Source organism: Nonomuraea sp. NPDC050786, from assembly GCF_040654115.1.
Lineage (GTDB): Bacteria > Actinomycetota > Actinomycetes > Streptosporangiales > Streptosporangiaceae > Nonomuraea.
Genome location: NZ_JBFAHJ010000025.1, coordinates 112,853 through 169,606, shown reverse-complemented (window position 1 = coordinate 169,606; position 56,754 = coordinate 112,853). Strand labels below are relative to the sequence as shown.

The window sequence follows — 56,754 nt, the reverse complement described above, 5'->3', positions numbered from 1 at the left end:
GGGGCCGTTCTCCATGCCCGCGTCCCCGCCCGAGGCCGAGCTCGCCATCCGGTCCATCACGGTGCGTCCCGAGGAGCCCGTGGTGGGGGCCTACGACTCCATCCGCCTGGTGATCGACGTGGTCGCCAAGGGGGCGAGGGGCAAGGACGGCGTCACCGTGAAGGTCGAGCCCGGTGCCCCGCCCGGCCCGGTTCTCGCCGACAAGGTGACCGAGGAGGCGACCCGCCGCCCGCAGGAACCATCCCCGGCCCCGAGCCCGCCCGCGGCCCCCGAGCCGAGCGTGGAGGTCACGCCCGCCCCTGACGCGGGGGCGGCGAGACTCGCCCCTTCGCGGCCGCTGTGGCAGGCCATGGGCCCCGTCCAGGCACCACGCGCGAACGACGGCTGGGAGACCTGGCGTTTCCTGCCCGACAAGCGGCTCAACCGCTACTACCCGACCGGCACCTGGACGATCACCGCCACCGCCAAGGGCGCGCACGGCGCCACGGTCACCGAGTACGCCTCGTTCCAGTTGAGGCGCGCCACCAGGATCACGTCGGTGACGGCCGAGGAGGCCGGGCGCTCCGGCGCGGTACGCCTGAGCGGCTCGCTGCGGCGGGTGGACCCGCGCGGCTACACCGGGTACGGCCCGTTCGCCAAGCAGCCGCTGGAGATCCTGTGGCGCCTCGACGACTCCTCACCCTGGGAGAAGGCGGGACAGACGACGACGGACGCCTCCGGGGCCTTCGAGACGACGGTCACGGGCCGCACGGGCGGCTTCTGGCGCGTCCGCTACCTCGGAACAGGACACTACGCCCCAGATATCTCTAAGTCTCAACAAATTACGCAATAGCCGAAAATAGTCCCTGGTGTGGCCTAAAACCGCCGTTGCTGAATCGTGATCAACTTTATCGCAACTTTTCCTTACCCTTACGCGTCATTGGCGATGACGTGCCCCGTCTCGGGGCCGCGTCTCAGACGGGGAAGGAAATTCGATTTGAAGATGCGACGCCTAGCCGCCGGCCTGGCGGCTGCCGCCCTGGGCGCGACGATGGTGGCCACCGCCGCCTCGCCGGCGCTCGCGGACCCGGGCCTGGACACCGGCCTGGACCCGGATGTCGCGGGCTACACCAGCCTGCAGTTCGACGCGAACCCCGAGCCCGCATGGCGGGGCCGGCCCATCGACCTCGAGGGCAAGCTCTCCGTGCAGTGTGACGAGGACTACATCAACGGCCTCGTCTCGGTCCACCACGCCGACAACTGCAATGACGAGGAGCGCTGGCACCGGCTGTCCTGGAAGCGGATCGTGATCCTCTTCCGGCCCGACGGCAGCGGCCGCTGGCAGTACGTGGACACCGTCAGGACCAGCAGCAGCGGCTACTTCTCGACGAGCGTGACCGCTCGCACGTCCGGCACGTTCCGGGCGGTCTTCGAGGGCTCCCGCTGGCTCTCCCCCTCGGAGGGCAAGGACTGGGTGCGGGTCATCGGCTACCGCCGCTGACCGCCCTGAGCAACGCCCGGCCGGCTCTCCGGCCGGGCGTTGCCCATGTCTTCAGTACGAGACGGCGACCTGGACGCGGTGGTGCCCCGGCCGCTCCACCTCGTCCACCACCGCCACCGCCAGGTCGGCGAACGACAGCGGCGGCTCCAGCGCCGGCACCTGACCGCCGCCGATCCGGTAACGCCCCGTCCTGGCCGCCGAGTCGTCGAGGAACACGGGCGGCGGCGCGAGCACCACCCAGTCGAGCTCCGACGCCTCGAACACCTCCAGCTCCGCCGCGTGCCCCAGCGAGAACGCCCGGTGGTCGGCCGGGAAGTCCGGCGTGTCCACGAGCCGGACCCCCGGCGAGACCTCCAGCAGGGTGCCGATCCCCAGCGCCACCAGCCGGGACACCCCGGCACGGGCCAGCCCGCCCGTCAGGGCCCGGGCCGCGGCCGTGTAGAACTCCGCCGACGGCACGTCCATCCGGGTCGCCGCCTGAACGGCCGCGTCGTGCCCCGCGGCCGCCCCCGCCACGCCGTCGAGGTCGGTGACGTCCCCGGCGACCACCCGTACCCCGGCTCCGGCGAGCGCCGGGTACTTCGCGGGATCCCGCACCACGGCCGTCACCTCGTGCCCCCGCCCGGCCGCCTCCGCGACCACCCGCCTCCCGGCCCGCCCGCCGGCGCCGAAAACCACGATCTTGCTCACTCTCATCACGCTCCCGCCGCGTGCCCGGGCTCTCCGGGCCACGCGCCGACGGTAAAGGGCGAGATGTCGCTTTCCGCAACGATAGTCACCTCCGGCACACCGCTTACGATGTGTGAATGGCCGAGCCTCTCGATCCGGACATGTTCGCCGGGTGCCCGCCGGTAGTCGCGCCGATCCGCGTCGGCGACAAGTGGACCGCGAAGATCATCCGCTGCCTGGAGTCGGCCCCGCGGCGCTTCACCGAGCTCCAGGCGGTGCTGCGCGGCATCACCCCGAAGGTGCTCACCGAGTCGCTGCGCGCCATGGAGCGCGACGGCCTGCTCACGCGCACCGCGTACGAGGAGATCCCGCCGCGCGTCGAGTACGAGCTGACCGAGCTCGGCCGCAGCCTCATCGAGCCCATGAACGCGGGCTGCGAGTGGTCGAGACGGCATCTGGCCGAGCTGATGCACGCCCGGGAGACGTGGTACGAGGCCGCGCGGTAGGCGGGTGAGCCGGCGGACAGCCCCCTCACACCATCGCGATGAGCGCCTCCGACGGGTGCGGGACGCCGGTGGGGCCGTGGTCGCGGGCGGCGCGGATGCGGGTGACCACGTCGGCGAGCACCTGGGGCGGCTGGGTGTAGGGCAGCCGGAGGTAGTTCTCCAGGGTGCCCTCCAGGCCGAACCACGGGCCGGGTGCGAGTCGTACCCCGTGATGGGCCGCCGCCTCCGCGAGCGGGGTGGCGCCGAGGCCGTCCAGGCGCACCCACAGGGTGCCTCCGCCGCGCGGCACCGTGAACGTCCACTCGGGCAGCTGCTCGCGCAGGCCCGACACCAGCGCGTCGCGTGAGGCGCGCAGGGTGCGGCGGCGCTCGGCGCGGGTCTCCTCCAGCCGGTCGAACAGCCGCGCCACCACGAGCTGCTCCAGCACCGGGCTGGCGATGTCCACGGCGGCGCGGAACATGGCCAGCCGGCGCGCGAGGGCCGCCGTGGTGCGTACCCAGCCGATGCGCAACCCGCCCCACCACAGCTTGGAGGCCGAGCCGACGCTGATCACGCGGCTGTCGGTATCGAAGGCCGCCGTCGGCGACGTGCGCGGCACCTCGTCCAGCGCCAGCTCCATCCACGTCTCGTCCACGAGCAGCACCGTGCCGGCGCGCCGGGCCGCGCCCACGACGGCGGCGCGGGTGGCGTCGTCCATGAGGGCGCCCGTCGGGTTCTGGAAGTCGGGCATGAGGTACGCGAGCCGCGCCCCCGACTGGCGCATGGCCCCGGACACCAGGTCGGCCTGCCAGCCCTCGTGCGAGATGCCCACGGGGACGATCCTGGCGCCGCGCTGGCGGGCCACGTCGACGGCGTGCGGGTAGGTCGGCGACTCCACGAGCACCGGGTCTCCCGCGCCGACGAGCAGGCCGAGCACGAGCTGGATGGCGTGCTGGGAGCCGGTCGTGACGAGGATCTGCTCCGGCCTGGTGGCCAGGCCCCTGGCGGTGTAGCGGGCGGCGATGCGCTCCCGCAGGACCGGCAGGCCCCTGGGGTCGTAGCCGTTGCCCATGCCGTACCTGGGCACGTCCTCCACCGCCTCCAGCATCACCTCCCGCAGGATGGTCGGTGCGGGCGGGGCGGCGCTCTGGATCTCGATGAGGCCGTCGCCGTCGGTGCCGAGCCACGGGTTGTCCGCCGTGGTGGCCGGGTCGGGCAGGGCCGTCCAGCTGCCTGAGCCCTGGCGGCTCTCCAGGTAGCCGCGCTCGCGCAGCAGGTCGTAGGCCGAGGTGACGGTGGTGCGGCTGACCTTGAGGGTCTCGGCCAGGTGGCGTTCGGCGGGCATGCGTACGCGTACCGGGATCTGGCCGTCCATGATGCGGGCGCGCACGCCGTCGGCGAGCGCGCGGTAGTACGGCCGCGCCGCCGGGTCGATCTGGACGAGCCGCGCCACCTGGGCCGCCGACAAATGCCGCATAATGAGGCCACTTTTCAGGATTGGCCCTGTTTTGGCAAGTCAGCGGGATGCCACTGTGGGGCCACTATGAGCGAAACGACCGTCCCCAGGATCAGCCCCCTCCCCGCCCGTCTCGTCCGGTTGTACGGCGGGCTCGCGCTGTACGGCGCCGGCATCGGCCTCCAGGTGGAGTCCGGGCTGGGGAACGACCCGTGGGACGTGTTCCACCAGGGCCTGGGTGTCCGGACCGGGCTGTCCATCGGGACCGTCATCATCGGGATCGGCGCGCTGGTGATGCTGCTGTGGATCCCGCTGAAGCAGCGGCCCGGGCTGGGCACCGTCAGCAACGTCCTCTTCCTGGGCCTGTTCGCGGACGCCGCGATCTTCCTGCTGCCCACGCCGTCGCACCTCGCGCTGCAGGGCCTGTACGTGGTGCTCGGCGTGGTCTCCATCGCCCTGGCCACGGTGCTGTACATCGGCGCCGGGATGGGGCCGGGCCCGCGTGACGGCATCATGACCGGGCTGGTGCGGCTCGGCCTGTCGGTGCGGCTGGCACGCTTCCTCATCGAGGTCACCGTCCTGGCCGCCGGGTGGCTGCTCGGCGGCACCGTGGGCGTGGGAACCCTGGTGTTCGCGCTGGCCATCGGCCCGCTGACCCAGCTGTTCACCCGCTGGTTCCCCTTGACGTGACCCCGTGGCCGGGACGGACATGACGCGACATGATCGGCCCCGGTCACGGGATCACCCATGCGCGAGTAACGTCAAGGCATGCGGATCGAGGATTACGCCCTGATCGGAGACATGCAGTCCGCGGCGCTGGTCGGCAGAGACGGATCCATCGACTGGCTCTGCCTGCCCAGGTTCGACTCGCCGTCGTGCTTCGCGGCGCTGCTCGGCAGCGAGCGCAACGGCCACTGGTGGCTCGGGCCCACGGGCCGGCGCCCCGCCACGCGGCGCCGTTACCGTCCCGACACGCTCATCCTGGAGAGCGAGTGGGACACGCCGACCGGCACGGTCCGCGTGGTCGACTTCATGCCGCCGCGCGACCGCAACCCCGACGTCGTGCGCATCGTCGAGGGCGTCTCCGGGAGCGTGGAGGTCTCCACGCAGCTCAGGGTGCGCTTCGACTACGGCCGGATCGTGCCGTGGGTGCGCCGCAGCAACGGCCACCTGCAGGCCGTCGGCGGGCCCGACTCGGTGTGGCTGCACTCCCCCGTGCCGCTGAAGGGCGGCGACTACGCGCACCGGGCCACCTTCACGGTGAAGGAGGGCGAGCGGGTGTCCTTCGTCTTCACGTGGCACCCATCGCACGAGCCCATGCCGACGCAGATCGACGCCGACACGCAACTCGCCGAGAGCGAGGCCATGTGGTCGGAGTGGGTGAGCCGATGCACGTACGAGGGGCCGTACCGCGAGGCCGTGGTCCGGTCGCTGATCACGCTGAAGGGCCTGACCTACTCCCCGACCGGCGGCATCGTCGCCGCGCCCACCACGTCCCTGCCCGAGGACCTGGGCGGGGTGCGCAACTGGGACTACCGGTTCTGCTGGCTGCGGGACGCCACCATGACGCTCGACGCGCTGATCAGCTCCGGCTACCTGGAGGAGGCCGCTGACTGGCGCTCGTGGCTGCTGCGGACCATCGCCGGGCGCCCCCAGGACCTGCAGATCATGTACGGGGTCGCGGGCGAGCGCCGCCTGCCGGAGCTCCACCTGGACTGGCTCGACGGCTACGAGGACTCCCGGCCGGTGCGGATCGGCAACGAGGCGGTCAGGCAGCTCCAGCTCGACGTGTACGGGGAGGTGATGAACTGCCTCTACGTCTCGCGCACCCGCGGCCTGTCCGCCGACGACCGGGCGTGGACCATCCAGCGGCAACTCCTCGACTACGTGGCCGAGCACTGGGACGAGCCGGACGAGGGGCTGTGGGAGGTGCGCGGGCCGCGCCGGCACTTCGTGCACTCCAAGGTGATGTGCTGGGCGGCGATGGACCGGGCGGTCAAGTACGTCGAGCGGTTCGGGCGGACCGGGCCGGTGGAGCAGTGGCGGACGCTGCGGGACACCATTCACGACGAGATCTGCGCGAAGGGGTTCGACGCGCGGCGCAACACCTTCACCCAGTCGTACGGGTCGTCCGAGCTGGACGCGGCGCTGCTGATGATGCCCGTCGTCGGTTTCCTGCCGGTCGACGACCCCCGGATGGCGGGGACCGTCGCGGCCATCGAGAAGGAGCTCATGTCGGACGGGTTCGTGCTGCGCTACCCGATGGCGGCCGACAACGACGTGGACGGCCTGACGGGCGGGGAGGGGGCCTTCCTCGCGTGCAGTTTCTGGCTGGTCGAGGTGATGGCGATGCAGGGCCGCAAGGAGGAGGCCAAGGACCTGTTCGAGCGGCTGCTGGCGCTACGCAACGACGTGGGGCTGCTGTCCGAGGAGTACGACCCCCGCTACGGCCGCCTGGTCGGCAACTTCCCGCAGGCGTTCAGCCACGTGCCGCTGATCCACGCCGCCCGCGCGCTGTCGTAGCGTCCGGGCGGGTCACGGGCCGGTGAGGCGGCGCTCGCCGGCCGTGGTGATCACGAACACCTGCCAGTTGAAGTACGCATAGTAGTTGCGCGGGTCCCGCTTCATCTGGCGGGCGTGCAGGAGGATCGCGTTCACGTACGCCTGGGACGGGTTGTACGCGTGCAGCGCCCGGCGGTAGTCGCGCGGGGCGCCCGACGCGCGCAGGTAGTTGGCGGCGCCCATGACGGCGTCGCGCGGATCCCGCACGTCGCCGCCCATGCCGTACGCCTTCCAGGTCCCGGGCATGAACTGCATGGGGCCCTGGGCGCCGACATAGCTGTTGGAACGCACCCGGCCGAACTTCGTCTCCGCGAACATCACCGCCGCCAGCACCTCCCACTCCACGCCGAACCGGCGCTCGGCCTTCTTGAAGTAGCCGAGCAGCTCGGCGGCGGGCCGCGGCTCCTGCACCTTGAACGTGGCCGACGGCTTGATGGGGTGGGCCAGGGCGAGCAGCTCTCGGATGGCGGCCGTGTTGTCCTTGGCCTCGGCGGCCAGGGCGGCCGGCAGGCGGGCGAAGGCCTGGGAGGCGAGCTTGGGGTGGCGGGCGGCGTAGCGGTAGAGGCGCTGCTCGTGCAGGGCCAGGAGCTCGACATCGCGAGGGGCCTTGCCGGTCTTGGGCCAGGCGTCGATGGCGGCGTCGAGCGCGGCGCTGTTCCGCTTCAGCGCGGCGGCCAGGCGGGCGGCGTCCTGGGGGATCGGCTCGTCGGGGGCGGGGAGCGTCTCACTCGCCTGCTGGGTGCCCGGCGTGGCGGTGGGTGTGGACGCGGGCGGGGTCGAGGCCGCCAGGGGCTGCCGGGCCGCTCCCGACGGCTGGGCCGGCGCGCCGCAGGCGGCCGCGCCGAGGAGGGCCGCGAGCGCCACCGCGCCCACGGCGCGGGTCGTGCGGGCGGGTCGGGGCGGGATGTCCTGGCGTTCCTCCATGGTCGGCCAACCTACCCGGTCCGGCGGCCTGCTCTCACGTCACGGCGGTCACTTGCGTACCTCGCGTCGGCCGATCGCGACGGGGCTTCCCGGCTTTCGTACCGCGCGTCGCCGGTCGCGACGGGACTTCCCGGCCTGCCGGAGGCTCAGGACGGGCCGGACGCTGGAGGTCGGGAGCCGGGCCTGCCCGCGCGCAGGGCCCGGGGCGAGGCGCCCAGCTCGCGGCGGCACACCTTGTTGAACGCCTGCAGGTCCGGGATCCCCACCGCGGCCGCTATCGCGGGGATCGCGAGGGTCGAGTCGCGCAGCAGATGCAGCGCGCGGGACATCCTCCTGCGGCGGATGTAGGCCACCACGGTCAGTCCCGTCTGGGCGCGGAACAACCGGGTGAGGTGGTTGTGCGACACCCCGGCCGCGCGGGCGATGCCGGGGACGGTCAGCGGCGCGGCGAGGTCCGCGTCGATGTGCTCCATGGCGGCCGCCACGACGGCGTGCGCGCTGCCGGCCACGGGCAGGTTCGCCACCCGCCACAGCACCGTCCACACCTCCGCCGAGGCCCGCGCCCTGGTGTCGGGGACGGCCGCGATGGCCTGCCGCAGCGAGGCGGCGATGAGCGGCGCCTGGTCCCCGGCGTCCCGCATGACCGCGACGACCCGCCGCTCGTCCGCGCCGGGCAGCCTGAAGTGCGCGTACAGGTGCTCGGACCTGCCCTGGTAGTGGTAGTGCACCTCCGCGCCGGGCGGGATCAGGCTCACGTGGCCGGGCTTGATCGCGTGCGTGGTGCCTTCGAGCACCAGTTCGGCGGCGTACCCGTACAGATGGAGCTGCCAGAGGTCGGGCAGCCGGAACACGTCGTGCGGGCTGACCACACCGTGCACGCTCACCCCGGCCCCCGCCACCGCGGGCGGCTCGGAGAGCGCGATCTCCACCTGCCGCACAGAGCTCTGTCTACACCAGCGAAGGAAAATGAACCAGTAGTTGATGATTACAACCCACGACATGGCTGATGTCCGGTTCTAACTTCGAGGCATGCGAACCACTTTGCTGACGTCCGTACAGGTCGCCGGATTCGTGGCCGCCGGTTACCTGCGGCTCGACGGGGTCGTCCCGGACGAGCTCAACGACCAGGCGATCGACGTGCTCGAGGCGGGCATCCCCCGCTCGCCCTACGGAACCCCGGTCGCCAAGGCCTTCCCCGAGGGGTCGTTCGCCCGGCGGCTGATCGAGCTGCCCGCCGTCGCGGGCGCCCTGCGCTCGCTCGTCGGCCCCGACCCGACCGTCGACCACCACGCCGTGCACGTACGCGAGCCGCGCGAGGGCCACGCGCAGCCGCTGCACGCCGACGCCATCATCGACACCCGCATGGACGCGTTCGACGTGCAGCTCATGTACTACCCGCGCGAGGTGAGCGCGGACATGGGCGGCACGCTGGTGGTGCCGGGCAGCCACCTGCGCCGGATCAACGAGAGCGACACCGGCCGCTACCAGAACCTGCGCGGCCAGACCCGGCTGACCTGCCCGGCCGGGACCGTGATGCTGCTCCACCACGGCATCTGGCACGGCGGGCGGCGCAACGACAGCGACGTGCGGCGCTACATGTTCAAGATCCGCTTCAACCCCACCGTGCCGCAGGTGCGGCTCTGGGACGTCTCCGACCTGGACGACCCCGCCGTCACGGTCGAGCTCGATCGGCGTTTCCCCTGGTACGAGCACGCGACCGGGCGGCTGGAGGTGCACAACCGGGTGCGGTTGTGGCGGGCCATGACGGGCGATGCCTCGTTCGATGTCGAGTACTGGAACACGCGCGTGAACAACCGCCCCGGGAGGGTCGCATGAAGCAGCAGGTGCTCGTTCTCTACCTGGCCACCTCCGCGCTCGACGCTCCCGTGGTGGGCTGGTCGCGCTACGACGGCACCGGGCGTACCGACCCGACGGCGGGCGACGGCGACGAGCCGCCGTACGAGACGGGGGTGGAGGCGCTGCGGGACGGATGGCGGCTGTTCCAGGCGTCTCAGCTCATCCCGCCGTATCCCGGACACGAATACGACACGTCGTTCCTGAAGCACGAGTTCTTCTTCGAGAAGCTGTCGTAAAACCGGACGTACGGGCCTTATTGTGTGATCGCCCGATGTGATCCGTGGAAGGAGCGGGATGCCGGACATGCGCCCGCTCCGGCCGGGCGATCCCGAGCGGATCGGCTCGTACCGGCTCGTCGGCGTGCTCGGCTCCGGCGGCCAGGGGGTCGTCTACCGGGGCGTCGGAGACCGCGACGTGGCGATCAAGGTGCTGCACGGCCACCTCAGCCACGACGACGACGCCACCAAGGGCTTCCTGCGGGAGGTGGAGGCGGCGCGGCGGGTGGCCGCGTTCTGCACGGCCGCGATCCTGGACGTCGGGACGGTGGACGACCGGCCGTACATCGTCAGCGAGTACGTGCCGGGCGACACGCTGCAGGCCGTGGTCCGGACCTTCGGGCGCCGGGTGGGCGGGGCGCTGGACCGGCTGGCCATCTCCACCCTGACCGCGCTGGTGGCCATCCACCAGGCCGGTATCGTCCACCGGGACTTCAAGCCGGGGAACGTGCTGATGGGCCCGGACGGGCCGATCGTCATCGACTTCGGGATCGCCAAGGCGCTCGACGCCACGACCGGCACGTCCGCGCCTGTGGGGACGCCGGCGTACATGTCGCCCGAGCAGTTCAGGGGCGAGCGGGTGGGGCCCGCCTCGGACGTGTTCAGCTGGGCGGGGACGATGGTGTTCGCCGCCACGGGGCGCACGCCCTTCGCGGGGGACACGGTGGCGGCCGTGGTGAACAGCGTGCTGAGCGGCGTCCCGGACCTTTCCGGGGTGCCGCCGCACCTGCTGCCCATCATCGAGACCTGCCTGTCCAAGGACGCCGCGGTCCGGCCGAGCCCGGCTGAGCTGCTGCAGCGACTCATCCGGCAGGCGGGCCCGGGCGCCGGCGCCCTCCCGGGCCACAACGCCGGCGTTCTGCCGGGGCACGGCTCAGCGCACCCCGTCACGGGCATCCCGCCCATCGGCTCGTCCCGACCGGCACCGGCCGCTCCGCCGGGTGCGGCGCCGGTGCCCGGCCCGCCATCCGCAGGAGCGGCTGGAGCGGGGCCGGCGGGTTCGCCGCCTGTGGGAACGATGCAACCGCCGAAGCCTCCGCCCGCCGGGAGCGCACACGCCCTGTCTCCGCCCGCCGGGAGCTCGCACGCCGGGCCTCCACCCGCCGGAAGCGCATACGCTGGGCCTCCGCCCGCCGGAAGCGCGCACGCCGGGCCTCCGCCTCCGCGTGCCGCGAGGCCCCTTCCAGGCGACGCGCCCGCTCCGGCGGGACGGCCGCCGCTGTCCGCCTGGACGGGATTCCCTGCCGGAAACGGGTCGGTGGCCGATGCGGACACGGCGCCCGGGCAGGGCCGGCCGGTCAGCCGGCGGGCCATGATCGGCGGGGCCGCTGCCGCCGCCGCGGCCGCTCTCGCGGTGTCCGCCTTCACTGTCTTCCGGCCGCGCGACGACCTCCCCTCCCCGATCGACCGGAGCACCACCCATCCGACCGGCGGGGGCCAGACCGCCACCGCCGGGTCCCCTACGGCCGCGTCGCCCACTCCTGCCGCGTCCGCGCAGCCTTTCGGTACGCAGCTCGCTGAATCCGTACCCCTCCCCGCAGCGGACGGCGCCCCCAAGGTGCTGGCCGCCACAGGGGGCACCGTCGTGTGCGGGACGGCCAAGGGGGCGGTGTCCGCCTGGGACCTCGGCCAGGCGCCGACCAGGCTCGGGGACGGCGGGGGTTCGACGGCGTGGGTGGCCGCCGGCAGCGTCGGCGGTACGCCGGTGGTCGCCTCAGGGCACCTCGACGGCCGGATGCGGCTGTGGAGCCTGGCGGGCGAGAGCCTCGCCTCGCACAAGGTGAGCGACCCCGTCATCGCCGTCACCGTCGCGGCGGGCGCGGCGGTGGCGGTGTCGCAGAAGTACGACGACATGAAGGACCTCCACAGCGTCGTACGGCTCTGGGACATCTCCACCGGAAAGCAGATCGGCCCCGCGATCAACGACCACTTCCAGGGCGTCAGAGGGCTGGCCTTCGGGCGGCTGGGCGAGGACGACGTGCTCGTCACGGGTGACGGCCGCCAGCGCGTCCGGGTGTGGCGGCTGTCGGACGGGAAGATGACGCACTCCTTCCACACCGGGGAGATCGGCGGGATCGAGCTGCTGGCCTGCGGCGAGGTCGACGGCAAGGCCGTCCTCGTCTCGACCCACCTGGACGCGACCCTGCGCGTGTACGACCTGGCGACGGGCAAGCGCAGGAAGAAGTGGACGTTCAGCGACCAGAGCCCGGACGACCGGGGCGCCGCGGCCCTCGTCGCGGGGCGCGTGGCAGACGTGCCCTTCGCGGCCGTCGCCCACGCTCCCTGGAACGGCGACGTCATCGTCCGCGTCTGGGACCTCCGCGACGGCGACGTCATCGGCGTGCTCGGTCCCGGTCGCGGCGGGGCGATCCGCACGCTGGCGCTCGCGGAGCAGGACGGCCGCCCGGTGCTCGCCGGCACGGGCGACGACCGCGCGCTGCGCGTCTGGAGCCTCGGTCCGAGCTGAGCCGCCCGGAGCGGTTGGTTGCGGCGATCCCGAAATTTGGTTTTCGGGCCTCGGATGTGAAAGCTCGCGGGAGCGCTCCCAGTCGCTCGACAGCCGTCTGAGGTGCGGATATTTCCGGTCGTTGGACCACTTGTTCAATTAAGGTGCCTCCGCAAGCCGCCGCAGGCGCGCCGGGCAGGGGTCTTGACATCCCAGGCAGAGCGCTCCCTACCGGTCCGTCACTACAACGTTCCAGATTTTCACGTCTCTCGAAATGACGCCGTTGACCTGGTCTTTTGCCACCGCACTACGGTTAGTCAATGGGCCAGACAATTCCGGTAGGTCCGATATTTGTTATTTAGCTCAGCACCATGGGAACAGCTGCCATACTGCGTTTGGGAGCGCTCCCGCGAGCGTCTTCCCTCATGACGCCCCTCCACGAGGACCGGCTGTGAACCATCCCGACCCCCTTCTCGACGCCCGGCGCCCATGGGCCGCGCACATCTGGTGGATCGCCCTGGCCGTCGGCGCGGCCGGCTTCGCCTTCGTCTGGCTGGCCACCCCGCACGCCCGCGAGATCGACGCCGCCTGGCAGCTCGTGGCCAAGCTGATCGCCTTCGCCTTCCTGTGCTGCGCGATCGCGTTCTTCCCGTGGGTGTCGCCACGCCTGAGCTGGCTGCTGTACGTCCCGTTCGTCTTCTTCACCGGCTACCTGATCCCGAGGATCAGCTGGTTCTACTACGGGGACGGCGCGCGGGCGCACGGCGACAGCTTCTACACCCACCTCTACCTGCTGCTGTATCCGGCGATCGTGCTCACGGTCGCCGCCGCGTACCGGATCGGCGGCGGCTCCCCGGGCCGCTGCCTGAAGATCATGGCCACCGGGGTGCTGATCGTCTTCTCGGGCTTCCTGGACGTGATGTGGCAGGTGGTCAACCCGGTGGAGATCCCCAAGCTCATCGACGCCCCGCACATCAACCTGTTCACCGGCGGGCCGATCTCGTTCGGCGCGGCGATCTGGTTCGCGCTCGCCCATGTCCCCTTCATCGTGGGAATCAACCTGCTTCCCCTTGACCGCTGGATCGCGCGCCTGACGGGAGCCGGCGCGGACGCCACTCGGAGGAGGTGACCATTGCCGAACGCGCCTGCCGCGCCGCCCCTGATCGACATCTCGGTGGCGGCGCCCGCGTACAACGAGGCGGAGAACATCGCGGCCGCGGTGACGGAATGGCGGCAGTACCTGGAGCGCCACCCGGCCATCGGCGCTTGGGAGATCGTCGTGTGCGACGACGGCAGCGCCGACGCGACCGGGAAGATCCTGGAGGAGCTGCGGGAGGACTGCCCGGGGCTCGTCGTCGTCACGTTCGGGCGCAACCGCGGCGCGGGGGCCGCCATCGCCGCCGCGATCGCGCGTACCCGGATGGACTGGGTCGTGCTGCTGGACTCCGATGGGCAGTTCCCGATCGCCAACCTGGACCGGTTCATCGGGCGCATCCAGGCCGGTGCGGGGCTCGCGTTCTCGGGCGCCCGGATCAGGAAGGCCGACAGCCTGCCGTACCGGTGGGGCTCGGCGGCCAGCGGCGCGGTCAGCAACCGGCTGCACCGCACCCACTACCGCGACTTCAACTCGATCTTCAAGGTGGTGTACGGGCCGTTGTTCCGCGCTCTGCCGCTGGAGTCGGCCGGGATGAACTGCTCGACCGAGATCACGGCCCGCGTCGCCGAGCTGGGGCACACCTGGGTGGAGGTGCCGATCGAGCATCGCGCGCGGGGTGGCGGCAGCCGGGGCTGGCGGTTCTGGCGGGGAGCGCGCGACCGGGCGCTGTTCGTGGGCTACCTCGGGCTGCGCCACTGGCTGCTGCGCCGCGGCGTGCTCCGCGTCCCGGTGCCGGACGAGGAGGTCCGGTGAGGGTCTCCATGTTCAGCGGCGGGCGGGGCGCGGCCGGGATCGCGCGCGCCCTGCTGTGCCGGCCGGGGCTGGAGCTGTCCCTGCTGATCAACGGGTACGACAACGGGCTGTCCACCGGCGCGCTGCGCCGCTACCTGCCGGGCATGCTCGGCCCGTCCGACTTCCGCAAGAACCTCCTGCTCCACCTCGACCGCGGCGACCCCCGCCGGGAGCTGCTCGAACGCCGGCTCGCGCCGGGCACCACGGCCGCGGACCTGGAGCGGCTGATCGACGGGCCGCTGGACTACCGGATCACGCGCGAACTGCGGGTCTTCGCCGGGCGGCTCCGCGCCGAGCCGGACGGGCTGGACCTGGCCGACTGCGCGCTCGGCAACCTCGTGTTCGCCGGGGCGTACCTGCGGCTGGGCGAGGACTTCAACGCGGCGGTACGGACGTGCGCGCAGACGTTCGGGTCTCCGGCGAGGCTGCTCAACGTGACGGCCGGCGAGAACGCGTTCCTGGTCGCGCTCAAGGAGAACGGGCGGCTGCTGGCCGACGAGGCGGACATCGTCGCGCCGCAGGACGCGACGGCCATCACGGGGCTGTTCCTGCTACGGGAGCCGCTGACGGCCGCCGCCCGCGCCGAGCTGGCGGGGCGGCCTCCGGAGCGGGTGCGGGAGCTGCTGGCCCGGCGCGCGGCCCGCGTCACGCCCAGTCCCGAGGCGCTGGGGGCGCTCCGGGACGGCGACCTCATCGTGTACGGCCCCGGCACGCCGCACTCGTCGCTGCTGCCCAGCTACCTGACACCGGGCGTGGCCGAGGCGATCGCGGAGAGCCGGGCCGCGGCCAAGGTGTTCGTGGTCAACATCGGGGGCGACCACGACATCCAGGGGCTGACGGCCACCGATCTGGTGGACCGCACGCTGGCGTACCTGGGCGACCCGGGCAACGAGCGGCGGACGATCACGCACGTCCTCAGCCATCACAGCGCTTCCGGCGGGCTTGCGGTGCCGTGCGCGGTCGTCGAGCGCGGGTGCTGGGCGGGGGCGCGCTGGATCAGCGCGGACCTGGAGGACGCCGACCGTCCCGGCACGCACAGCGGCCCGCGCACCGCCGACGCGCTCCAGGCCGTGCTCGGCGAGATCTCCCTGGCACGGGCCGGATGACCGGGTTCACGGATCCCGCTCGGGCCGCCACGGCGGGCGGCGCTCCCCACGCGAACGCGCCGACCGGCACCGCGGCCACCGCGGCCACCGCGGCCACCGCCCGAGCGGACGCCCCTTCGGCGAACATCGCGCCCGCCACCGCGCCCGCCACCCGAGAACGCGCCGCCGACGCGAGCACGGCCGCCGACGCGAGCACGGCCACCGGCGCAAGCACGGCCACCGGCGCCGAGAAAGGCGCCATCGGCACAAGCCCGGCCAGGGGCGGTCGAGAAGGCGCCAGCACCCGCCCCGCGAGCGACGACCCAGGAGGCGTCAGCACCCGCCCCGCGAGCGACGACCCAGGAGGCGCCAGCACGAGCTCGGCCAGGGGCGACCGAGGAGGCGACAGCACGCGCCCTCCAAGCGACGACCCAGGAGGCGTCAGCACGCGCCCGGCGCCCAGCGGCCCAGCAGGAGTCGGCACGAGCCCGCCGCACAGCGGCGCAGGAGGCGGCGGCGTGAGCGCTGCGGGCAGGCGCCGCGAAGGCGGGGGCGTGGGCGGGGTGCCGGCAAGGGTGGTCGCCGGAAGGCGGGTGTGGTTGTGCGATCTTGACGGGACGCTCGTGGATTCGTTCCCCGCGCACGAGGCCGCGTTCCGTCAGGCGATCGCCGAGCTCGTCCCGGCCGCGCTCCCGACGTTCCGCTACGCCGACCACGCCGGCGCGAGCACCGCCGAGGTGGCCGCGCTGCTGACCGGGGGGCACGAGGTGGCCGGGCGGCTGGTGCGGCGCAAGCAGGAGCTGTACCGGCGGTTCGTCGAGGAAGGCCGGGTCGTGCCGTTCGCCGGGGCGCGCCGGCTGCTCGACCTGCTGGGCGGCGCCGGCAGAGTGGCGTACCTGGTCACCAGTGGCAGCCGCGGGTCGGTGGAGCGGGTGCTGAAGGGCTCGGCCCTGGGTGCGTGCTTCCGTGACGTGCTCACCGCCGACGACGTGCCGGTGAGCAAGCCGGACCCCGAGTTCTACCGCCTGGCCTGCCGCCGCTGGCAGGTCGATCCCGCCGAGGCCGTCGTGCTGGAGGACTCCCCCCACGGGGTGGCCTCCGCCGTCGGCGCCGGGCTGGCGACGCTGCAGGTTCACACCACCGAGCCCGCCCCCGGCGCGGTCGCGGTGCGCGGGCTGGACGAGATCGTGTCCCTGTTGGAGATGACGTGAGTATTTGCGCGGTGATACCGGCCGCCGGGCGTGGCACCAGGCTGGGCCAGGGCATCCCGAAGATCATGATCGAGGTCGCCGAGGGCGTCACCGTGTGGCACCTGCTGCTGGAGCGGCTGCGGCCGTGGACCGAGCACGTCCACGTCGTCGTCTCCCCCGACGGCGAGGGCCCGTTCCGCGAGCTCGCCGCCGCGGAGATCGACGCGGGCGCGGTGTCGGTGAGCGTGCAGGAGCGGCCCACCGGCATGGGAGACGCGATCTTCGGGGCCGCGGGGCACTGGGCGGCGTACGAGACGATCCTGGTGGTCTGGGGCGACCAGGCGAACCTGTCCCCCGCCACCGTGCGCGAGGTCGTCGCCGCCCACCCGGGCAAGGGGCTGACCCTGCCGCTGGTGCCGATGGCCGAGCCGTACGTGGAGTACGAGCTGTCCGGCGGCGAGCTGGTACGCGTGCGGCAGTCCCGCGAGGGCGACGAGTGCCGGCCGGGCGGGCTCAGCGACGTCGGCGTGTTCTGCCTGGCCACCGAGGGGCTGCGGGCGGCATGGGAGCGGTACGCGGCGCGGGCGGCGCAGGGCGCGGCCACCGGCGAGGTGAACTTCCTGCCGTTCCTGCCGCACCTGTCGCGGGCCGAGGGCCTGCCGGTGACCGTGGTGCCCGTGACCGACCCGGACGAGGCGCGCGGCATCAACACCGCGGAGGACCTGGAGTTCGCCCGGCAGGCGTACCAGCGGTGCAGGTCCTGAAGACCCGCGCGGCCGGGCTGCGGAAGGCGGCCGGGCCGACGCTGGTGAGCACGGTGGCCAGCGGCACGGCGGCGGCGACCACGCTGGTGATCGCCCGGGGGGCGGGGGCGAGCGCGTTCGGCCAGTTCACGGTGGTGCTGTCGATCGCGCTGATCGTCACCGTCGGCATGCTGACGAGCCTGCACTACGTGATGCTGCAGGAGCTGCCCAGGGCGGATCCGGAGCGGCGGCCCGAGCTGGTGGCCACGGCGCTGCTGGCCACGCTCGCGGTGACCGCCGGGCTGGCCGTGCTGGGCATGCTGGCGGCGCCGCTGCTGACGGCGGCGCTGAACGTGGACACCCGCACGCTCGGCTTCGGCCTGGCGCTGGCGGCGTCGATGACGGTGAACCAGCTCACCGAGAGCTTCCTGCGCGGGCTGAAGCGGTTCGCGTTCGTGGCGGGGCTCAAGCTGGCCGTCGCCATCGCCTACCTGGGCTCCGCGTCGTACTGCCTGCTGGTGCTGGGCGTCAGGGAGGCGGAGCCGTACCTGGTGGCGCTGATCGCCACGAACGTGGCGTTCGCCCTGGCGGCGCTGGCGGCGGTGCGGGTGCGGCCGCGGCTGTGGTCGGCCCGGCTGGCGCGGGCGCTGTACCGGCACGGCATGTACGTGACGGTCATCGCCGCGCTCACCGGTGTGCTGTTCGGGATCGACGTCATCTTCCTGAACCACTGGGCGGACCCGGCCGACGTGGGCGTGTACTCGGTCTACAACGGCTTCCCGAAGCGGCTGCTCGGCGTGGTGTTCACCGACGGGATCGGGCTGGTGCTGCTGCCCGCGATGGCCACCTCGGACAAGCCGCTGCTGATGCGGCGGATCGCCCGGCTGGTCCCGGCCGTGGCCGGGGTCACGGCGGTGTTCGCGTTCGCCGCGAGCACGGTGTTCTTCCTGCTGATGAGCGGCGACTACCCGTACTCGCTCGGCCTGATGGCGCTGTCGGCGCTGGGGATCGGCGCGCACACGGCGTTCAACCTGTACTCCGTCGCCCTGTCCATGGACGGGGTGCGCGGGGCGAAGGTGCTCATCGGCTGCCTGGCGGCCGGGACCCCGCCCGCGCTGGTCGCGCTGGCCGCCTGCATCCGCTGGCAGGGCCTGGCCGGCGGGCTGGCGGGTTTCGCGCTGGCCAACCTCGTCCTGCTGGCCGTGGTGGCGGCCGCGGCCGCCCGTGTCTACCGGAGCCCGACATGAAGATCGCCTACGTCGTCAACCAGTTCCCGCCGAACATCACCGCCGGCCTGGGCAGGTACGTCGAGCTGATCACGCCGTACCTGGCCCGCGAGCACGAGCTGACGGTCTACACGCTGAACGACGGGCGTCAGCCGGTGGACGAGACCGTCGGCGGCATCCGCGTGTACCGGCCGCGGACGGCCCTCACCGGCGGGAGGCGCCTCAACCGCACCAGGCGCGCGGAGTTCCTGCTGCTCGCCCTGCAGGTGGTGGTGAGCAACTGGCGTTACTTCCTGCGGCTGTGCCGCCGCCGCGAGCGGCCCGACCTGGTGGCCGTGCACGACTCCACGAACTTCCTGTCGGGCCTGCTCTGCCACTACGTGCTGCGGCTGCCGGTGGTCTTCCACGTGCACACCACCGAGTACGGCGTCGCGCCGCAGCGCAGCATCACCGACCCGCTCAACGTGTTCGCCGCCCTGGAGCGCCGGCTGGCCAGGATCTCCCGCCGCGTGGTGGTGGCCACGCCGGAGGTGGGCGACCAGCTCAGGGCCGCGGGGTGGGACCGGACGCCCATCGACGTCGTGCCGCTGGGCGGGACGTTCGAGGCGGTGCTGCCGTCGTACGGACGGGACACGCTGCGTGCCGGGGCGCGGGCCCTGCGCGAGCGGCTGGGGCTGCCGGAAGGGGACCCCGTGCTGCTGTTCGTGGGCAGGATCGAGCGGCAGAAGGGCGTCTACCAGCTGCTCGAGGCGATGCGGGCGGTGGTGGAGGCGGTGCCGGGGCTGCGGCTGCTGATCGTCGGCGAGGGCGACGTGGCGGGCGTGGAGCGGATCGTCGCCTCGACCGGGCTGCGGGGGCGGGTGCTGGCCTCCGGCAGGTTCGTTCAGGGACGTGAGCTGCTGGAGCACTACGAGCTGGCCGACGCGTGCGTGTTCCCGTCATTGTTCGAGCCGTTCGGGCTGGTGGCGACCGAGGCGATGGCGATGGGGCGGGCGGCGGTTTTGGGTGACGGCTTCTCGCGGCTCTTCCTCGGCTCCGACCCGGACGCGCCCGCCGCGTACTTCGTGCGGGCGGGTGAGCCCGCCGACATCGCACGCGGCGTGATCGCGGTCATGACCGACGCGGCGCTCCGCCGCGAACTGGCCGAGCGGGGCGAGCGGTTCGTCAGGGAGAGTCTCAGCTGGTCGCGCGCCGCCGCCGAGACGGCGGAGGTGTACCAGCGGGCCGCGAAGACGACCGCCCGGTGAATTCACCGCCATTTCGATAACGTTAGGTCATCGATGGAATGCGGAGAGTGATCGGGCCATGTGCGACACGCCCGCGTTTGTTCGTGGTGAAGTTTTACCTGCGCACTCCGCGCCCCGGCCGACGGGAAACTCGCCGCATATTCCGAAATCAAACTTCGGCAGGCTGCGGGATATTCGAATAGTTCCGTACGGGCGGCGATGAATAACATTCGTCGGCGCTCTGGGGTCAGGTTGGGGCGGCTGGGAGGCTCGGATTCCGTTTCGCGCACTTTGCGGGGTCTCATCCGTATTGTCCTATCGCCCTGGAGCAGGAGATTTGCGGCCTGACGGGCACATGTACAATCACCGTGTTCGACCTTGCGACCAGGAGATTCGGCCGCAAGCGGAGGAGAGAAGGCCCTCGATATGAGTGGCCATTCTTTTTCCTCCATGATTCCGGCGCGACTGTCTGCTGACTCCAGGAGGGGCGCCGGGACCAGGTGAAAACGGAGAGGTCTCCCGGGCAAACGGGAGACCTCTCCGTCATTTCTCCCCGCGAGCGCCATTCCGGCCCGCGCGGAGCGCGATCGATCGTGCCATGCTGCTGTCCACGAGGAACTCTCACATCCCTGTTTGCCCAGGCGTTGTAAGACGGGGTTCGTCGTAAGCCGGCGCCTTGAAAGCGGCCATTCCGCGATCGGCGCTCCCACCTGGAGTCGACAAGAATCAAGGAGGTCGCTCATGGCGACGTCGACCGCACCTTCCGCCAGGAGCCGCGGGCGTGCCCCTCGCCGGGCCGCGCAGCCGTCCGGTGGCCGCCCCCTCAGGGAGCAGCGCGCTGCCTGGGTGGTCGTTTTCGTGGGCGTCCTGGTGACGTACGTGACGTTCGTGCTCATGCTGCTCCCCCAGGGATACGACCTGTGGGTCGTCCTCGGCGCCGCGACCACGACCTGTCTGGTCGCGGGGCAGGTCACCCGGACGGTGACGCTCATCTCGGCCGGGCAGGGCACGGCCGGCGCCATGGCGCCTCGTTCGCTGCTCGGGCGGGTGGTGGCGTCGTGGATCAGGGCCGTCGTCGCGGACGTCCCGGCACGCGACGCCGACTCGCGGGAACTGTGAGCAGCGCCGTCAGGCGGGGGCTCTCCTGAGCACGCGCAGGGAGCCCACCGCCAGGCCCGTCACGAGCACCACGTGGACCGCCAGGTGGACGGCCATGAAATAGGCCGTGAAGGCCGTCCCGCGCTGCCGGTGCACGAACCGCAGCAGCTCGGGGTCCGCCACGACGAACCACCCGACCAGCGCCACCGGCACCAGGAGCAGCACCGGATGCAGCAGCGCCAGCGGCAGGCAGGCCAGCGCGAGCGCGCAGGCGAGGATGCCGGCCCGGCTGTTGGCGTTCTCCGGCTTGGCGGCGCAGCGCCTGGCCGTGGCCAGCGCGAGCGGGATCAGCGGCAGGGCGCGCCGCCACTGCTCGGCGAGGACCGGCAGGAACCGGTGGCCCTCGTCGTGGCGGCCCATCACGGCGTCGGTCAGCAGGATCCGGGTGCGCACGGCCAGGCGGCTGCTGTACTCGACGTCCTCGCTGTCACGCAGGCCCTCGTCGAGCCGGCCCGCCTCCAGCCACACCGCGCGGCGGATCGCGGCCAGCGCGAACACGACGCTGTTGACCTCGCCGAGGTGCCTGCGCCGCCAGTGAACCTGGTGGAGCAGGCGGTAGTGCTCGACGGGGCCGTCGTCGATGAGCGGCTCGGTGTCGTAGACGCCGTGCACGCAGCCGAGAGCGGGATCCTCCTCCAGCAGCCGCACGGCGTTGGCGACCGCGTCCGGCCGTAACGCCACGTCGCTGTCGAGGAAGAAGATCACGTCGCCGGTGGTGCTCTCCACCCCGGCGTTCCTGGCCGCCGAGACGCCGCGGTTGGCGGGCAGCCGTACGACGCGGCAGCCGAGCTCCTCGGCGATGGCCGGGGAGCCGTCGTCGCTGGCGTCGTCCACCACGACGATCTCGTCGGGCAGCCGGGTCTGGGACAGCACGGACTCCAGGCACAGACGCAAGGTCCTGCTCGCGTTGTAGCACGGCACGATCAGCGAAACTCTCGTCACGGAGACAGCCCTTCGCGAGTCCCTGGGGGCCTCAATGATCGCGCAGAACGCCCCTTGCGCGCATCATCGGACGGCCACCTCCTGCCGCAGGCGCAGATCCCTGGAGGAGGACCCGACATGGACCGTACGGCGGCCGCCCGCGAGCACCCATCGGCCGTCCGACCAGCACTGCAGCGCGCGCCTGGACACCGTCACGGTGACCCGGCGCCGCTCGCCCGGCCGCAGCCGCACCCTGGCGAACCCGGCCAGCGCCCGCGGCGGCATCGGGACCGGCGGAGGGGACGGCGGGCCGAGGTAGACCTGCGCCACCTCCGTGCCCTCCCTGCGGCCGGTGTTCGTGACGGTGAAGGACACGCTGAGCCCGCCACTCGCGGCCCGCACCGACAGGCCGCCGTAGTCGAAGCGGGTGTAGGACAGGCCGTGCCCGAAGGGGAAGAGCGGCTCGACGTCGTTGGCGTCGTAGTGCCGGTAGCCGACGAAGACGCCCTCGCCGTAGACGGCGACGCCGCCCTCGCCCGGGTAGCGCTCGGCCGGCGCGGTGGGCGCGTCCTCGGCCCGGCGCGGGAAGGTCACCGGCAGCTTGCCGCCCGGGCTCGCGCCACCGAGCAGGAGCGTGGCGGTGGCGTCCGCGCCCTCCTGGCCCGGGTACCACATCTGCAGGATCGACGGCACGCGCTCCAGCCAGGGCATCAGCACCGGGTCGCCGGTGTTGAGCACCACGGCGGTACGGGCGTTGGCGGCGGCGACGGCCTCGATGACCGCGTCCTGGCCCTTCGGGAGGGCGAGGCTCGCCCGGTCGGCGCCCTCGGTGCCCTCGTTGAAGGCGAACACGAGCGCCGCCCGCGCCCCCGCGGCCAGCGCGACGGCCTCCCGCAGCGCCTCCTGGCGGCGGCGCGGGGTGATCCAGGCCAGCCTGACCTGCAGCGGCGTGCCGGGCGCTCCGGTGGCCGCGATGGCGATGGGCGTGGGCCGGCCGGACTCCAGGTGGACGACGCCGCCGGCGTTGGTCAGGCCGCCGGAGGTCGCGATGAGGCTGCTGTTGCCGCCGATGAGGGCGCCGACCGAGCCGGTCCTGACGCCGCCGACGGTCAGCGAGATCGAGCCGTTGAACGCGGGCACGCCGCCCGCGCCCTGGATGCGCAGGTCGTAGTCGCCAGTCTCGGGCGCGGTCAGCGTGCCCGTCCACGTCCACGACGTGCCGGCGGGCAGGGCGTTCGCGCCGGTGTGGTCGACCTGGGCGGCGGGCTGCGGCGTGCCGCCCTTCGGGGCGCGCCGCAGGGAGAGGGCGGAGGCGGGCACCGGGACGCCCTCCAGGTCCACCCCGGTCGCCCAGCTGACGCGACTGCCTGGCCCGGCCTGGCGGCGCAGGGCGTCCAGGGGGCTCTCGGCGCGTGCGGGGAGCACCCGGGCGCTGCCTCCCCCACCCACCAGGGGGTGAGCGGCGGTGGGACCGATGACGGCGAGGCCGGTCCCGTCCGCGCGGCCGGCCAGGTCTGCGCGGGTGAGCGGCAGCAGGTCGCCCTCGTTGCGCAGCAGGACCGCGCCCGCCAGGGCGATCTCCCGCGCGGTGCCGGCGCCCGCCTCCGGATCGAGGGACGGGCGCGGCCTGCCGCCGCCGAGCAGGCCGAACCGGGCGAGCTGGACGAGGACGCGGCGGACCGCGGTGTCCACCACGGATCCGGCCAGCTTCCCTGAGGTGACGGCCGCGGCCAGGCCGGCGAAGTTGGCGCCGGACGGCATCTCCATGTCCAGCCCGGCGGTGACGGCGGGCACGCCGCTGTGCGTGGCGGACCAGTCGGACATCACCCAGCCGGCGAAACGCCACTCGTCGCGCAGGATCCCGGTCAGCAGGTGCGCGTTCTCGGCGGCGTACACGCCGTTGACGCGGTTGTAGGCGGCCATGACCACGCCCACGCCCGCCGTCACGGCGGCCTCGAAGGCCGGCAGGTAGATCTCGCGCAGAGTCCGCTCGTCGACCCGGGCGTCGACGCTCTGGCGGGCGTGCTCGAAGTTGTTGGCGGCGTAGTGCTTGGCCGTGGCGATCAGGCCCTCGCCCTGGATGCCGCGCACCTCGCCGGCGACCATCGCGGCGGCCAGCAGCGGGTCCTCGCCGAGCGTCTCGAAGTTCCTGCCCGCCTGCGGCACCCGCACGATGTTGGTCATGGGCGACAGCAGCACGTCCATGCCCAGCGCCCGGCCCTCCCGGCCGATGACCGCGCCGAACCGCCTGGCGAGGTCGGGAGCGAACGTCGCGGCGAGCGCGACCGGGGCGGGCAGGGCGGTGGCGCGCGCCGTGACCCGCACCCCGGCGGGCCCGTCGGCCAGGCGCACCTCGGGGATGCCGAGGCGGGGCACGCCGGGCAGGTAGCCCGCCTGGCCCCTGGAGGCCGGGTCCCGGGCACCGTGCAGCAGCGAGATCTTCTCCTCCAGCGTCAGCTGCCCGAGCAGGGCGTCGACGTCCGCGCGGCGGGCGCGCCCCCGTGCGGGTGCGCGTGCGGCGGCGGCAGCAGCCCCGACGGGTGCGGGTGCGGCTGCGACGGCCACGGCGACCCCGAGGAGCCGGGCCACGTCGCGGCGGGTCAGCGACCGAGTGAGCGCCATGCCGTCCATGGCAGCAAATCCCCGGTCCGGCGGAGATCGACGGCCGGGAAGTGGCGGTCCACGTTGCGGCAAAACAATGACGGGGTTGCGCCCTCGTGGCGATGTGTGATGTTGTCCGCCCTGGTCCCCTCATCGACTCCAGGAGGCTTGGGCGTGCCGTTCATCGTGGATCTGACCAGCGGAAGCGTGGAGAAGGAGGATCGCTCGGCCGAGCGGGGGCATTTCGGCGGGTCGATACTCGGGCTGCGGCTGATGGCGGAGCGCACGCCCGCGGGGCTCGATCCGTACGACCCCCGGGCCCTGCTGTACGTGGCGGCCGGGACGCTGGGCGGGACGGCGGCTCCGGGGCTGGCCAAGGCGGTGTTCCTGGCGAAGTCCCCGCTGACCGGGGTGGCCGGGGAGACGCACGCGCTCGGGCCGTTCGCGGCGGGACTGCGCGGGGCGGGCGCCACGGCGCTGGCTGTCGTGGGGCGGGCCGAGCGGCTGTCCTACCTGCTCGTCCAGGGCGGCGAGGTGACCTGTCACCCCGCCGAGGAGCTGCGGGGGCTGGGCACGGCCGCCACCACGGACGCGCTGCGGGCCAGGCACGGCCGGGCCGCGCACGTCGCGGCGATCGGGCCCGCCGGGGAGAACCTCGTCCGGTACGCGAGCGTGGTCACCGACCGCGCCTACGCCGCCGGGCGGTACGGGCTCGGCGCCGTCTTCGGGGCCAAGAACCTCAAGGCGATCGTGTGCGTGGGCGACGCGCCCGCGCAGGTGGCCGACCCCGAGGCGGTAGCCCGGATCGCCGCCTACTACCGGGAGTCGCTGGGCACGAACCCGCTCGCGGCGTGGCAGGCGGGGGTGCCGGGGTTCGCCGGCTGGGTCGGGGAGCCGCCCGCCCCGGGGTACGCCTCGGTGCGGAACTTCTCGGTGCCCGGCGCGTCCGGCCTGCGGGTTCCCGAGGCGCGGGAGTACGAAGGCCGGGCGGTGGCGACCACCGGCGCCTGCCCCGGCTGTCCGAACGACTGTCTCAAGGTGTACGCGCCCCCGGGCACCGCGGAGCGGCGGACGGGCGGGCTCGGGCAGGAGGCGTTCCTGTCGCTCGGGTGGAACCTCGGGATCGACGACCTCGACGCCGTGCTCGGCGCGAACGCCCTCTGCAACGACCTCGGCCTCGACCCGGTCTCCCTCGGCGGGACGCTGGCGTTCGCCATGGAGTGCGCCGAGCGCGGCCTGCTGCCCGGAGGTCCCGCGTTCGGCGACGCGGCGGCGCTGCCGGGGCTGATCGGGGACGTCGCGACGCGCGGCGGCGCCATGGGCGACCTGCTCGCCGAGGGCACGGCGCGGGCGGCCGCCAGGCTCGGTCCCGCCGCCGCCCCGTACGCGATGACGGTCAAGGGCGCCGAGCTGCCCTGCTTCGATCCCCGCGTCCAGCCGGGCATCGGCCTCGGCTACGCGATCTCCCCGGGCGGGCCGCGCTACGACGCGCTGGAGCATGACCTCGACTTCGACCCCGTCGCCGGGCTGGCCTACTGCTTCGGCGAGGCCCGGCGGATCGGGGCCGAGCCGGCGCCGGTGGCCGAGCTCGACGCCGAGCGGGGGCGGCGCACCGCCCGGCTGCTGCGGCTGTGGAGCGGGCTCGACGCGCTGAACCTGTGCGTCTTCGCCTCCTCCCCCACCCGCCCGCTGACCATCGACCATCTGACCGCCCTGGTCGCCGCCGTCCTCGGGGACGCGTTCACCCTGGAGGACCTGCTGGCGGCCGGTCAGGCGCGGCTCGACGCGATGCGCGCGTACGCGGCCCGCGAGGGCGGCGGCCCGGATGAGCTGCCCGCCCGGATGCACGACGAACCCGTCACGGAGGGGCCCCACCGGGGCGCCGTGCTGGAGCGCGCCTCGTTCGGGCGCGCCCGCGACGCCTTCTACAAGGAGCTCGGCTGGCACTGAGCCTCCCCGCCGCCGACGTCGCTCCGCACGAAGAGCGGCGTTTGGGATGTCCGATTCAACCCCATTGACATCTCCGCAAATCGGACTTTAAGTTGTGCGAAACGTTTCGATCCAGGGAATCGGCGGAGATGTCTTCGATACGTGACGTGGCCGAGCGGGCGGGGGTGGCGGTCAGCACCGTGTCCGCCGCGCTCAACGGCACCCGTCCGGTGGCGGCGGACACGAGGCGGCGCATCGAGCGGGCCGCGGCCGACCTCGGATACCGCCCGAGCCTGCTGGCCCGCGGCCTGCAGAGCAAGCGCACCCGCATCCTCGCCCTGCTCTATCCCGCTCCGCGCAGCGGCTTCGGGGTGACCGAGATGCAGTTCGCCACCGGCGCCGCCGAGGCGGCCCGCGAGCTGGGCTACCACCTGCTGCTCTCCCCCGAGCACGCCGACCCGGTCGAGGAGCTGCGCCACCTCACCGGCCTGGGCCTGGTGGACGGCGTGCTGCTGATGGAGGTCGGGCTCGACGACGAGCGCACGGACTTCCTCATGGAGGCCGGGGTCCCGTTCAGCATGATCGGGCGGACTCGCGACCCGGGCTCGATCGACCACGCCGACATCGACTTCGCGGCCACGGCCAGGCAGGCCGTGGCGCACGTGGCCGGGCTCGGGCACCGCAAGCTGGCCTTCTTCAACCTGGCCGCCGACGCGTACGCGGCACAGTACGGCCCCGCGATCCGGGCCGGGGCGGAGTTCGCCGAGGCCGCCCGCGCGGCCGGGCTCGGCTACGTGGACGACTTCCGGCCGGGCTCGGCCGAGGAGGGCAGGCAGGCGTTCGACCGGCTGGTCGCGGCGCATCCGGACGTGACGGCGCTGGCGGTGATGGACGACCACGCTGCGGCCGGTGTGATCGCGGCCGTGGCGGCGCGCGGCTGGCGGATCCCCGAGGACCTGACGTTGCTGCTGGTGCTGTCGTCGGCGGCCGTCGCCGAGATGTTCCACCCCCGGCTCACCACGCTGGAGCCGCCGAGCGCGGAGCTGGGCGGGCTCGGCGCGCGCATGCTCATCGACCGCCTGGAGGACGACGGCCCGCCCCGGCACCGGCTGCTCCCCTGCCGCCTGGTGATCGGCGACAGCTCCGCCCCGCCGCGAGGGAGCGCCGTCGTCTGGAGGAGCGGCGGGAGCGCAGCGACCAGAGCGGGGGAAGGCGACGGCATTCGGGGCGACCGAGCCCGCCTCACGGAGTGAGGCCATGAGCAGGCGAAAGGGACAGACGATGACACTGGGCATGCACACGCTCACCGCCGGACGTGGCCTGCTGTTCGGCGGTGACTACAACCCCGAGCAGTGGCCGGAGCACGTGTGGGCGGAGGACGCCGAGCTGATGCGGGCCGCCGGGGTCAACCTCGTCACGGTCGGCGTCTTCAGCTGGGCGCGGATCGAGCCCGAGCCGGGCAGGAGGGACTTCGCCTGGCTGGACCGGGTGCTCGACCTGCTCGGCGCGGCCGGGATCGCGGTGGACCTGGCCACCCCCACCGCCTCCCCGCCTCCGTGGCTGGGGCACCGGTGGCCGGAGACGCTGCCGGTGGACGAATCGGGGCACCGCCTCTGGTACGGCTCGCGCAACCAGTTCTGCCCGTCGTCCCCCGTCTACCGGGAGCGCGCGCTCGCCCTGGTCGAGGAGCTGGCCGAGCGGTACGCGGGCCACCCGGCCCTGGCCCTGTGGCACGTGGGCAACGAGTACGGCCAGGTCTGCCACTGCGACGAGTCCGCCAGGGCGTTCCGCGCCTGGCTGAAGGAGCGCTACGGCGACCTGGACACGCTCAACGAGGCGTGGGGCACCACGTTCTGGAGCCAGCGCTACAGCGAGTGGGCCGAGATCGTCACCCCCCGCCGCGCCCCCTACATCGTCAACCCGTCGCAGCAGCTGGACTTCTGGCGCTTCTGCTCCGACGCCCTGCTCGACCACTTCCGGGCCGAGCGCGACATCCTCCGCGCGCGAACCCCGGACATCCCGGTCACCACCAACTTCATGGGCCTGTTCAAACCGGTCGACTACTGGTCGTGGGCGCAGGAGGAGGACATCGTCTCCAACGACCACTACCCCGACCCGGCCGACCCGCTCGCGCCCGCCCGCACCGCGCTCACCCACGACCTCATGCGCGGCCTCGCGAAGGGCAGGCCGTGGCTGCTGATGGAGCAGTCCACGAGCGCGGTTAACTGGCGCCCGCACAATCCGCCCAAGCCGCCCGGCCGGCTCAGGCTGGAGTCGCTGCAGGCGGTCGCCCGGGGCGCGGACGGGCTCTGCTACTTCCAGTGGCGGGCCTCCCGGTTCGGCGCCGAGCGCTTCCACTCCGCGATGGTCCCGCACGCGGGCGCGGACACCCGCCTGCACGCCGAGGTGCGCGCGCACGGCCAGGAGCTGCGCGGGCTGAGCGGGGTGGCCGGGCAGCCGGTGCCGGCGCGGGTGGCGATGGTGTTCGACTGGCCGAGCTGGTGGGCGCTGGAGGAGCGCGGCCGGCCGAGCGACCGGCTCACCGCGACCGACCAGCTCTTCTCCTACTACCTGCCGTTCTGGGAGCGCGGGGTGACCGTGGACCTGGTGCCGCCGTCCGCCGCGCTCGACGGTTACGCCCTGGTCGTGGTCCCGAACCTCTTCCTGATCGGCGACGCGGACGCCGCGGCCATGACCGCCTACGTGCGCGGCGGCGGGGTCCTGGTCGTGGGTCCGTTCTCGGGGGTCGTGGACGAGCGGGCGCACGTGCGTACCGGACGGTTTCCCGCGCCGCTGCGCGAGGTGCTCGGCGCGTCCGGCGAGGAGTGGCGGCCCGCGGACGGGCCCGTGCGCTGCCGGTGGGCGGACGGGGCGGAGTTCGCCGCGCACACCTGGACCGAGCTGGTCCGGCCGGAGGGCGCCGAGACGGTGGCGGAGTTCGCCGAGGGCGGCCCCGCGGTGCTGCGGCACCGCGCCGGGGAGGGCGTCGCCTGGTACGTGGCCACGATGCCCGAGCCGGACGCGCTCGGCGCTCTGGCCGAGCGGGCGCTGGCCGACGCGGGCGTGCGCGGGGTGCTGCCGGAGCTGCCGCGCGGTGTCGAGGCGGTGCGCCGCGGCGACGTCCTGTTCCTGCTCAACCACGGCGCGGACGCGGTACGCGTGCCGCTCCCCCACGCGGCGACGGACTTACTGACCGGATCGGCCACCGACGGCCAGGTCACCTTGGCGCCTCAGGCGGTCGCGGCCCTCGTAGAAGGAGCGGAATGAAGTTCAAGGACGGCTACTGGCGGCTGCGTCCCGGGGTGCGGGCCCACTACGCCACGCAGGCCCACGACGTGACCCCCGACGCCGCCTCGCTGCGGATCCTGGCCCCGGCCAGGCCCATCACCCACCGCGGCTCCACGATCGACGGCCCGGTGCTGCGGGTGGATCTGTCGTCGCCGATGCCGGACGTCATCCGCGTCCGTACGGCGCACTTCGCCGGGTCCGTCCCCGCCGCCCCCGCCTTCGAGGTGCGCGACGACGCCCCGGACGTGGACATCGCCGTGGACGGCGAGCAGGCGAGCCTGACCAGCGGCGCGCTCACCGTGCGGGTACGCAGGGACGCGCCGTGGGAGATGACCTTCAGCGCGGGCGGGCGCGAGCTGACCCGCAGCGGCGGCAGGAGCCTCGCCGCCATGCGTGACGCCGACGACCGGCACTTCATGGTCGACCAGCTCCGCCTCGGCGCCGGGGAGCTCGTGTACGGGCTGGGCGAGCGGTTCGGCGCCTTCGTGCGCAACGGGCAGACGGTCGACATCTGGAACGAGGACGGCGGCACCAGCAGCGACCTGGCCTACAAGAACATCCCCTTCTACCTCACCAACCGCGGCTACGGCGTGTTCGTCAACCATCCCGGGCGGGTGTCGTTCGAGGTGGGCTCGGAGTCGGTGTCGCAGGTGCAGTTCAGCGTCGAGGGGCACGACCTCGAATACCTCGTCATCCACGGGCCCACGCCCAAGGACATCCTGCGCCGCTACACCGCGCTGACCGGCCGCCCCGCGCTGCCGCCGGCCTGGTCGTTCGGGCTCTGGCTGTCCACGTCGTTCACCACCGACTACGACGAGGCGACGGTGACGTCGTTCGTGGACGGGATGGCCGAGCGGGACCTGCCGCTGAGCGTGTTCCACTTCGACTGCTTCTGGATGCGCCAGTACCGGTGGTGCGACTTCGAGTGGGACCCGGAGGTGTTCCCCGACCCCGAGGGCATGCTCCGGCGGCTCAAGGAGCGCGGGCTGCGCGTCTGCCTGTGGATCAACCCGTACATCGGGCAGGCGTCGGCGCTGTTCGAGGAGGGGATGGCGGCCGGCCACCTGCTGCGCCGCCCCGACGGGACCGTCTGGCAGGACGACCACTGGCAGGCGGGCCGGGCGCTGGTGGACTTCACCTCCCCGGCCGCCCGCGAGTGGTACGCGGGCAAGCTGCGCGGACTGCTCGACATGGGGGTGGACGCGTTCAAGACCGACTTCGGCGAGCGCATCCCGACCGACGTCGCCTACGCCGACGGGTCCGACCCCGAGCGCATGCACAACTACTACACGCTGCTCTACAACCGGACCGTGCACGAGGTGCTGGCCGAGCGGGGCGCGCCCGTGCTCTTCGCCCGCTCCGCCACCGTGGGCGGGCAGCGGCTGCCGGTGCACTGGGGCGGCGACTGCGAGTCGACGTTCGAGGCGATGGCCGAGTCGCTGCGGGGCGGGCTGTCGCTGGGGCTGGCCGGGTTCGGGTTCTGGAGCCACGACATCGGCGGTTTCGAGGGGCTGCCCGATCCGGCCGTGTTCAAGCGGTGGGTGGCCTTCGGGCTGCTGTCGTCGCACAGCCGGTTGCACGGGAGCAGCTCGTACCGGGTGCCGTGGCTGTTCGACGAGGAGTCGGTGGACGTGCTGCGGTCGTTCACGCGGCTGAAGGCGCGGCTCATGCCATACCTGTACGGCGCCGCGGTCGAGGCGGTCACCGACGGGCTGCCGATGATGCGGGCCATGCGGCTGGAGTTCCCCGCCGATCGGGGCTGCGACTACCTGGACGCGCAGTACATGCTCGGGCCCGACCTGCTGGTGGCGCCGGTCATGTCGGCGGATGGGGAAATTTCGTACTACGTCCCTGAGGGAGTCTGGACGCCGCTGCTCGGCGGGGAGAGCGTGAGCGGACCCGGGTGGCGTACCGAGCGGCACGGGTTCGATAGCCTGCCGCTGCTGGTGCGACCTGGTGCCGTGGTGCCGACGGGCGCCCGCGACGACCGGCCCGACTACGACTACGCCGACGGGGTCACCCTGAACGCCTACCGCCTCCCCGACGGCGCCCGCCGCACCGTCACCGTGCCCGCCCCCGACGGAAGCGCCGCCGCCGTCTTCGAGGTGTCGCGCACGGGCGACCGCGTCCGGGCCCGCCGCGTGGCGGGCGCGCCCACGAGCTGGAGCCTGCGGCTCTTCGGAGAACGCCAGGCGACGGAGACCACCCAGGGCGACGACATTGAGATCACCCTGTAAGGACCTTTAAGGAGCAGCATGCCCACATTCCCCGAGAACTTCGTGTGGGGCACCGCCACCGCCGCCTACCAGGTGGAGGGCGCCTGGAACGAGGACGGCCGCGGCCCGTCGATCTGGGACACCTTCTCCCACACCCCTGGCCTGGTGGCGGGCGGCGACACCGGCGACGTGGCCTGCGACCACTACCACCGGCTGGAGGAGGACCTGGACCTCCTCTCCGCCCTGGGCGTCGGCGCGTACCGGTTCTCGATCTCCTGGCCGCGGGTCCGCCCGAACGGCACGGCCAACCGGCCGGGGCTGGACTTCTACGAGCGGCTGGTGGACGGGCTGCTCGCCCGCGGCATCGACCCCGTCGCCACCCTCTACCACTGGGACCTGCCGCAGGAGCTGGAGGACGCGGGCGGCTGGCCCAACCGCGACACCGCCTACCGCTTCGCCGAGTACGCGTCCCTCATGGGCGAGACGATCGGCGACCGCGTGCGCGCCTGGATCACCCTGAACGAGCCGTGGTGCTCGGCCTACCTGGGCTACGCCTCCGGCGTGCACGCCCCCGGCAGGACCGAGCCCGCCGCCGCGCTGGCCGCCGTGCACCACCTCAACCTCGGCCACGGCCTGGCCGTCCAGGCGCTGCGCGCGGTCGTCGACCCGGCCGCGCAGATGTCGGTCACGCTCAACCTGCACCACGTCCGCGGCGTCTCCGAGGCCGACGCCGACGCGGTGCGGCAGGTGGACGCGCTGGCCAACCGGGCCTTCCTCGGCCCGATGCTGGAGGGCGCCTACCCGCGCGACCTCATCGCCGACACCGCGTCGGTGACCGACTGGTCGTTCGTGCGCGACGGCGACGAGGCGACCGCGTGCCAGCCGCTGGACGTGCTGGGGGTCAACTACTACAACCCCACGCTGGTGCGCCGGTGGGACGGTTCCTCCGAGCGGTCGACCGCCGACGGGCACCAGGACGGGGCCGCCTCGCCGTGGATCGCCTGCGAGAACGTCGAGTTCGTCCAGCAACCGGGCCCGTACACCGAGATGGGGTGGAACATCGACGAGACCGGCCTGACCGAGCTGCTGCTGCGGCTCCACCGCGACTACCCTGACCTGCCCACCATGATCACCGAGAACGGCGCCGCGTTCGCCGACGTCGTGACGCCCAACGGGCGCGTCCACGACGAGCGGCGCGTCGACTACCTCCACCGGCACCTGACCGCCGTGGCCGAGGCGATCTCGGCCGGGGCGGACGTGCGCGGATACTTCGTGTGGTCGCTGATGGACAACTTCGAGTGGGCGCACGGGTACGCCAAGCGGTTCGGCATCGTCCGCGTGGAGCCCGGCACGCTGGAGCGCGTCTGGAAGGACAGCGCCCACTGGTACCGCGACGTGGTCGCCTCCGGCAAGCTGCCCGGCTAGGGTTTGCGGCCCACGCCCCCGACGAAGGTGTGGTACGTGATGCCCGGCGTGGCGCGGTCGTCCCGGCCCGGGCGCCACTCGGGCAGCGGCACCAGGCCGGGCTCCAGCAGTTCGAGGCCGTCGAAGTAGGAGAGGATCTCCTTCCGGGTGCGCCACCGGCCGGTGCCGAGGCGCTCGTTGAAGATCCTCTCCGCCTCGTACGCCTGCTTCGACACCTCGGGATGCGCCTCGCCCGGGTTGTGGAAGTGCGAGATCACCATGTGGCTGCCCGGGGCGAGCGGCCGGAGCAGGGCGGCCGCGACGCCGGCCGGGTCCTCGTCGTCGGCCAGGTGGTGCAGGATGCCGAACATCAGCAGCCCGACCGGCTGGCCGAAGTCGATCAGGGAGCGCGTCTTCGGGTCCTCGAGGATCTTCTCCGGCTCGCGGGCGTCGGCCTCGACGATCGTGGTGCTGGCGTCCACGGCGAGCAGGGCCCGGCCGTGGACGAGCACGATCGGGTCGTGGTCGACGTACACGACTTTCGACTGCGGGGCCACCGCCTGGGCGATCTCGTGGACGTTGCCCTGGGTGGGCAGGCCCGAGCCGATGTCCAGGAACTGCCGGATCCCCGCCTCGGCCGCCAGGTAGTGGACCGTGCGCCGCAGGAACTCCCGGTTCGCCCTGGCCGCCTCGGGCGCGTCGGGAGCGATCTGCAGCGCGGCCGCGGCCACCTGGCGGTCTATCTCGTAGTTGTCCTTGCCGCCGAGCATGTAGTCATAGACGCGGGAGACACTGGGCTTGGTCGTGTCGATCCCGCGGGGCGCGCGCTCCTGCTCGCTCTCGGGCACTGTCGGCTCCTCGGTCGGTGGTTAGATCCGTGATCCTATTTCCGAACCCCCGATATACGCGGACATTTCATCATGCGTGCGGCCGGTGTTGCGCCTACCAGCGATCGACGTGCAGCACCTCGTCGAGCGGCTGCCGCCCCGCGGACCTGAACGTCTCGCCGAGGTAGTGGGCGGTCGGGATGAGCACGCCCTGCCGGACGTCGTCCGGGATGCCGAGCAGCTCGGCGATCTCGCTCTCGTACGCCAGGTGCAGCGTCGTCCAGGCCGTGCCGAGCCCGCGGGCCCGGGCGGCGAGCATGTAGCTCCAGGCGGCGGGGAGCAGCGAGCCCCACAGACCGGCCTGGTTGCCCTGCGGCAGCCCGCCGTCCGGCAGCGTGATGCAGCCGATCACCAGGACCGGCACCTCCCCCATGTGCTCGCCCAGGTAGGCGGCGCTCTCGGACACGCGCTGCTGCGCCGCCGCCCTGACCGGGTCCTGGAACTGCGACCCGGTCAGGGCGCCTGACTCGTAGTAGGCCCGCATCGAGCGGCCGTAGTAGTCGCCGATCGCCCGGCGCAGCTCGGGGTCGGTCACCACGATCCAGTGCCAGCCCTGCCGGTTGCCGCCGGTGGGCGCCTGGAGCGCGACCTCCAGGCACTCGCGTACCAGGTCCATGGAGACGGGACGGGTGAGGTCGAGGCGCCTGCGCACGCTGCGGGTGGTGGTGAGCAGCTCGTCGGGGCTCAGTTCGTTGATCGCCATAGGACCATGATGCCAACCCGGTCAGGCGGAGTCGCGGATCACCAGCTCCGTGGGCAGCACCACCGGGTCCACGTGCCCGGCGCCGTCGATGAGCGCGAGCAGCAGGCGTACCGTCTCCTGGGCCACCTCCGCCAGCGGCTGGCGGATCGTGGTCAGCGGCGGGTGCGTCAAGAGGGCCACCGACGAGTCGTCGAAGCCGCCCACCGCCACGTCGTCCGGCACCCTGCGCCCCGCGGCGCGCAGGGCCGCCAGGGCGCCCGCGGCCATCAGGTCCGAGGCCACGAAGACGGCGTCGATGTCGGGCGTGCGGGCCAGCAGCTCGGTCATGGCCCGCTCGCCGCTGGCCTGCGTCCAGTCCCCGTGCGCGATCAGCTTCTTGGACGCCTTGCGGCCCAGCACGTCGGCGAAGCCTTCGAGGCGCTGGATGCCGCCGGGCGTGTCCATCGGGCCGGTGATCATGGCGATGCGCCTGCGGCCCTGGCGCACGAAGTACTCGGTCATCTGGCGGCCGCCCAGGCGCTCGTCGGCGGCGGCGTACGGGATCAGGCTCTCGCGGCCGATGACGGCGCCGCAGGAGACCGCGGGCGGCCCGGACTGCAGGGCGTCGACGAACGGGTCGCCGGCGTGCGTCGACATCAGCAGCACTCCGTCGGCGTGGCCGCCGCGGACGTAGCGGACGACCCGGTCGCGGTCGCCCTCGTCGCCCGCCAGCATCATCACCAGCGACATGTCGCGCTCGGCCAGCATCCTGATGGCGACCCGGATGGTGGTGCTGTAGTTGGGGTCCTCGAACAGCTTCTCGTGCGGCTCCGACAGCACCATCACGACCGACCCGGTGCGCTGGGTGACGAGGCTGCGGGCGGCCCGGTTGACCACGTAGCCGGTCTCCGAGATGGCCCGCTCGATGGCCACGCGCGCCGCCGGGCTCACGTACTTGTCACCGTTGAGCAGCCGGGAGACCGTGCCGCGTGACACCCCCGCGGCGGCGGCGACGTCGTGGATCGTAGGGCGCTTCATTTCACGGCTCCGGATGAAAGATCGGTCTTCCAGTATCGCTGCATCGTCAGGAAGAGCGCGATCAAGGGGACGATGGACAGCAGCGCGCCCGTGAGGATCAGGTTGTAGAGCGAGGGCTGGTTCGCCCCGGCGGCCAGCAGCGTGTAGAGGCCGACCGTGAGCGGGAACTTGCCGTCGTCACCGAGCATGATGAACGGCAACAGGAAGTTGTTCCAGATGGCCACGAACTGGAACAGGAAGATCGTCACCATGCCGGGCACCATCAGCGGCACCGCCACCCGGGACATCAGCCGCCACTCGCTCGCCCCGTCGATCCGCCCCGCCTCCAGCAGCGAGTCCGGGATGGCCGCCGTGGCGTAGATGCGGGCCAGATAGATGCTGTACGGGTGCAGGATCTGCGGCAGCAGGACCGCCCAGTAGGTGTCGGCCAGCCCGACCTTGGAGAACAGCAGGTACTGCGGGATCGCCAGCACCACCGCGGGCACGAGGATGCCGCCGATGAGCAAGTTGAAGATCAGGTTGCGCCCGGGGAAGTGGTATTTGGCCAGCGCGTACCCGGAGATCGCCGAGACCGCGGTCGACAGCAGCGCGCCGCCGCCCGCGTAGATCACCGTGTTGGCCGCCCACAGCCAGAACACCCCGTCCCGATAGGTGAACAGCTGAACCACGTTGTCGAGGAAGCCGGTGCCCAGCGCGAGCGTCGAGGTGCTGAACAGCTCACCCGGCGACTTGGTCGCCGCGATGAACACCCAGAGCACCGGGAAGAGGCAGTAGATCGCGCCGAGCAGGAGCAGCCCGGTCGGCGCCACCCCCCACGGCCCGCGCGGGGCCGTCCGGCGGTGTGCGGTGGCCATCAGCCCTCCCCGAAGGCGCGGTTGCGGACCACGCGCAGGAACCCGAACGACAGGACGAGCGAGATCGCCGCGATGACGATCGAGGTGGCGGCGGCCGAGTACAGGTCGCCGGTGACGAACGCGTCGCGGTAGACCTTCATGAGCGGGCTCCACGTGGAGCTGATCGTGTTGGTCAGCGGCCGCAGCGTGGTGGGCTCGGTGAAGACCTGGAGGGTCGCGATGATCGAGAACACGGTGGTGAGGATGATCGCCGGGGTGAGGATCGGGATCTTCACGCGCACCGCGATCTGGAATTCGGAGGCCCCGTCGAGCCGCGCGGCCTCGTACAGGTCGCGCGGGATCGCCCGGAGCGTCGTGTAGAGCACGAGCATGTTGAAGCCGACGCCGCCCCACACCGCCACGTTCGCCATGGAGTACGTGACGGTGCTCGGTCCGAGGAAGTCGACGTCCAGGACGTCCCTGATGGGGCTGAGCGAGGGCAGGTAGAGGAAGCCCCACAGCAGCGTGGCGGCCACGCCCGGCACCGCGTACGGCAGGAAGATCGCGATCCGCGAGAACCTGGCCAGCCGCACCCGCGCCGAGTCCAGCAGCAGCGCGAACAGCAGCGCCAGCCCGAGCATGACGACCAGCACCAGCGTGCCGTAGCCGAGCACGCGCAGCCAGCCGTTCCAGAGCTCTGGGTCGGACAGGGCGGCGGAGAAGTTGTCGAAGCCGACGTAGACCTCCTTCCGCGCGCCCCTGCCGAGTCCGAGCCCGGACACCTTGGTCCGCCGCAGCGCCAGCCAGACGGTGTAGCCGATGGGCACCGCGAGGAAGAGCGTGAACAGCACGATCGCGGGGGTGAGGAACAGGTACGGCCACGCACCCCTGCCGGACTGCTTCATGAGGCGATCTGGAAGCCGGACTTGCGCATGTCGGCGACCGTGGCGTCCTGCATGGCCTGCACCGCGTCGGAGAACGACGTCTTGTTCTGCAGCGCCTTGTCGAAGTTGTCCCTGAACGCGTTGTACGCCACGCCGACATTCGGGCCGAAGGTGAAGCCGCGGGCGACGGCGGAGGCCGCGGCGGCCTGCTGCCAGAATTCGGGCTGGTTGGAGAAGTAGTCGGGCGCCTGGCCGAGCGAGGACTGGGCCTTGGTGGCGGCCGGGTAGATGGCGGCCTCCTTGACCAGCAGGCCGAGGGCCGCGGGGTCGGTGTTCATCCAGGTGACGAACTGGACGGCGGCCGCCTTGTTGGGCGTCTTGGCCGACACGGCCGTGGACGAGCCGCCCCAGAAGCCGCTGTAGCTCTCACCCGCGTTCCACTGCGGGAGCGGGGCGACGGCCCACTTGTCCTTGGCCTTGGGCGCGTTGGTCGACAGCACGCCCGGCGCCCAGACCGCCGACGGCCAGGTCAGCAGCTTGCCGTCGTTGAGAGCCTTGTTCCACTCGGGCGTGAAGAACGGCATGTCATCGATGACGCCCTCCTTGACCAGTCCGCCCCAGTAGTCGGCGACCTTCTTGGTGGGCTCGGCGGCGATGGCGACCTTCCACGACTCGCCGCTGATCGACCACCACTGGGCCCCGGCCTGCTGCGCCAGGCCCGTGAATGCTCCCGGATCCTTGCTGGAGAACGTGCCGAGGTACACCTTGGGATCCTTCTTGCGCAGCGCGCGGGCCGTGTCGGCGTACTCCTGCCAGGTCTTCGGGAGCGCGAGGCCGTACTTGTCGAACAGGTCCTTGCGGTAGAAGAGCATCATCGGGCCGCTGTCCTGCGGGACTCCGTACACGCCCTCCGTGCCCAGCGTGACGAGCCTCCACAGGCCCTCGGCGAACTCGCCCTTGACGGAGGCGGTCTCGGCCTTGAGGTCGGCCACCGCGTCGGCGGCGACGAACGACGGCAGGTGCTGGTACTCGGCCTGCACCACGTCGGGCGGGTTGCCCGCCTTGGCCGCGGTGAGGAACTTGGCCGCAGCCTCGTCGCCGCCCGCCTGCTTGCTGACCGTGACCTGGATGTCCGGGTGCGCCTGGTTCCAGACCGCGGCGATCTTGTCCATGTTGGGGGCCCAGGTCCAGTACGTCAGCTTGACCGGTCCCTTGGCGGCGGCACTGGGACTCTGCGCCGCCTCGGTGCTTTCGGCGGGCTCGCCGGACGACCCGCAACTCGCGAGAGCAGCCGTGAGCACGACGGCCAGGGCGGCTCCAAGGCGGTTGGCGCGCATGCGTACCTCCAGAAAGTTCTGTGAACGTGCACAGAGTGAAACAGCCGCGAAACAACCGTCAAGGGGTCGTTATGTTCTCGTTAATCGGCCATCATCGGAGGAGGCAGGGCGGCCGGTCGCCAGGAAGCGGGGCAGGCGCTACTGTGCACGTTCACAGAAGCTTTTCAAGGGGGATGGATGTACCCGGAGCGTCCTGCCGGTATCGCCTTCGGCGGCGACTACAACCCGGAGCAGTGGCCGCGCGAGGTCCTGGAGGAGGACGTGGCCCTGATGCGCGAGGCCGGGGTGAACCTGATCAGCCTGGGCCTGTTCTCGTGGGCGCTGATGGAGCCCGCGGAGGGGCGCTACGACTTCGGCTGGCTGGACGAGATCGTGGACCGGCTGCACGAGGGCGGGGTCGCGGTGGACCTGGCCACGCCGACCGCGGCCCCGCCTGCGTGGTTCATCCGGAAATATCCTGATGTGCTGCCGGTGACCAGGGAGGGGACGCGGATCGGGTTCGGCGGCAGGCAGAGCGCCTGCTCCAGCGCCCCCGCCTTCCGGGAGGCGACCGCGCGGCTGGTGCGCGCGCTGGGCGAGCACTATCGCGGGCATCCGGCCGTGGTCATGTGGCACGTGCACAACGAGTACGGGGCGCCGCTCGGCGAGTGCTACTGCGAGCACAGCGTGGCGGCGTGGCGCGAATGGCTCCGCTCCCGATATCGCGATATTTCAGCATTGAACGAGGCCTGGGGCACCACGTTCTGGGGCCAGACGTACACCGACTGGGCGGAGATCGATGCCCCCCGCTTCAACCACACGGCCGTCAACCCGGCCCAGCGCCTCGACTACGCCCGCTTCAGCGACGCCCAGCACCGCGAGCACTACGCGCTCCAGCGCGACATCCTGCGCGAGCTCACCCCCGGCGTCCCCGTCACCACGAACTTTGCGGGCACCGTGAACTGCAAGTCCGCCGACCTGTGGCAGTGGGCCCGCGAGTTGGACGTGATCGCCAACGACCACTACCTGAAGGCCGAGCGGCCCGACAACCACATCGACCTGGCCATGTCCGCCGACCTCGCCCGCTCGGTGGCGGGCGGCGCCCCGTGGATGCTCATGGAGCACTCGGCGGGCGCGGTGAACTGGCAGCCGCGCAACATCGCCAAGCGGCCCGGCGAGATGCGCCGCAACAGCCTCGCGCACGTGGCGCGCGGCTCCGACAGCGTGCTGTTCTTCCAGTTCAGGGCCTCCCGCTTCGGGGCCGAGAAGTTCCATTCGGGGATGGTGCCGCACGCGGGGACCGATTCCGCGCAGTGGCGCGAGGTGGTCCGGCTCGGCGCCGACCTGCGCAAGCTCGCCGGCCTTCAGGGGAGCCGGGTGCGGGCCGAGGTCGCGCTGGTCTGGGACTGGGAGTCGTACTGGGCGCTGGAGCTGGACTGGCGGCCGTCGGTCGATCTGACGTTCAGGGAGCGGATGGACGCCTTCTACGAGGCGCTGTGGCGGGAGCACGTGACGGTGGACTTTGTCCACCCTTCCGCCGATATTTCGGGATATCGAGTGGTGGTGGCGCCCAGCTCGTACCTGCTGACCGAGGCGTCCGCCAAGAACCTCCACCGGTACGTCGAGGCGGGCGGCACCCTGCTCGTGTCGTACTTCTCCGGCATCGTGGACGAGCACGACACCATCCACCCCGGCGCCCACCCCGGCGCGCTGCGCGAACTGCTGGGCCTGTCGATCGAGGAGTTCCACCCGCTGCGCGAACACGAGACTGTGACACTGACCGACGACGACAGCGACGGCAGCAGCAGCGGCAGCAGCGACGGCGACGGCCGTAACGGTGGCGGCGGCGGCACCGGCGGCCGTGACGGTGGCGGCGACGACGGTGGCATGGCCCGCGTTTGGTCGGAGCGGGTCCGCCTGGCCGGTGCGGTCGCCGTACGCGACTTCGCCACCGGACCCGACGCCGGTCACCCCGCTTTCACCCGCCACGACCTCGGCGCGGGCACCGCCTGGTACCTCGCGACCGCGCCCGTCGCCGGTCTGCGCGAGTTGCTCGGCCAGGTGCTCGACCACGCCAACGTGTCCCGGCCCCGCGGCCTCCCCGACACCCTCGAGCTGGTACGCCGGGGCGACCACGTCTTCCTGATCAACCACGGCGAGGAGGCGGTGACGGTCGAGGGGGTGAGCGGCACGAGCGTCTTCGACGGCGTACGCCACGAGGGGCCGGTCACCGTCGCGCCCGGCGCGGTCACGGTCATCGCCCTGACCCCTTAGGGAGACGTCCACCCCGACACCCGCGCGGTCCAGGACCTTGCGCCGCGCCCCACCACTGCGCGTCACCGCTGCGCCTCCTGAGCGCCGCCGCCTGAAGCCGCGCTGGATGCCGTCGCATGGACTGCCGGGCGGCGAATGCCGCTGCCTGGACTGCCGGGCAACGGATGCCGTCGCGTGGGCTGCCGAAATCGGCTGCGCCGTGCCCTACCCGCCGTGCCCTACCCGCCGTGCCCTACCCGCCGTGCCCTACCCGCCGTGCCCTACCCGCCGTGCCCTACCCGCCGTGCCCTGCCCGCCGTGCCCTGCCCGCCGTGCCCTGCCCGCCGTGCCCTGCCCGCCGTGCCCTGCCCGCCGTGCCCTGCCCGCCGTGCCCTGCCCGCCGCGCCGCCCCGCCCGCCGTGCCCTGCCCGCCGTGCCCTGCCCGCCGCGCCGCCCCGCCCGCCGCGCCGCCGTGAGGTCCCTCGGCCACGACCGCCCTTGCCGGCGGTCACCCGGACCTGGTGGCGAGCAGGAGCGCCAGACCGCAGGACGGGCTCCACAGCGAACGGCCGGGGCACGAGGCCCCGGCCGTTCAAGGTTCTCTCATCCGCCGCCTGTGCTCAGGAGCAGGGGCGCGGGTGTGTCCGCCGGACCTGCGGCGAGGCCGCGGACATGGGGTGGGTCCGGGCCGCGCATGCCGGGCGGGACCCCGCGTGCGCCGGCCGCGTGAGCGTCGGCTTCTCGTGGTTGACGTTCTCCACCTTCACCGTGCTGGGCCTGGTCTTCACCGAGGTGGGCCGCGCCGGCACGACCGACGGGTGGCTGGACGCGGTGGAGGGCTTGGTCAGCACGAGCGGCTTGGCGGGAGTGACCGGCTTGACCGCCGCGACAGGGTGAACCTGCACGGCAGGCTTGGCTGGGACAGCAGGCTGGGCCGGGACGGCGGGCTGGGCCGGGATCGCAGGCTTGGCCGGCACGGCCGACGACTTGCTCTCACCCGGCGTGGCCGGCGCGCAGGCCTCGGTGGACACGACCGGCTTGACCGCCACCGCGGGCTTGGCCGGAGCGGCCGGCATGGCCGGAGCGGCCGGCTTGACCGGCGCAGCAGGCTTGACCGGGGCGGCGGGCTTCGCCGGGGCGGCCGGCTTGACCGACACCTTCGTCACGAGCGCCGGCTTGGCGGGGCGCGGCTGGACCGACGGCGCCGCCGGCTTGACCGCGATGCTGCTCGACTTGGTGACGAGCCCGTCGTCCACGCCGGCCCCCGAGCACGCGGCGCACGCGGCGCAGGCGTCGGACGGGGCTGCCGGGGCTGCCGGGGCTGCCGGAGCCGCCGGAGGGGCCTGGACAGCCGTGCTGGAGAGGCCGCAGCCGATGGCGGACTCGTCAGCCGGGACTGCCAGGTCCTCCGGGGCTGTCAGGTCCACCGGGGCCGTCACGTCCGCCGGGGCGGCGGGAGCGGCCGGGGCGGCGCACAGGACTTCGGCGCCGCACGCGCTGCCCAGCGCGTAGCCGGAGTCCGTGCTGTAGCCGGTGTAGGCGCCGGCCGCCCGGCCGAGAACGTCGCCGCACCCCTCGACCTTCATGAGCGCGAACCCGTTCAGCAGCAGGGAGTCGCGACTCGGACAGGGGCTGACCTGCGTCCAGGTACGGACGCCGGCGGGGCGGATGCCGGTGATCGTTTGCTGCTGCACGAACCCGAGTTCGTACACCTGGGTGAAGGCGGTCGCCTCCGGGGGTGGCTCGGTGGGCGCGGCAGCGGCGGGCGTCGCCAGTGCCACGGACATGAGCATGAACGGCAAAGCGGTAGCCGCTACCGTCGTGTGCCGTGAACGCAATATTTGCATAGGCACACGAGTAGCGCCCGCCATCACGGCGAGGGGAGGGCGACACCCCCTCCCAGACGCCAACCGGAATGGATCTTGTCCTTCTCTTGGTGTCCGGCCCGGTTCGCGCGGGTCTCCCACAGAGCCGCCTTGACCCGAAATCCTGACCGAAATTTACGACTAATGCGGAAATCTGGTCAGTCCATCAGTAAGATCGCTGTCAGCTACCTCAGCGGCACAGTGCGTACCCGAAGGAGCCGCCCATGGCCGACCCCCGGCAGCAGCGCGCCTCCCGAAGAGTCGACACCTCCAGACCCAGCACCTCCCGCCTCTACGACTTCATGCTCGGCGGCAAGGACAACTACGAGGCGGACCGCCGGCTGGCGCAGCGGGTGCTCGAGATCATGCCGGACGCCCGGGAGGCGGCGCTGGCGAACAGGGAGTTCCTCGCCCGGGTGGTCCGGTTCATGGCCGCGCAGGCGGGCGTCAGGCAGTTCCTGGACGTCGGTGCCGGTCTGCCCGCACGGGAGAACGTCCACGAGATCGCCAGGTCCGCCGCCCCCGGCTCGCGCGTCGTGTACGTCGACCACGACCCGATCGTCCTGGTCCACGGCCGCGCGCTGCTGGCCGTGGACGGCCGCACCACGATCGTCGAGGGCGACGCCAGGAACCCGGACGCGATCGTCGACGATCCGGAGACCAGGCGCCTCATCGACCTCGGCGAGCCGGTCGGGCTGCTGATGCTCGGCGTCCTGCACCACCTGCCCGACCACGAGGACCCGGCCGGGATCGTGGCGCGGCTGGTGAAACGCCTCCCGTCCGGCAGCCACGTGGCCGTCTCCCACTTCCACAATCCCGTGGATCATGCGGAGGCGGCCCATCAGGCGTACGCGGCCGAGAAGCTCTTCAAGGAGAGCCTCGGGACGGGCCGGTGGCGCACACGCGAGGAGATCCTCGCCTGCTTCGACGGCCTGGAGCTGCTGGAGCCCGGCCTCGTGCCGCTGCCGGAATGGCGGCCCGGCCCCGGCGACCGCGCCAGGCCCGGCCTCTCCCATCAGACCCTGGTCGGAGCCGTCGCCCGCAAGCCGTGAGGGCAGGTGACCGCAGGGGTCACAGCGCGCCCGCGTACACCCAGCGGCCCTCGAGACGGACGAAACGGCTGTTCTCCTCCAGCACGCCCGCGCGCCCGCGCTCGGTGTAGTGGGCGCGGAAGCGGACCGTGCCCTCGGTGTGCACGACGCTGCCGCCCGTCGTCTCCAGCACCTCCAGGCGTACCCACCGGACCTTCCTGTCGAGGTCGAGCGAGGCGGGCCGCGCGGCCGGGTGCCAGGTCCGCAGCAGGTAGGCCGCGTCGCCCACCCCGAACGCGCTGAACCGCGACCGCATGAGCTGCTCGGCGGTGGCGGCGGCCGCCGCGCCTCGGTGGAGCTTGCCGCAGCAGTCCTGGTAGGGCGTGGGCAGGCCGCACGGACATGTACGAGACATGCGCCCTATTGTGCCGTGCCCACGTGGGCCGGGAGCCGCGCCGTGAGGTCGGTCAGCGTCGGGCCGAGCGGGGCGTCCAGGGTGAGTGAGGCGTCGGCGTCGCCGCCGGTCGGGCCCTGGTTGACGATGGCGATCGGGATGCCGAGCGCGGCGGCCTTGGTGACGAACCGCAGGCCCGACTTGACCGTCAACGACGACCCGAGCACGAGCAGCGTCCGCGCCCCCGCCACCATGGCGAAGCACTCGTCCACGCGGGGGCGGGGGACGTTCTCGCCGAAGAAGACCACGTCGGGTTTGAGCAGCCCGCCGCACGTCGCGCAGTCGACCACCTCGAACCCGGCGACCTGCTCGTCGGTGAGCACGGCGTCGCCGTCGGGGTTGATCTGCCCGCTGGCCTCCCAGGCGTGGTTGGCCGCGCGCAGCCGCCGCTCCAGCTCGGCGCGCGGGGTGCGCTCCCGGCAGGACAGGCAGACGACCCGGTCGAGGCCGCCGTGCAGCTCGATCACCCGCCTGGCCCCGGCCGCCTGGTGCAGGCCGTCGACGTTCTGGGTGACGATGCCGGCGAGCAGCCCGCGCCGCTCCAGCTCGGCCACGGCCCGGTGGCCGGCGTTGGGCCGGGCCTCGCCGATCTGCCGCCAGCCGACGTGGCTGCGCGCCCAGTAGCGCTGCCGGGCCTCCGCGCTGCCGACGAAGCGCTGGTACGTCATCGGCTCCGCGCGCCTGGCCCGGCCGGTCGGCCCCCGGTAGTCGGGAATGCCGGACTCGGTGGACAGGCCTGCCCCGCTGAGCACGACCACCCCTCCCCCGGCGACCAGCTCCGCCAGTCGTGTCACTGTCACAGAGTCCATGGTGCCCGATCCAGAGGGTCTGCACGGAATCGAGATCAGCCGGCTTCGCCCGCGCTCACGTGTGTGATCAGGCGGGGCGGGGGCGGCGATCGTCTGCGTCGTACCCCGCCCGGGCCTCCTCGACCTTGCTCATGTTGGCGCCGGCCCAGTCGGCCAGGGTGGCGAAGAGAGGAGCCAGGCTGCGTCCCAGCTCGCTGATCTCGTACTCCACCCGCGGCGGCACCTCGGGATGGTAGGTACGCACCACGAGACCGTCGCGCTCCAACTGCCGCAGCCGCTGGGTCAGCACCTTGGGCGTGATCGTGGCGATGCGCCGCTGCAGCTCCACGAAACGCTGCCGGCCGTACTCGTTGAGGCTCCAGAGGATCGGGGTGGTCCAGCGGCTGAAGACGATGTCGACGACCGGAGCGATCGGGCAGGCCTGCTCGGGCTCGGCCGACACGGTTGCCGTCCAGGTCGCGTCGCCGCTCATGCGGGTCCCCTCTGACATAGTCACTTTCTTCTAGGTACCTACTATACGAAGGATGCTAGCTTCGCCGGGTCGCCGATTCGGAACGGAGCTGTTCATGATCGCAGTAACGGGCACCAGCCGAGCGCACCGCGCCTTCACATGACCGCGCCACCGTTGCCGGCCTCCGCGGAGCGCTTCCTGGCCGAGCCGCATCTCGCCACCCTGACCACCTTCCGGCCGGACGGGTCTCCCCACGTGGTGGCCGTCCGTTTCACCTGGGACCGTGAGGCGGGACTGGCCCGCGTCATGACGGTCGGCTCATCGCGCAAGGCCAGGAACCTCCTGTCGGCCCCGGGAAGCCGCGCCGCGCTCTGCCAGGTCGCGGGTTTCCGCTGGATCACGCTCGAGGGTACGGCCACCGTGTCCGACGAGCCGCTGCGGGTCGCCGAAGGAGTGCGGCGCTACACCAGGCGCTACTCGTCACCGCCGCCCAGCCCGCCTGGGCGGGTGGTGGTCGAGATCGCCGTCGACCGAGTGATGAACCTGAACACCTGATTTGTCGTACTGGAAAGGTCTGCCATGCCAACCGCGCACATTCTCGACTCGACGATGTTCTATCGGGAGCTCGGGACGGGGACACCGATGGTCTTCCTGCACGGAAACCCGCACTCGTCCTATTTGTGGCATCCCATCATGGCCGCGGTCGGCGACCCCGGGCGACGCCTCGCACCCGACCTGATCGGAATGGGGGACTCCGGGAAGCCCGACATCGACTACACCTTCAGCGATCATGCCCGCTATCTGGATGCCTGGTTCGACGCCCTGGACCTCGATGACGTCGTCCTGATCGGGCACGACTGGGGCGGCGCGCTCGCCTTCGACTGGGCCGCCCGCCACCCCGGGCGCGTGCGCGGCATCGCGTTCACCGAGACGATCGTGAAGCCGATGTCCTGGGAGGAGTTCCCCGAAGCCGGACGGGAGCTCTTCAAGGCGATCAAGACGGAGGGCGCCGGCGAGGCCATCCTCCTGGACGACAACCTGTTCGTCGAAGGGAGCGGCCTCCCCGAGGAGGATCTCGCCGTCTACCGCAAGTCGTTCCCCACCCGGGACAGCCGGCTGCCGATCCTGCAATGGGCGCGGTCGATGCCGCTCGGCGGCGAGCCGGCCGACGTCGTCGCCATCGTCGAGGCGTACGACAGGTGGCTGGCGGCCAGCACCGACGTGCCCAAGCTGTTGATCGCGTTCGAGCCCGGCCACGGCGCCATGATGGGCCCCGAGATGGTCGAGTGGTGCGCCGGCAACATGGCCGCTCTCGAGATCGAGAAGCACGGCGTCGCCGGCCACACCACTCCGGCGGAGCAGCCTGAGGCGATCGCCACGGCGATCACCGGCTGGATGGGCCGGCACGGGCTGCGCTGAGGCGGCACGTGCGGGAGCCGTTCACCTGGGGCCTCTCAGCACCCCCGCCTGGGCCAGCCCCGCCGTCAGCTCCGTGCGGGCGCGCTCGGTGAGGGCGTCGAGGGCGTGGGGATCGTCGGCCGCCAGCCGGGAGACGGGCGCGACCTGGTACGGGCGGAGCCGGAACGACCGCCCCGACCGCAGGCTGACCGCGAACGTCCCCGGCCCGTCCCCGTCGGGCCCGTCCCCTGCCTGCACCACCTCCGCACACGGATCCCACGCGGGAGCCGGCCCGCCCCCTCCGCGCTCCTGTCCTGGCGCGGCCTCCCGGGCGGCCACGGAGCAGGCGGCCAGCCGCCCGGCCGGCAGCCCGGGGAGCCGGGCCAGCCAGCTCCTGATCATGGCCGCGACCTCGTACGCCCGCATGGTGTCCGGCGCGTCGAACTCGATCCACCTGGCCAGGTCGTCCCCCGGATGCGGCGGGAAGCGCACGCTCTGCCCGGCCCACTCCGTGCGGATCGCCATCCGGTACGGCCGCAGCCCGGCGAGCCGGACCCCGCCCGCGCCCGCCGCCAGCAGCTCCACGGACTCGCCGACGACGCCCGCGTCCATGCCGGGCGCCCCGAGCACCAGCTCGCACGTCACCGGCACGCCGGGCGGGATCCCGGCCAGCAGCCGCCGCAGGTCGACGGTCACGCCGTTCAGCCCGGTCACGGCGGCCAGGAAGTCGATCCGCGTCACGATGATCGTCAGGCCGCGGCAGCGGGCCAGCACCTCCTCGGGGAACGCGGCCACCCCCACCGCGTCCAGCCACCCGGCCCACGGCCCGCTCGCGGGAGGGGGACACGCCCCGGTCACCCAGCGCACACGCTTCCCCGGCTGGGTGTCCGGGGCGTCGCACAGGCGCGCCCTCTCGACGGGCGCGACATCCGGACCGTCCCACGGGCGCGCCGGCGCGGCGTCGTTCCACAAGGGGCGGATGACCCGCGCAGGCGACCACGTCAGCAGCTCGGCACCGGCCAGCGCGGGCACGCGCCGCAGCGCCGCGCCCTGCTCGGCCACCAGCCGCCCGCACAATGTCACCCGTCCCGCTCCCAGGGCGCCCACCAGCGCGAACGCCGCGGGAAGCTGCCGGGCGTCGTCCACCACGACGTGCGCCCGCCGCCCCCTGGCCACGTCCACGGCCAGCTCCACCTCGGGGCGGAACAGCTCGCACCGCCCGGCCGCGCCGAGCACGTCCCCGCTGCTCTGCGTGCTCCCCTCGGCCAGCTCCAGGTCGTCGATGCTGAGCCGCACGGCGGGGTCGGCGGCCAGCCGCAGCGCCGCGCCCACCGCTCTCAGGTGGGCGTCGTCGAACGCCTTGCGCTCCAGGACGGCAGCCGCCGCCCGCTCGAGCAGCGCGGCCAGCGGCCCGCCGTCGAGCCGCTCAGCGGCGGCCTTGAGCCGGGACGGGTCGGCGAGGCGTTCGACGACCTGTTCGTTGAGGTCGAGCACCTCGACCCCGGAAGGCGGCAGGACCGCCGTGGTGAAGTCGGTGAGCGGCGGTACGACGATCAGGTCCATCAGCGGCCCTCCCCCGAGGCACGGACAACGGAATTGGCATCCGGCCCGCTTCAACTTCAAATGCTGACAAGACAATTTTTGCATGTCAATAAGATTGCGGATGCAGAATAAAAGAGCGAGACAATGTCATTCACTGTCCGCATTCATCCACTATCGTCCCAGTACAGAGCTATAGAGAGGCAATCACCTCGACGCATTTCCCCTTTCTTCCGGCCGCCCGGAAAACCGGGCCGTTACGCTTTTCTTCGAGAGGGGATGAAGGACTCGTGACGGAAGGCGGGAGGCGCGAGGGCCCTTATCTCCCGACGCCCGTTTTCGTCGGCGGGCTCGTCGTCACCACCGCGATGGTGGCCGCGCTGGACACCCTCACGGGCACGGCGGTGCGGCTGTTCCCGCTGCTGATCTTCCTGCCCGCGATCGTCGCCGGGCTGGGCACGGTCCGGCAGACGGTCCTGGCGTCGACGTGGGTGACGCTGGCGGTGGGCGGGCTCGGCGCCTACCTGGGCGCGGAGCTGGACGACGATGCCCTGGCGGTCGGGTTCACCGCCCTGTTCGGCGTGCTGGCCGTGCTCGGCTGCCGCTACCGCGTGCGGCGCGAGGAGGAGGTGCGCCGGCTGCGTTCGGCGGCCTCCGCCCTGCAGCGGCTGATCGTGCGCCCGCTGCCGCTGCGCACCGCCGACGTGGTCGTCGACGGCCTCTACCAGCCGGTGGAGGAGGAGCCGATGGTGGGCGGCGACATGTACGAGGTGGCCGTCTCCCAGCACGGCACCCGCGTGCTCATCGCCGACGTGCAGGGCAAGGGGCTGCCCGCGATCGGGACCGCGCTGGCGGTGCTGGGGTCGTTCAGGGAGGCCGCGTACCGCGAGGAGACCCTGACCGGCGTCGTGGAAGCGCTGGAGAAGGCCGTGGTCAGGCAGAACACGTTCGCCGCGACCACCGGGGAGCCGGAGCGCCTGGTCACCGCCCTCGTGCTCGACATCGGCGCGGGGCTGGGCGTCGAAGCGGTCAACTGCGGACACATCGCCCCCTACATGATCCACTACGGCGCCGCGCGGCAGGTGTGCCTCGGGGATCCCTCCGTGCCGCTCGGCGTGGCGGCGCTGACCACGGAGCCGCGGACGAGCGCGCGGTTCGCGTTCCCGCCGGGCGCGACGCTGGTGCTGTGCACCGACGGCGTCACCGAGGCCCGCGACCCGGAAGGCGCCTTCTACCCCCTCCCCGAGCGCCTGCGCGCGTGGGCGGCCGACCCGCCCGACAGCCTCGCCCATGAGCTGGGCGCCGATGTGCGCGCCTTCACCAGGACGGACCCGCGCGACGACATCGCGATCGTCACCTTGCGCCGGCGGCCGGCGCGGGGCGACAGGCGGCGGCGCGCCCGCACACCATCATGAACCGGCTACTCCGACGGCGCGTACCTACACACATCGGACATGGTCCATGGAGGTGTCGTGGAGCTCAGCCTGTTGCGGGCACAGGCGCACAGCCCGTCGTTCTTTTCGCTGATGCGCGCCTCGTCGGGAGAGCGCGCGCCGGTCGACTTCTGCGTTCCGTGCAACCCGTACTTCCCGACCCCGGAGATCTTCGATCATCTCGGGAGGAATCTGGAGACGATCCTCAAGTTCTACCCGAGCGACGCGGGCACGATCACCGAGGAGCTCTGCGCCACGCTGGGGCTCCACCCCAAGACGGTCGCCATGGGCAACGGATCGACCGAGCTGATCACCTGGATCGACCACCTGCTGGTGCGCGAGAGCCTGGCGGTGCCCATCCCCACCTTCGGCCGCTGGGCCGACCAGCCGCTGGAGACGGGCAAACGGGTGGACATGTACCCGTTGATGGAGAGGCGCAACTTCGCGCTGGACGTGAGCGACTACGTGTCGTTCATCCGCATGCGCGGCTCCCGGGTGGCGGTGATCTGCAACCCCAACAACCCCGACGGGGGCTACCTGCCCAGGCACGAGGTCCTGCGCCTGCTCGACGAGCTGATCGACCTGGATCTGGTGATCGTGGACGAGTCGTTCGGCGACTTCGTGGACGCCGAGCCGTACCCGGGGCTGGCGGCGGAGGCTGCGGTCCGGCCGAACGTGATCGTGCTGCGCAGCCTGGGCAAGAACTTCGGCCTGCACGGCATCCGCTTCGGCTACCTGGTCGCGAACCCGGCACTGGCCGCCCGGGTGCGCGACGCGCTGCCCAAATGGAACCTGAACTCGTTCGCCGAGGTCGTGGTGTTCATGATGCGGGAGTTCATGGCCGAGTACCAGGACAGCCTCCGGCGGGTGGGCTATGACAGGCGGGCGATGTTCAAGCAGCTCAGCACCATGCCGGGGCTGTCGGTGTTCGCCTCGCAGGGCAACTTCCTGCTGATCAAGCTGCCGCCCGGGCACGACGGGGTGCCGCTGCGCGACCACCTGCTCAGCGAGCACGGCGTGTACGTCCGCGAGTGCGGCAACAAGCTGGGCACGACGAGCCAGTTCATCCGCCTGGTCGTGCGGCCGCAGGACGACGTGCGGCGGCTGCTCATCGGCATGACGCAGTACCTGTACTCGGGCAGCCTCCACGAGGTCCCCGTGATCGGGCTGCACCACCGGCATGTCAATCCGCTGTCGGCCTAGAAGCCGTATAGCGTACGGTACGATGTACGGAACCCATGGAATGTCGGTGCCGCGCTGTAGGCTGTCCCGGCTTTCCCCCGTACGGCAAGAACATCAGACGATGGAAGGGTTCCGTGGCCGTCTCCAGCCGCCAGGCCAGCACCGCTCAGCACCGTGACCACAGCGCCGCCGACAGCCACGACCTCATCCAGGTCCGCGGCGCCAGGGAGAACAACCTCAAGGGCGTCTCCCTCGACATCCCCAAGCGCCGCCTCAGCGTCTTCACCGGGGTGTCCGGCTCCGGCAAGTCCTCGCTCGTCTTCGACACGATCGCCGCGGAGTCGCGCCGGCTGATCGACGAGACGTACACCGCGTTCATCCAGTCGTTCATGCCGAGCCTGGCCCGTCCCGACGTGGACGCGCTGCACAACCTCAGCGCGGCGATCATCGTCGACCAGGAGCGGATGGGCGCCAACCCCCGCTCGACGGTGGGCACCGCCACCGACGCCCACACGATGCTGCGGCTGCTGTTCAGCCGGATCGGCGAGCCCTACGTCGGCCCCGCCTACGCCTTCAGCTTCAACCGGGCCGAGGGCATGTGCCCGCAGTGCGAGGGGCTGGGCAAGGCGTCGGAGATCGACGTGGACGCGCTCGTCGACAGGGAGCTGTCGCTCAACGAGGGAGCGATCAAGGTCCCCGGCTTCCCGGTGGACAGCTGGCAGTGGCAGGTCCTGGCCCACTCCGGCCTGTACGACCCCGCCGTCAAGCTGAAGGACTTCACCCCCGAGCAGTGGGCGGACTTCCTGCACAAGCCGCCGGTCAAGCTCAAGTACGGCACCAACAACTTCACCTACGAGGGGCTGGCCAGCAAGGTCAGGCGGACCTACCTCGGCAAGGACCTGGAGTCGATGCAGCCGGGGGCGCGGGCGTTCGCCGAGCGCGCGATCAAGCTGACCGTCTGCCCCTCCTGCGGCGGCTCCCGGATCAACGAGGCCGCCCGCTCGGCCAGGATCGACGGGCTCAACATCGCCGAGTGCGCGGCCATGCAGATCAGTGACCTGTCCGCCTTCATCCGCGGCATCGGCAACGCGGCGGTCGGCCCGGTGCTGGACGGGCTGCACTCGACACTCGACTCGCTGGTGGAGATCGGTCTCGGCTACCTGAGCCTGGACCGTGAGTCCGGCACGCTGTCCGGCGGCGAGGCGCAGCGGGTGAAGATGGTGCGGCACCTCAACTCCAGCCTCACCGACGTCACCTACGTCTTCGACGAGCCGACGGCCGGGCTGCACCCGCACGACATCCAGCGGATGAACACCCTGCTGCTCCAACTCCGCGACAAGGGCAACACGGTGCTCGTGGTCGAGCACAAGCCGGAGCTGATCGAGATAGCCGACCACGTGGTCGACCTAGGCCCGGGTGCGGGCACGGCCGGCGGGAGCATCTGCTACGCGGGCGACCTCGACGGGCTGCGCGCCTCCGACACGCTCACCGGCCGCTATCTCGACCACCGGGTACGCCTGCGGGACCGCTTCCGCGAGCCGTCCGGGCACCTGTCGATCAAGGGCGCCACCCTGCACAACCTGCGCGACGTGAGCGTGGACATCCCGCTCGGCGTGCTCACCGTGGTCACCGGCGTGGCCGGGTCGGGCAAGAGCTCGCTGATCCACGGCTACGTCGCGGGCCGCGAGGGCGTGGTCATGGCCGACCAGTCACCGATCCGCGGCTCGCGCAGGAGCAACCCGGCCACCTACACCGGGCTGCTCGACCCGGTCCGCGCGGCGTTCGCCAAGGCCAACGGGGTCAAGCCGGGCCTGTTCAGCGCCAACTCCGAGGGCGCCTGCCCGGCGTGCAAGGGCATCGGCCTGATCTACACGGATCTGGCGATGATGGCCGGGGTGGCGTCGGTGTGCGAGGAGTGCGAGGGCAAGCGGTTCACGCCGAAGGTGCTGACGTACACGCTGCGCGGCAAGAACATCAGCGAGGTGCTCGCCATGCCGGTGGCCGAGGCCCGCGAGTTCTTCACCGAGCGGCAGGTCCGCACGATCCTCGACCGCATGGCCGCGGTCGGCCTCGGCTACCTGGGCCTGGGGCAGCCGCTCACCACGCTGTCGGGCGGCGAGCGGCAGCGGCTCAAGCTCGCCATCCACATGGCCAAGAACGGCACCACGTACGTGCTGGACGAGCCCACCACGGGCCTGCACCTGGCGGACGTGGACCAGCTCCTGGCGCTGCTCGACCGCCTGGTGGACGACGGCAACACGGTCATCGTGATCGAGCACCACCAGGCCGTCATGGCCCACGCCGACTGGATCATCGACCTGGGGCCGGGAGCCGGTCACGACGGCGGTCAGGTGGTCTTCTCCGGCACCCCCGGCGAGCTGGTCGCCACCGGCACCTCGCTCACGGCGATCCACCTGCGCGACTACGTGGCCAAGCCCTGACCCCGTCCGGTCTCGCGTGCGGGATCCCGCACGCGAGACCGGAACCGCGTCCCCGCCTGCGCCACGCGGCTCCCGAGCGCAAGACCGGAACCGCACCCTGCCCGCACGCCGGACCGCCGCTCGACCCGCCCTGGCCACCGCTCCACGGCCCGTCCCGCCGCTCGATCCGACCTGGCCACCGCTCCACTCACGCGGCGCCGGGCGCCGGGACAGGGCGAGCTCGATCCTCCTGGCCAGACGCGACGGCCGGGCTCACCCGCCGGACGACCACCGGACGAAGACAAAGGTGCGCGCCGCGCGCTCACGACGACGCCGAGGCGACCCGGCGCGAGGCGGCAGCCGAGGCGACCCGGCGCGAGGCCGCCGCCGAGGACCGCGGGGCGGGCGGTTTCAGACGGCCAGGCGGGCCAGGACGCGGGCGAACTCCGGTGGGGGCGCCACCACGAGCCGGGTCTGGCCGTCCTGAGCGACGATGTCGGCCCTGATGTGCGTCAGCCGCTGCTCGTGCCACCAGTACACCTGGGAGCTGAGCCCGTCCGTACGTGCCGCGTGCACCCGCAGCCGCTCGATCGCCCGTACCACCCCGATCCCGTCCACCGGGTGCACGAGCAGTGTGTACGGATCGGGCAGCACCACGAGCACCCCGTCCGAGGGAACGGGCAGGTACTCGCCGAGCCACCGCAGATGGGTGGCGGCCGACGGCGTCATGGCGGTCAGCCGGGTCACCGGCGTGCCCGACAGCTCGATGGACTCGACCTCCAGCCGCTCCTCGCGCCGGACGTTCGCGACGGCCAGCTCGAGCGCCTGGGCGGTGGGCAGGGGCCAGCACCCGGCCTGCTCGGGCCGCACGGCGCGCGAGCCCACGAAGAGCAGCTCCACCAGGTCGGCGTTGAGGTGGCGGCCCACCACGCGGGTCAGGTCGGCCACCTCGTCCACGGCCTCCACGCGGGTCCGGACCAGCGATCCGGCCTGCTCCAGGTCGCAGACGTCAAGCCGCTCCCCCGCGGTGGCCACGGCGTGCGCCAGGTGCTCGGAGACCAGCATGGGCCAGTCCTCCCTGGCCCTGCGCCCGGCCTCACGGCGCAGCCCCGTGAGCCTGACCATCAGCTCCATGTCGCCACGAAGCGTCACGGAGCCGCCGTCAGAGGCGAACTCGAAGGAGTATCCGAGGGACTCGGCGACGAGCGCGAGCAGCGAGTCGAGATCGACGTCCTCGACCGGCCGGCGTGAGGGCTCTCGGTGTCGCCTGAACAAGCTCACGCGCCATGTCCCTTTCTGTCGGATTCGTCCCTTCTACCTTGCCTGCTCCCCATCACCGACAATGGCAGCTAGGGAGCACGATTCGGTATCGATAGCCCCAAGTCTCCCAAGCCACACGCTCATCTGCGGTGACCCGTGCCCCACCGGCAGCCCCGCCAGCACGGGGACCCCGAGCCCGCGGAGCCGGTCTTCGAGCACCGGGTACGGGTCGCCGCAGTCGACCCACGAGCCGAGCGCGATCCCCCGCACGCCGTCGAGCGCCCCGGCCTGCAGGAGCTGGGTGAGCATCCGGTCGATCCGGTACGGCTCCTCCCCGATGTCCTCCAGGAACGCGAGCTTGCCCGCGAACGACGGCTGCCACTTCGTGCCGCACATCGAGGTCAGCAGCGACAGGTTCCCCCCGGCCAGCACGCCCTCGGCCCGCCCCTGGACCAGCGCCCGCTCGCCCTGGACCGTCTCGGGCGTGCCGAACAGCGCCGCCTGCAGGCTCCGCCAGCTGCGCGGCTCGGGCCCCTCCTCGGCGGCCAGGATGTCGCAGGCCGCCATCGGCCCGTGCAGCGTGGAGACGCCCAGCTCGGCGGCGAACGCGTTGTGCAGCGCCGTGATGTCGCTCGACCCGAGGAGCACCTTGGGCCCGGCCGCCCGCATGGCGTCCCAGTCGAGCAGGTCCAGGAGCCGGGCGGCGCCGTACCCGCCCCGGCAGCAGAACACCGCGGAGACGGCCGGGTCGCACCAGGCGCCCTGCAGGTCGGCGGCCCTGGCGGCGTCGTCGCCCGCCAGGTAGTCGAGCCGCTGGCGGTCGAGCGCGTGCGCGCCGACCACGACCTTCAGCCCGAGGCCCTCCAGGCGCTCGACGCCGCGCCTGAGCAGCGCCGCGTTGGGCGGGCCCGACGGCGAGACGACCGCGACGGTGTCACCGGGTCGCATCGATCAACTCCTCGATTGGCTCGTTCGCGTGGAAACGATTGGCTCATCCACGTGGAAAACGGTGTCACACTTGTGCTCCAGTATGCGACTTCCGCCCCACATACTCGTCGTCAACGGCATCAAGGTCCGCCGGCCTGTCTTCCTGGTCGGAGCGCCGCACTCCGGCACGGACCTGCTCGCCCGCGCACTGAAACGATCTCCTGGCTTCCACGTGACGATGGGTCGCGCGAGCGTGGCGCACGTGGTGTACGCCTTCGCCCGCAAGCCCTCCATCGGCCAGACCTCCGGCGCCGTACGCGTCATGCGCGACGCGCTCGCCGAGTCGTGGCAGGTGCTGCCCGGATCCTGCGGATGGTGCGCCGAGTCGTGCAGGGACGCGGGCGGCGTCACCGGCACCGGCCCCTGCGTGTCCACGGGCGAGATCACCAGGTTCGGCGACGGCAGCCCCGACCTGCTCTACAGCGCTCCCGTGCTGCTCCAGGCCTTCCCCGACGCGCGGTTCGTGCAGCTCATCCGCGACGGCAGGGACGTGGTGGCCGGCATGCTCGCCGATCCGGCGTGCCTGGCCTGGTTCAAGCCGGCGATGCTGTCGGAGGAGACCGAGTTCCCCAACGCGTTCCTCGGCCTCAACAAGGACGAGCACCTCGACCGGTGGAAGGAGATGCCGGCGGCGGGCAAGAGCGCGCTGCGCTGGCGCAGCGCCGTCCGCCTGAGCGCCGAGCTGCGCAGGACGCTGCCCGAGGAGCAGCTCCTGACGCTGCGCTACGAGGACCTGCTCCAGAAGCCGGCGCAGTCGGTGGCCACGCTGGCGGAGTTCGTGGAGACGCGGGTGTCCAAGGTCGTCCTGTACGACACCGCCGTCCCCAAGGTCGGCGTCTGGCGCACCAAGCTCAGATCGGCCGACCTGGAGCTCGTGGAGAAGGTGGCCAGGGAGGAGCTCAAGCGGCTGGGCTACCTGAGGACGTGAACTGGGTGCGGTAGA

50 protein-coding genes (2 of these 50 only partly in view) are annotated in these 56,754 nt (G+C 72.3%); 29 read left to right on the top strand and 21 right to left on the bottom strand.

Annotation, left to right across the window (positions count from 1 at the left end):
* Positions 1-832 carry the 3' portion of a hypothetical protein gene (locus AB0H84_RS36575; protein ID WP_357614877.1) on the top strand. The gene continues 35 nt to the left of window position 1, outside the view, so the window shows 832 of its 867 coding nt (coding positions 36-867); its start codon lies beyond the left edge, outside the window; its stop codon occupies positions 830-832.
* Between the two features lie 150 nt (positions 833-982).
* Positions 983-1,480 carry a hypothetical protein gene (locus AB0H84_RS36570; RefSeq protein ID WP_357614874.1) on the top strand — a complete coding sequence of 166 codons (498 nt, stop codon included), beginning with the start codon at positions 983-985 and terminating at the stop codon, positions 1,478-1,480.
* A 51-nt stretch (positions 1,481-1,531) separates the two neighbouring features.
* Here AB0H84_RS36570 and AB0H84_RS36565 read toward each other — a convergent pair whose 3' ends face one another.
* Complete coding sequence (locus tag AB0H84_RS36565; protein WP_357614872.1) at positions 1,532-2,176, bottom strand: NAD(P)H-binding protein; 645 nt, start codon at positions 2,174-2,176, stop codon at positions 1,532-1,534.
* Positions 2,177-2,286: 110 nt separating this feature from the next.
* On the opposite strand from AB0H84_RS36565, the gene AB0H84_RS36560 reads away from it, so the two are divergent.
* Positions 2,287-2,655: a helix-turn-helix domain-containing protein gene (locus AB0H84_RS36560; RefSeq protein ID WP_357614869.1), complete on the top strand. Its 369-nt coding sequence runs from the start codon at positions 2,287-2,289 to the stop codon at positions 2,653-2,655.
* Positions 2,656-2,680: 25 nt separating this feature from the next.
* On the opposite strand, the gene AB0H84_RS36555 is transcribed toward AB0H84_RS36560, so the two are convergent.
* A complete protein-coding gene (locus tag AB0H84_RS36555; RefSeq protein ID WP_357614866.1) occupies positions 2,681-4,111 on the bottom strand; it encodes a PLP-dependent aminotransferase family protein in 1,431 nt (476 codons plus the stop codon).
* A gap of 66 nt (positions 4,112-4,177) precedes the next feature.
* Here AB0H84_RS36555 and AB0H84_RS36550 point away from each other — a divergent pair, with 66 nt between their 5' ends.
* Positions 4,178-4,780: a hypothetical protein gene (locus tag AB0H84_RS36550; RefSeq protein ID WP_357614862.1), complete on the top strand. Its 603-nt coding sequence runs from the start codon at positions 4,178-4,180 to the stop codon at positions 4,778-4,780.
* 78 nt (positions 4,781-4,858) lie between these two features.
* Positions 4,859-6,613 carry a glycoside hydrolase family 15 protein gene (locus AB0H84_RS36545; RefSeq protein WP_357614859.1) on the top strand — a complete coding sequence of 585 codons (1,755 nt, stop codon included), beginning with the start codon at positions 4,859-4,861 and terminating at the stop codon, positions 6,611-6,613.
* Between the two features lie 12 nt (positions 6,614-6,625).
* Here the strand turns inward: AB0H84_RS36545 and AB0H84_RS36540 are convergent, their stop codons facing one another.
* Together AB0H84_RS36540 and AB0H84_RS36535 are read right to left on the bottom strand one after the other, a co-directional pair.
* Positions 6,626-7,576, bottom strand: coding sequence for a lytic transglycosylase domain-containing protein (locus tag AB0H84_RS36540; RefSeq protein ID WP_357614856.1), 951 nt, complete (start codon positions 7,574-7,576; stop codon positions 6,626-6,628).
* Positions 7,577-7,722: 146 nt separating this feature from the next.
* Positions 7,723-8,514: a helix-turn-helix transcriptional regulator gene (locus tag AB0H84_RS36535; RefSeq protein ID WP_357614853.1), complete on the bottom strand. Its 792-nt coding sequence runs from the start codon at positions 8,512-8,514 to the stop codon at positions 7,723-7,725.
* Positions 8,515-8,605: 91 nt separating this feature from the next.
* On the opposite strand from AB0H84_RS36535, the gene AB0H84_RS36530 reads away from it, so the two are divergent.
* The 11 genes from AB0H84_RS36530 to AB0H84_RS36480 all read left to right on the top strand — a co-directional run bounded on the left by AB0H84_RS36530 (position 8,606) and on the right by AB0H84_RS36480 (position 20,691).
* Positions 8,606-9,412, top strand: a complete 807-nt coding sequence (locus AB0H84_RS36530) for a phytanoyl-CoA dioxygenase family protein (RefSeq protein WP_357614850.1) — start codon at positions 8,606-8,608, stop codon at positions 9,410-9,412.
* Positions 9,409-9,669 carry a hypothetical protein gene (locus AB0H84_RS36525; RefSeq protein WP_357614847.1) on the top strand — a complete coding sequence of 87 codons (261 nt, stop codon included), beginning with the start codon at positions 9,409-9,411 and terminating at the stop codon, positions 9,667-9,669. The genes AB0H84_RS36530 and AB0H84_RS36525 overlap by 4 nt, the downstream gene beginning before the upstream one ends.
* A gap of 58 nt (positions 9,670-9,727) precedes the next feature.
* Entirely contained in the window at positions 9,728-12,175 is a 2,448-nt protein-coding gene (locus tag AB0H84_RS36520) for a protein kinase (protein WP_357614844.1), read from the top strand.
* Positions 12,176-12,605: 430 nt separating this feature from the next.
* Positions 12,606-13,283: a hypothetical protein gene (locus tag AB0H84_RS36515; RefSeq protein WP_357614842.1), complete on the top strand. Its 678-nt coding sequence runs from the start codon at positions 12,606-12,608 to the stop codon at positions 13,281-13,283.
* A 3-nt stretch (positions 13,284-13,286) separates the two neighbouring features.
* The gene (locus AB0H84_RS36510; RefSeq protein ID WP_357614839.1) at positions 13,287-14,063 is read left to right on the top strand and encodes a glycosyltransferase family 2 protein; all 777 of its coding nucleotides are present in this window, start codon (positions 13,287-13,289) and stop codon (positions 14,061-14,063) included.
* The gene (locus AB0H84_RS36505; RefSeq protein ID WP_357614836.1) at positions 14,060-15,208 is read left to right on the top strand and encodes a 2-phospho-L-lactate transferase CofD family protein; all 1,149 of its coding nucleotides are present in this window, start codon (positions 14,060-14,062) and stop codon (positions 15,206-15,208) included. Before AB0H84_RS36510 ends, AB0H84_RS36505 begins: the two co-directional genes overlap by 4 nt.
* Positions 15,205-16,398, top strand: a complete 1,194-nt coding sequence (locus AB0H84_RS36500) for an HAD family phosphatase (RefSeq protein ID WP_357614833.1) — start codon at positions 15,205-15,207, stop codon at positions 16,396-16,398. The genes AB0H84_RS36505 and AB0H84_RS36500 overlap by 4 nt, the downstream gene beginning before the upstream one ends.
* Entirely contained in the window at positions 16,395-17,141 is a 747-nt protein-coding gene (locus tag AB0H84_RS36495; RefSeq protein ID WP_357614831.1) for an NTP transferase domain-containing protein, read from the top strand. Before AB0H84_RS36500 ends, AB0H84_RS36495 begins: the two co-directional genes overlap by 4 nt.
* On the top strand, positions 17,129-18,367 hold the full coding sequence (locus AB0H84_RS36490; RefSeq protein ID WP_357614828.1) for a hypothetical protein: 1,239 nt from the start codon (positions 17,129-17,131) through the stop codon (positions 18,365-18,367). Before AB0H84_RS36495 ends, AB0H84_RS36490 begins: the two co-directional genes overlap by 13 nt.
* On the top strand, positions 18,364-19,593 hold the full coding sequence (locus tag AB0H84_RS36485; RefSeq protein ID WP_357614825.1) for a glycosyltransferase family 4 protein: 1,230 nt from the start codon (positions 18,364-18,366) through the stop codon (positions 19,591-19,593). Before AB0H84_RS36490 ends, AB0H84_RS36485 begins: the two co-directional genes overlap by 4 nt.
* A gap of 720 nt (positions 19,594-20,313) precedes the next feature.
* Positions 20,314-20,691 carry a hypothetical protein gene (locus AB0H84_RS36480; RefSeq protein WP_357614822.1) on the top strand — a complete coding sequence of 126 codons (378 nt, stop codon included), beginning with the start codon at positions 20,314-20,316 and terminating at the stop codon, positions 20,689-20,691.
* A 9-nt stretch (positions 20,692-20,700) separates the two neighbouring features.
* On the opposite strand, the gene AB0H84_RS36475 is transcribed toward AB0H84_RS36480, so the two are convergent.
* Together AB0H84_RS36475 and AB0H84_RS36470 are read right to left on the bottom strand one after the other, a co-directional pair.
* On the bottom strand, positions 20,701-21,672 hold the full coding sequence (locus AB0H84_RS36475; RefSeq protein WP_357614820.1) for a glycosyltransferase family 2 protein: 972 nt from the start codon (positions 21,670-21,672) through the stop codon (positions 20,701-20,703).
* 63 nt (positions 21,673-21,735) lie between these two features.
* The gene (locus tag AB0H84_RS36470; RefSeq protein ID WP_357614817.1) at positions 21,736-24,273 is read right to left on the bottom strand and encodes a glycoside hydrolase family 3 C-terminal domain-containing protein; all 2,538 of its coding nucleotides are present in this window, start codon (positions 24,271-24,273) and stop codon (positions 21,736-21,738) included.
* A 153-nt stretch (positions 24,274-24,426) separates the two neighbouring features.
* On the opposite strand from AB0H84_RS36470, the gene AB0H84_RS36465 reads away from it, so the two are divergent.
* The 5 genes from AB0H84_RS36465 to AB0H84_RS36445 all read left to right on the top strand — a co-directional run bounded on the left by AB0H84_RS36465 (position 24,427) and on the right by AB0H84_RS36445 (position 33,110).
* Complete coding sequence (locus tag AB0H84_RS36465) at positions 24,427-26,202, top strand: aldehyde ferredoxin oxidoreductase C-terminal domain-containing protein (protein ID WP_357614814.1); 1,776 nt, start codon at positions 24,427-24,429, stop codon at positions 26,200-26,202.
* A 128-nt stretch (positions 26,203-26,330) separates the two neighbouring features.
* Positions 26,331-27,434, top strand: a complete 1,104-nt coding sequence (locus AB0H84_RS36460; RefSeq protein ID WP_357614811.1) for a LacI family DNA-binding transcriptional regulator — start codon at positions 26,331-26,333, stop codon at positions 27,432-27,434.
* 4 nt (positions 27,435-27,438) lie between these two features.
* Positions 27,439-29,448: a beta-galactosidase gene (locus AB0H84_RS36455; protein WP_357614808.1), complete on the top strand. Its 2,010-nt coding sequence runs from the start codon at positions 27,439-27,441 to the stop codon at positions 29,446-29,448.
* Positions 29,445-31,706 carry an alpha-xylosidase gene (yicI, locus tag AB0H84_RS36450; protein ID WP_357614805.1) on the top strand — a complete coding sequence of 754 codons (2,262 nt, stop codon included), beginning with the start codon at positions 29,445-29,447 and terminating at the stop codon, positions 31,704-31,706. The genes AB0H84_RS36455 and yicI overlap by 4 nt, the downstream gene beginning before the upstream one ends.
* A gap of 18 nt (positions 31,707-31,724) precedes the next feature.
* Positions 31,725-33,110, top strand: a complete 1,386-nt coding sequence (locus tag AB0H84_RS36445) for a GH1 family beta-glucosidase (protein ID WP_357614802.1) — start codon at positions 31,725-31,727, stop codon at positions 33,108-33,110.
* Here the strand turns inward: AB0H84_RS36445 and AB0H84_RS36440 are convergent.
* The 6 genes from AB0H84_RS36440 to AB0H84_RS36415 all read right to left on the bottom strand — a co-directional run bounded on the left by AB0H84_RS36440 (position 33,107) and on the right by AB0H84_RS36415 (position 38,750).
* Positions 33,107-33,937 carry an SAM-dependent methyltransferase gene (locus AB0H84_RS36440; protein ID WP_357614799.1) on the bottom strand — a complete coding sequence of 277 codons (831 nt, stop codon included), beginning with the start codon at positions 33,935-33,937 and terminating at the stop codon, positions 33,107-33,109. The genes AB0H84_RS36445 and AB0H84_RS36440 overlap by 4 nt on opposite strands.
* Before the next feature lie 94 nt (positions 33,938-34,031).
* Positions 34,032-34,679, bottom strand: a complete 648-nt coding sequence (locus AB0H84_RS36435) for a nitroreductase family protein (RefSeq protein ID WP_357614796.1) — start codon at positions 34,677-34,679, stop codon at positions 34,032-34,034.
* Positions 34,680-34,700: 21 nt separating this feature from the next.
* Entirely contained in the window at positions 34,701-35,696 is a 996-nt protein-coding gene (locus AB0H84_RS36430) for a LacI family DNA-binding transcriptional regulator (protein WP_357614795.1), read from the bottom strand.
* On the bottom strand, positions 35,693-36,550 hold the full coding sequence (locus AB0H84_RS36425; RefSeq protein WP_357614793.1) for a carbohydrate ABC transporter permease: 858 nt from the start codon (positions 36,548-36,550) through the stop codon (positions 35,693-35,695). The genes AB0H84_RS36430 and AB0H84_RS36425 overlap by 4 nt, the downstream gene beginning before the upstream one ends.
* Positions 36,550-37,434 (bottom strand): sugar ABC transporter permease, encoded by an 885-nt coding sequence (locus AB0H84_RS36420; RefSeq protein ID WP_357614790.1) that lies wholly within the window; start codon positions 37,432-37,434, stop codon positions 36,550-36,552. The genes AB0H84_RS36425 and AB0H84_RS36420 overlap by 1 nt, the downstream gene beginning before the upstream one ends.
* A complete protein-coding gene (locus AB0H84_RS36415) occupies positions 37,431-38,750 on the bottom strand; it encodes a sugar ABC transporter substrate-binding protein (protein ID WP_357614787.1) in 1,320 nt (439 codons plus the stop codon). The genes AB0H84_RS36420 and AB0H84_RS36415 overlap by 4 nt, the downstream gene beginning before the upstream one ends.
* 177 nt (positions 38,751-38,927) lie before the next feature.
* Between AB0H84_RS36415 and AB0H84_RS36410 the strand changes: the two genes are divergently transcribed.
* Positions 38,928-41,003: a beta-galactosidase gene (locus AB0H84_RS36410; protein WP_357614784.1), complete on the top strand. Its 2,076-nt coding sequence runs from the start codon at positions 38,928-38,930 to the stop codon at positions 41,001-41,003.
* Between the two features lie 274 nt (positions 41,004-41,277).
* On the opposite strand, the gene AB0H84_RS36405 is transcribed toward AB0H84_RS36410, so the two are convergent.
* Positions 41,278-41,472, bottom strand: a complete 195-nt coding sequence (locus tag AB0H84_RS36405) for a hypothetical protein (RefSeq protein ID WP_357614781.1) — start codon at positions 41,470-41,472, stop codon at positions 41,278-41,280.
* Between the two features lie 130 nt (positions 41,473-41,602).
* Positions 41,603-42,763 (bottom strand): hypothetical protein, encoded by a 1,161-nt coding sequence (locus AB0H84_RS36400; RefSeq protein ID WP_357614778.1) that lies wholly within the window; start codon positions 42,761-42,763, stop codon positions 41,603-41,605.
* A 308-nt stretch (positions 42,764-43,071) separates the two neighbouring features.
* On the opposite strand from AB0H84_RS36400, the gene AB0H84_RS36395 reads away from it, so the two are divergent.
* The gene (locus tag AB0H84_RS36395) at positions 43,072-43,899 is read left to right on the top strand and encodes an SAM-dependent methyltransferase (RefSeq protein ID WP_357614774.1); all 828 of its coding nucleotides are present in this window, start codon (positions 43,072-43,074) and stop codon (positions 43,897-43,899) included.
* Between the two features lie 19 nt (positions 43,900-43,918).
* On the opposite strand, the gene AB0H84_RS36390 is transcribed toward AB0H84_RS36395, so the two are convergent.
* From AB0H84_RS36390 to AB0H84_RS36380, 3 genes are all read right to left on the bottom strand, one after another.
* Positions 43,919-44,293: a YchJ family metal-binding protein gene (locus tag AB0H84_RS36390; protein ID WP_357614772.1), complete on the bottom strand. Its 375-nt coding sequence runs from the start codon at positions 44,291-44,293 to the stop codon at positions 43,919-43,921.
* Positions 44,294-44,298: 5 nt separating this feature from the next.
* Positions 44,299-45,141: an NAD-dependent protein deacetylase gene (locus AB0H84_RS36385; RefSeq protein WP_357614769.1), complete on the bottom strand. Its 843-nt coding sequence runs from the start codon at positions 45,139-45,141 to the stop codon at positions 44,299-44,301.
* A gap of 67 nt (positions 45,142-45,208) precedes the next feature.
* Positions 45,209-45,613, bottom strand: a complete 405-nt coding sequence (locus tag AB0H84_RS36380; RefSeq protein ID WP_357614766.1) for a helix-turn-helix domain-containing protein — start codon at positions 45,611-45,613, stop codon at positions 45,209-45,211.
* Between the two features lie 138 nt (positions 45,614-45,751).
* Here AB0H84_RS36380 and AB0H84_RS36375 point away from each other — a divergent pair, with 138 nt between their 5' ends.
* Both AB0H84_RS36375 and AB0H84_RS36370 read left to right on the top strand, forming a co-directional pair.
* Entirely contained in the window at positions 45,752-46,147 is a 396-nt protein-coding gene (locus AB0H84_RS36375) for a TIGR03618 family F420-dependent PPOX class oxidoreductase (RefSeq protein ID WP_357614763.1), read from the top strand.
* Between the two features lie 24 nt (positions 46,148-46,171).
* Positions 46,172-47,011 (top strand): haloalkane dehalogenase, encoded by an 840-nt coding sequence (locus AB0H84_RS36370; protein WP_357614760.1) that lies wholly within the window; start codon positions 46,172-46,174, stop codon positions 47,009-47,011.
* Positions 47,012-47,032: 21 nt separating this feature from the next.
* Here the strand turns inward: AB0H84_RS36370 and AB0H84_RS36365 are convergent, their stop codons facing one another.
* A complete protein-coding gene (locus tag AB0H84_RS36365; protein WP_357614757.1) occupies positions 47,033-48,553 on the bottom strand; it encodes a hypothetical protein in 1,521 nt (506 codons plus the stop codon).
* A gap of 266 nt (positions 48,554-48,819) precedes the next feature.
* Between AB0H84_RS36365 and AB0H84_RS36360 the strand changes: the two genes are divergently transcribed.
* From AB0H84_RS36360 to AB0H84_RS36350, 3 genes are all read left to right on the top strand, one after another.
* Positions 48,820-49,944 (top strand): PP2C family protein-serine/threonine phosphatase, encoded by a 1,125-nt coding sequence (locus tag AB0H84_RS36360; RefSeq protein ID WP_357614754.1) that lies wholly within the window; start codon positions 48,820-48,822, stop codon positions 49,942-49,944.
* A 57-nt stretch (positions 49,945-50,001) separates the two neighbouring features.
* Positions 50,002-51,165, top strand: a complete 1,164-nt coding sequence (locus tag AB0H84_RS36355; RefSeq protein WP_357614751.1) for a histidinol-phosphate transaminase — start codon at positions 50,002-50,004, stop codon at positions 51,163-51,165.
* 113 nt (positions 51,166-51,278) lie between these two features.
* Complete coding sequence (locus AB0H84_RS36350) at positions 51,279-53,585, top strand: excinuclease ABC subunit UvrA (RefSeq protein WP_357614748.1); 2,307 nt, start codon at positions 51,279-51,281, stop codon at positions 53,583-53,585.
* A 390-nt stretch (positions 53,586-53,975) separates the two neighbouring features.
* Here the strand turns inward: AB0H84_RS36350 and AB0H84_RS36345 are convergent, their stop codons facing one another.
* On the bottom strand, positions 53,976-54,845 hold the full coding sequence (locus tag AB0H84_RS36345) for a hypothetical protein (RefSeq protein WP_357614745.1): 870 nt from the start codon (positions 54,843-54,845) through the stop codon (positions 53,976-53,978).
* Positions 54,846-54,878: 33 nt separating this feature from the next.
* The gene (locus tag AB0H84_RS36340) at positions 54,879-55,772 is read right to left on the bottom strand and encodes an LD-carboxypeptidase (protein ID WP_357614743.1); all 894 of its coding nucleotides are present in this window, start codon (positions 55,770-55,772) and stop codon (positions 54,879-54,881) included.
* A gap of 82 nt (positions 55,773-55,854) precedes the next feature.
* On the opposite strand from AB0H84_RS36340, the gene AB0H84_RS36335 reads away from it, so the two are divergent.
* The gene (locus AB0H84_RS36335) at positions 55,855-56,739 is read left to right on the top strand and encodes a sulfotransferase (RefSeq protein ID WP_357614740.1); all 885 of its coding nucleotides are present in this window, start codon (positions 55,855-55,857) and stop codon (positions 56,737-56,739) included.
* Here AB0H84_RS36335 and AB0H84_RS36330 read toward each other — a convergent pair.
* A protein-coding gene (locus tag AB0H84_RS36330) for an ABC transporter ATP-binding protein (RefSeq protein WP_357614737.1) crosses the window boundary here: on the bottom strand, positions 56,711-56,754 show its end. It continues 1,840 nt past the right edge of the window; only the last 44 of its 1,884 coding nucleotides appear in the window; its start codon lies off the right edge, out of view; its stop codon occupies positions 56,711-56,713. The genes AB0H84_RS36335 and AB0H84_RS36330 overlap by 29 nt on opposite strands.

Bases quoted from the DNA above. Each gene is read 5' to 3' on its own strand.
- AB0H84_RS36435 (WP_357614796.1), bottom strand. From the start codon at position 34,679: ATGGCGATCAACGAACTGAGCCCCGACGAGCTGCTCACCACCACCCGC.
- AB0H84_RS36425 (WP_357614793.1), bottom strand. From the start codon at position 36,550: ATGGCCACCGCACACCGCCGGACGGCCCCGCGCGGGCCGTGGGGGGTG.
- AB0H84_RS36415 (WP_357614787.1), bottom strand. From the start codon at position 38,750: ATGCGCGCCAACCGCCTTGGAGCCGCCCTGGCCGTCGTGCTCACGGCT.
- AB0H84_RS36520 (WP_357614844.1), top strand. From the start codon at position 9,728: ATGCCGGACATGCGCCCGCTCCGGCCGGGCGATCCCGAGCGGATCGGC.
- AB0H84_RS36460 (WP_357614811.1), top strand. From the start codon at position 26,331: ATGTCTTCGATACGTGACGTGGCCGAGCGGGCGGGGGTGGCGGTCAGC.
- AB0H84_RS36445 (WP_357614802.1), top strand. From the start codon at position 31,725: ATGCCCACATTCCCCGAGAACTTCGTGTGGGGCACCGCCACCGCCGCC.
- AB0H84_RS36370 (WP_357614760.1), top strand. From the start codon at position 46,172: ATGCCAACCGCGCACATTCTCGACTCGACGATGTTCTATCGGGAGCTC.
- AB0H84_RS36485 (WP_357614825.1), top strand. From the start codon at position 18,364: ATGAAGATCGCCTACGTCGTCAACCAGTTCCCGCCGAACATCACCGCC.
- AB0H84_RS36525 (WP_357614847.1), top strand. From the start codon at position 9,409: ATGAAGCAGCAGGTGCTCGTTCTCTACCTGGCCACCTCCGCGCTCGAC.
- AB0H84_RS36395 (WP_357614774.1), top strand. From the start codon at position 43,072: ATGGCCGACCCCCGGCAGCAGCGCGCCTCCCGAAGAGTCGACACCTCC.
- AB0H84_RS36385 (WP_357614769.1), bottom strand. From the start codon at position 45,141: ATGGACTCTGTGACAGTGACACGACTGGCGGAGCTGGTCGCCGGGGGA.
- AB0H84_RS36420 (WP_357614790.1), bottom strand. From the start codon at position 37,434: ATGAAGCAGTCCGGCAGGGGTGCGTGGCCGTACCTGTTCCTCACCCCC.
- AB0H84_RS36380 (WP_357614766.1), bottom strand. From the start codon at position 45,613: ATGAGCGGCGACGCGACCTGGACGGCAACCGTGTCGGCCGAGCCCGAG.
- AB0H84_RS36455 (WP_357614808.1), top strand. From the start codon at position 27,439: ATGAGCAGGCGAAAGGGACAGACGATGACACTGGGCATGCACACGCTC.
- AB0H84_RS36500 (WP_357614833.1), top strand. From the start codon at position 15,205: ATGACCGGGTTCACGGATCCCGCTCGGGCCGCCACGGCGGGCGGCGCT.
- AB0H84_RS36480 (WP_357614822.1), top strand. From the start codon at position 20,314: ATGGCGACGTCGACCGCACCTTCCGCCAGGAGCCGCGGGCGTGCCCCT.
- AB0H84_RS36365 (WP_357614757.1), bottom strand. From the start codon at position 48,553: ATGGACCTGATCGTCGTACCGCCGCTCACCGACTTCACCACGGCGGTC.
- AB0H84_RS36410 (WP_357614784.1), top strand. From the start codon at position 38,928: ATGTACCCGGAGCGTCCTGCCGGTATCGCCTTCGGCGGCGACTACAAC.
- AB0H84_RS36430 (WP_357614795.1), bottom strand. From the start codon at position 35,696: ATGAAGCGCCCTACGATCCACGACGTCGCCGCCGCCGCGGGGGTGTCA.
- AB0H84_RS36390 (WP_357614772.1), bottom strand. From the start codon at position 44,293: ATGTCTCGTACATGTCCGTGCGGCCTGCCCACGCCCTACCAGGACTGC.
- AB0H84_RS36555 (WP_357614866.1), bottom strand. From the start codon at position 4,111: ATGCGGCATTTGTCGGCGGCCCAGGTGGCGCGGCTCGTCCAGATCGAC.
- AB0H84_RS36375 (WP_357614763.1), top strand. From the start codon at position 45,752: ATGACCGCGCCACCGTTGCCGGCCTCCGCGGAGCGCTTCCTGGCCGAG.
- AB0H84_RS36545 (WP_357614859.1), top strand. From the start codon at position 4,859: ATGCGGATCGAGGATTACGCCCTGATCGGAGACATGCAGTCCGCGGCG.
- yicI (WP_357614805.1), top strand. From the start codon at position 29,445: ATGAAGTTCAAGGACGGCTACTGGCGGCTGCGTCCCGGGGTGCGGGCC.
- AB0H84_RS36570 (WP_357614874.1), top strand. From the start codon at position 983: ATGCGACGCCTAGCCGCCGGCCTGGCGGCTGCCGCCCTGGGCGCGACG.
- AB0H84_RS36560 (WP_357614869.1), top strand. From the start codon at position 2,287: ATGGCCGAGCCTCTCGATCCGGACATGTTCGCCGGGTGCCCGCCGGTA.
- AB0H84_RS36540 (WP_357614856.1), bottom strand. From the start codon at position 7,576: ATGGAGGAACGCCAGGACATCCCGCCCCGACCCGCCCGCACGACCCGC.
- AB0H84_RS36340 (WP_357614743.1), bottom strand. From the start codon at position 55,772: ATGCGACCCGGTGACACCGTCGCGGTCGTCTCGCCGTCGGGCCCGCCC.
- AB0H84_RS36565 (WP_357614872.1), bottom strand. From the start codon at position 2,176: ATGAGAGTGAGCAAGATCGTGGTTTTCGGCGCCGGCGGGCGGGCCGGG.
- AB0H84_RS36530 (WP_357614850.1), top strand. From the start codon at position 8,606: ATGCGAACCACTTTGCTGACGTCCGTACAGGTCGCCGGATTCGTGGCC.
- AB0H84_RS36470 (WP_357614817.1), bottom strand. From the start codon at position 24,273: ATGGCGCTCACTCGGTCGCTGACCCGCCGCGACGTGGCCCGGCTCCTC.
- AB0H84_RS36335 (WP_357614740.1), top strand. From the start codon at position 55,855: ATGCGACTTCCGCCCCACATACTCGTCGTCAACGGCATCAAGGTCCGC.
- AB0H84_RS36550 (WP_357614862.1), top strand. From the start codon at position 4,178: ATGAGCGAAACGACCGTCCCCAGGATCAGCCCCCTCCCCGCCCGTCTC.